The sequence below is a fragment of the Enterococcus sp. DIV1059_2 genome, from assembly GCF_051713685.1.
Taxonomy (GTDB): Bacteria; Bacillota; Bacilli; order Lactobacillales; family Enterococcaceae; genus Enterococcus_D; species Enterococcus_D casseliflavus.
This window is the reverse complement of sequence record NZ_JBIOQK010000001.1, coordinates 1,387,057-1,444,727: the sequence shown is the minus strand read 5'-3', so window position 1 is coordinate 1,444,727 and position 57,671 is coordinate 1,387,057. Positions and strand designations below refer to the sequence as shown.

The 57,671-nt window shown below is 45.6% G+C and carries 40 protein-coding genes and 1 pseudogene (2 of these 41 only partly in view); 2 read left to right on the top strand and 39 right to left on the bottom strand.

Going from position 1 to position 57,671, the window contains the following annotated elements:
* From IGI72_RS06655 to IGI72_RS06545, 23 genes are all read right to left on the bottom strand, one after another.
* On the bottom strand, nt 1–3,461 hold the 5' portion of the coding sequence (locus tag IGI72_RS06655; RefSeq protein WP_438753568.1) for a pectate lyase-like adhesive domain-containing protein. The gene continues 583 nt to the left of window position 1, outside the view; the window shows 3,461 of its 4,044 coding nt (coding positions 1–3,461); it begins with the start codon at nt 3,459–3,461; the stop codon falls past the left edge of the window.
* 21 nt (nt 3,462–3,482) lie between these two features.
* Nucleotides 3,483–4,109 carry a hypothetical protein gene (locus tag IGI72_RS06650; protein ID WP_015509438.1) on the bottom strand — a complete coding sequence of 209 codons (627 nt, stop codon included), beginning with the start codon at nt 4,107–4,109 and terminating at the stop codon, nt 3,483–3,485.
* Nucleotides 4,102–4,725, bottom strand: coding sequence for a hypothetical protein (locus IGI72_RS06645; RefSeq protein WP_438753566.1), 624 nt, complete (start codon nt 4,723–4,725; stop codon nt 4,102–4,104). Before IGI72_RS06645 ends, IGI72_RS06650 begins: the two co-directional genes overlap by 8 nt.
* 2 nt (nt 4,726–4,727) lie before the next feature.
* Nucleotides 4,728–5,774, bottom strand: coding sequence for a type IV pilus biogenesis protein PilM (gene pilM / locus IGI72_RS06640; protein WP_087627264.1), 1,047 nt, complete (start codon nt 5,772–5,774; stop codon nt 4,728–4,730).
* A gap of 107 nt (nt 5,775–5,881) precedes the next feature.
* Entirely contained in the window at nt 5,882–6,634 is a 753-nt protein-coding gene (locus IGI72_RS06635) for a prepilin peptidase (protein WP_438753564.1), read from the bottom strand.
* 95 nt (nt 6,635–6,729) lie between these two features.
* Nucleotides 6,730–7,254 carry a type II secretion system protein gene (locus IGI72_RS06630; protein ID WP_151196004.1) on the bottom strand — a complete coding sequence of 175 codons (525 nt, stop codon included), beginning with the start codon at nt 7,252–7,254 and terminating at the stop codon, nt 6,730–6,732.
* Nucleotides 7,255–7,328: 74 nt separating this feature from the next.
* Nucleotides 7,329–8,540, bottom strand: a complete 1,212-nt coding sequence (locus IGI72_RS06625) for a type II secretion system F family protein (RefSeq protein ID WP_438753562.1) — start codon at nt 8,538–8,540, stop codon at nt 7,329–7,331.
* Nucleotides 8,541–8,543: 3 nt separating this feature from the next.
* Nucleotides 8,544–9,854: a type IV pilus twitching motility protein PilT gene (locus IGI72_RS06620; RefSeq protein WP_015509432.1), complete on the bottom strand. Its 1,311-nt coding sequence runs from the start codon at nt 9,852–9,854 to the stop codon at nt 8,544–8,546.
* A gap of 91 nt (nt 9,855–9,945) precedes the next feature.
* Nucleotides 9,946–11,520, bottom strand: a complete 1,575-nt coding sequence (locus IGI72_RS06615; RefSeq protein WP_438753559.1) for a GspE/PulE family protein — start codon at nt 11,518–11,520, stop codon at nt 9,946–9,948.
* A gap of 14 nt (nt 11,521–11,534) precedes the next feature.
* Nucleotides 11,535–13,583, bottom strand: coding sequence for a type II secretion system protein (locus IGI72_RS06610; protein ID WP_438753557.1), 2,049 nt, complete (start codon nt 13,581–13,583; stop codon nt 11,535–11,537).
* Nucleotides 13,570–14,256 (bottom strand): type II secretion system protein, encoded by a 687-nt coding sequence (locus IGI72_RS06605; RefSeq protein ID WP_061054318.1) that lies wholly within the window; start codon nt 14,254–14,256, stop codon nt 13,570–13,572. The genes IGI72_RS06610 and IGI72_RS06605 overlap by 14 nt, the downstream gene beginning before the upstream one ends.
* 43 nt (nt 14,257–14,299) lie before the next feature.
* The gene (locus IGI72_RS06600) at nt 14,300–14,995 is read right to left on the bottom strand and encodes a type IV pilus modification PilV family protein (protein ID WP_061054319.1); all 696 of its coding nucleotides are present in this window, start codon (nt 14,993–14,995) and stop codon (nt 14,300–14,302) included.
* A gap of 25 nt (nt 14,996–15,020) precedes the next feature.
* Nucleotides 15,021–15,344 (bottom strand): hypothetical protein, encoded by a 324-nt coding sequence (locus IGI72_RS06595; protein WP_016610400.1) that lies wholly within the window; start codon nt 15,342–15,344, stop codon nt 15,021–15,023.
* A 38-nt stretch (nt 15,345–15,382) separates the two neighbouring features.
* Nucleotides 15,383–16,837, bottom strand: coding sequence for a hypothetical protein (locus IGI72_RS06590; protein ID WP_438753555.1), 1,455 nt, complete (start codon nt 16,835–16,837; stop codon nt 15,383–15,385).
* Nucleotides 16,838–16,850: 13 nt separating this feature from the next.
* Nucleotides 16,851–17,894, bottom strand: coding sequence for a hypothetical protein (locus IGI72_RS06585; protein ID WP_438753552.1), 1,044 nt, complete (start codon nt 17,892–17,894; stop codon nt 16,851–16,853).
* Entirely contained in the window at nt 17,887–19,266 is a 1,380-nt protein-coding gene (locus IGI72_RS06580) for a glucosaminidase domain-containing protein (protein WP_438753550.1), read from the bottom strand. The genes IGI72_RS06585 and IGI72_RS06580 overlap by 8 nt, the downstream gene beginning before the upstream one ends.
* Nucleotides 19,199–19,573, bottom strand: coding sequence for a hypothetical protein (locus tag IGI72_RS06575; protein WP_005235091.1), 375 nt, complete (start codon nt 19,571–19,573; stop codon nt 19,199–19,201). The genes IGI72_RS06580 and IGI72_RS06575 overlap by 68 nt, the downstream gene beginning before the upstream one ends.
* On the bottom strand, nt 19,570–20,877 hold the full coding sequence (locus IGI72_RS06570) for a hypothetical protein (RefSeq protein WP_087627254.1): 1,308 nt from the start codon (nt 20,875–20,877) through the stop codon (nt 19,570–19,572). Before IGI72_RS06570 ends, IGI72_RS06575 begins: the two co-directional genes overlap by 4 nt.
* Before the next feature lie 137 nt (nt 20,878–21,014).
* The gene (locus IGI72_RS06565; RefSeq protein WP_087627253.1) at nt 21,015–22,100 is read right to left on the bottom strand and encodes a DivIVA domain-containing protein; all 1,086 of its coding nucleotides are present in this window, start codon (nt 22,098–22,100) and stop codon (nt 21,015–21,017) included.
* Nucleotides 22,101–22,118: 18 nt separating this feature from the next.
* Entirely contained in the window at nt 22,119–22,415 is a 297-nt protein-coding gene (locus IGI72_RS06560; RefSeq protein ID WP_438753546.1) for a hypothetical protein, read from the bottom strand.
* 465 nt (nt 22,416–22,880) lie between these two features.
* Nucleotides 22,881–23,609, bottom strand: coding sequence for a GntR family transcriptional regulator (locus IGI72_RS06555; RefSeq protein WP_015509421.1), 729 nt, complete (start codon nt 23,607–23,609; stop codon nt 22,881–22,883).
* A 101-nt stretch (nt 23,610–23,710) separates the two neighbouring features.
* Nucleotides 23,711–25,066: a PTS cellobiose transporter subunit IIC gene (gene celB, locus IGI72_RS06550; protein ID WP_016610408.1), complete on the bottom strand. Its 1,356-nt coding sequence runs from the start codon at nt 25,064–25,066 to the stop codon at nt 23,711–23,713.
* Nucleotides 25,050–25,562, bottom strand: coding sequence for a hypothetical protein (locus tag IGI72_RS06545; RefSeq protein ID WP_015509419.1), 513 nt, complete (start codon nt 25,560–25,562; stop codon nt 25,050–25,052). Before IGI72_RS06545 ends, celB begins: the two co-directional genes overlap by 17 nt.
* Nucleotides 25,563–25,980: 418 nt before the next feature.
* On the opposite strand from IGI72_RS06545, the gene IGI72_RS06540 reads away from it, so the two are divergent.
* Nucleotides 25,981–26,349, top strand: a complete 369-nt coding sequence (locus tag IGI72_RS06540; protein ID WP_438753542.1) for an iron chaperone — start codon at nt 25,981–25,983, stop codon at nt 26,347–26,349.
* A 77-nt stretch (nt 26,350–26,426) separates the two neighbouring features.
* Here IGI72_RS06540 and IGI72_RS06535 read toward each other — a convergent pair whose 3' ends face one another.
* The gene (locus IGI72_RS06535) at nt 26,427–27,767 is read right to left on the bottom strand and encodes a peptidoglycan DD-metalloendopeptidase family protein (protein ID WP_438753540.1); all 1,341 of its coding nucleotides are present in this window, start codon (nt 27,765–27,767) and stop codon (nt 26,427–26,429) included.
* 284 nt (nt 27,768–28,051) lie between these two features.
* On the opposite strand from IGI72_RS06535, the gene IGI72_RS06530 reads away from it, so the two are divergent.
* Nucleotides 28,052–28,483 carry a GNAT family N-acetyltransferase gene (locus tag IGI72_RS06530; RefSeq protein WP_438753537.1) on the top strand — a complete coding sequence of 144 codons (432 nt, stop codon included), beginning with the start codon at nt 28,052–28,054 and terminating at the stop codon, nt 28,481–28,483.
* Nucleotides 28,484–28,736: 253 nt separating this feature from the next.
* Here IGI72_RS06530 and IGI72_RS06525 read toward each other — a convergent pair whose 3' ends face one another.
* From IGI72_RS06525 to IGI72_RS06455, 15 genes and pseudogenes are all read right to left on the bottom strand, one after another.
* Nucleotides 28,737–30,047, bottom strand: coding sequence for an alpha-glucosidase/alpha-galactosidase (locus tag IGI72_RS06525; protein ID WP_139960137.1), 1,311 nt, complete (start codon nt 30,045–30,047; stop codon nt 28,737–28,739).
* 19 nt (nt 30,048–30,066) lie between these two features.
* A pseudogene (locus IGI72_RS06520) lies at nt 30,067–30,168 on the bottom strand (carbohydrate ABC transporter permease); the annotation flags it as partial.
* A gap of 150 nt (nt 30,169–30,318) precedes the next feature.
* Entirely contained in the window at nt 30,319–31,341 is a 1,023-nt protein-coding gene (locus IGI72_RS06515; protein ID WP_438753534.1) for a LacI family DNA-binding transcriptional regulator, read from the bottom strand.
* A gap of 218 nt (nt 31,342–31,559) precedes the next feature.
* Complete coding sequence (locus IGI72_RS06510; protein WP_139960135.1) at nt 31,560–32,252, bottom strand: response regulator transcription factor; 693 nt, start codon at nt 32,250–32,252, stop codon at nt 31,560–31,562.
* A gap of 11 nt (nt 32,253–32,263) precedes the next feature.
* Entirely contained in the window at nt 32,264–34,864 is a 2,601-nt protein-coding gene (locus IGI72_RS06505; RefSeq protein ID WP_438753532.1) for a DUF4118 domain-containing protein, read from the bottom strand.
* Nucleotides 34,865–34,876: 12 nt separating this feature from the next.
* Complete coding sequence (locus tag IGI72_RS06500; protein WP_375836773.1) at nt 34,877–35,413, bottom strand: potassium-transporting ATPase subunit C; 537 nt, start codon at nt 35,411–35,413, stop codon at nt 34,877–34,879.
* 41 nt (nt 35,414–35,454) lie between these two features.
* A complete protein-coding gene (kdpB, locus tag IGI72_RS06495; RefSeq protein WP_438753530.1) occupies nt 35,455–37,485 on the bottom strand; it encodes a potassium-transporting ATPase subunit KdpB in 2,031 nt (676 codons plus the stop codon).
* A 12-nt stretch (nt 37,486–37,497) separates the two neighbouring features.
* Complete coding sequence (gene kdpA / locus IGI72_RS06490; protein WP_438753528.1) at nt 37,498–39,174, bottom strand: potassium-transporting ATPase subunit KdpA; 1,677 nt, start codon at nt 39,172–39,174, stop codon at nt 37,498–37,500.
* Between the two features lie 265 nt (nt 39,175–39,439).
* Nucleotides 39,440–45,805: a bacterial Ig-like domain-containing protein gene (locus IGI72_RS06485; protein ID WP_438753525.1), complete on the bottom strand. Its 6,366-nt coding sequence runs from the start codon at nt 45,803–45,805 to the stop codon at nt 39,440–39,442.
* Between the two features lie 27 nt (nt 45,806–45,832).
* The gene (locus IGI72_RS06480; protein WP_015509411.1) at nt 45,833–46,561 is read right to left on the bottom strand and encodes a LytTR family transcriptional regulator DNA-binding domain-containing protein; all 729 of its coding nucleotides are present in this window, start codon (nt 46,559–46,561) and stop codon (nt 45,833–45,835) included.
* 615 nt (nt 46,562–47,176) lie between these two features.
* The gene (locus tag IGI72_RS06475) at nt 47,177–48,211 is read right to left on the bottom strand and encodes a DUF916 and DUF3324 domain-containing protein (protein WP_438753523.1); all 1,035 of its coding nucleotides are present in this window, start codon (nt 48,209–48,211) and stop codon (nt 47,177–47,179) included.
* 111 nt (nt 48,212–48,322) lie between these two features.
* The gene (locus IGI72_RS06470) at nt 48,323–48,970 is read right to left on the bottom strand and encodes a WxL domain-containing protein (protein WP_438753521.1); all 648 of its coding nucleotides are present in this window, start codon (nt 48,968–48,970) and stop codon (nt 48,323–48,325) included.
* Nucleotides 48,967–49,275, bottom strand: a complete 309-nt coding sequence (locus IGI72_RS06465) for a hypothetical protein (protein WP_201705886.1) — start codon at nt 49,273–49,275, stop codon at nt 48,967–48,969. The genes IGI72_RS06470 and IGI72_RS06465 overlap by 4 nt, the downstream gene beginning before the upstream one ends.
* A 14-nt stretch (nt 49,276–49,289) precedes the next feature.
* Nucleotides 49,290–50,759, bottom strand: coding sequence for an adhesive domain-containing protein (locus IGI72_RS06460; protein ID WP_438753517.1), 1,470 nt, complete (start codon nt 50,757–50,759; stop codon nt 49,290–49,292).
* 102 nt (nt 50,760–50,861) lie between these two features.
* A protein-coding gene (locus IGI72_RS06455; RefSeq protein WP_438753514.1) for an Ig-like domain-containing protein crosses the window boundary here: on the bottom strand, nt 50,862–57,671 show its 3' portion. The gene runs 2,601 nt beyond the window's last position; 6,810 of the gene's 9,411 nt are visible here — the last part of the coding sequence; its start codon lies beyond the right edge, outside the window; the stop codon is at nt 50,862–50,864.

Genomic DNA, 57,671 nt, shown 5'->3' with positions numbered 1-57,671 from the left:
CCAGAATTTCGTGCATCGTTGCTTTCTACGATCGTCCGCAAGATCAATTGATTGCCGACGGTGATAATCGGATTGCCTTCTTCATCACGATCAAAGCTTTGCGGTACTCGTAACGTAATCGATGGGTCAGAAGGTCGAATACTGGTGACTTCAAAGGAGAGCGCTGGTGGGAAACGATCATCGCCAATGGCATCACGATACCCTAAATAGTCCTCGTAATCGCTGGCGGACGGATTCGTACTCCCCAACTGTCCATTTGGTTCCGTCGTGGTCGTATCTGGTAACGTTCCTACGAAATCGTCGTAACGATCATTTGCGAAATCTTTTGCGTAAAATTCGATATACACATCCTCTTCAGGATCAAGGCGACGAGGCAATTGATACTGCCATGGCACGGAGTTGCCCTCTTCGGCATCAAGCGTAATGACATATGGGTCGCCTGAAGCATCACGGATCAATCCTTGTGCGGTACTCGCATAAATGGCGACGCGCTCTTTTGGCTGGTCGTCTTGCGGAGAATGAAAATCCATGATCCCCGAAACTGTTGTCGTCCGTTCATTAAAGACCTGATCCTCTGCCACTTGCAGACCAGTCGGTGGTCGTACATCCACGACGACAGCATCAGGCAAAGCGGCAATACTCTCTTCTGTTGCATGAATGAAAATCGAATCGTCAACATCCTCCATTCTGGGGTCTAATCCTCGGTGGGCACGCAGCACTTCAAAACGTTGACCTGTCTTGAAAAAGTCGTCCCGCGTCCATGCGATCACACCATTATGCACCTCACCAAAAACATCGACAGTTGATTTGGAGGAAAGCCATTGCGTTTCAAGCTGGTTGCCTGCTTCGTCCTTCAAAGCAACTTCCACCCAGACCTCATCATCCCAAGCATCGCGAATCGCCCCCGTGTATTCATACGGAACGACCGCTTTGGCATAAAAGGTTTTGTCGGCATTGGTCGGGGTCACTAAGTGCTGGATCATTGGCGGATAATTATTGGCAGAAAATCGCGTGTAGGCATTCCCGCCCCTAAAAGTCGTGCTGTTGAACTCATTTGAAAAAGGCTCTCCCGGCTGCGGACTAACGATTTGTGCAAAATTGACATTGCCTAGTTGATAGCTCAATGGATTCCAGAAATTGTCCGGATCACCATCTAGATTCACTCCGTTGCGTTTTTCCCAAACCGCTAGTCCAACACGATTAGACGTAAAGGTACTGTTACGATTTGAGTTTGAGAACGCTTGTCCGCCATTGGGTCGATTGTTTCGAAAATCATAAAACAGTGGTTCATCAATCACAAAATTGCTTCTTGCAACCGAACTGATTATTCCATTATTTGCACCTAGGGTCCGTCCTTCCATTCGAAAGGTCGCGTCTTTTCCAGCTAAGAACTCGGCTTCTCCACCTTGCATCCAAACAGCAGGTCCACGATGTGCATAGATGTGGATTCGACTGTTTTCACCTTGTGCATTAAAGACCGATTTACCACCACTATCAAGAGGAAATTGAATGCCTTGTCGACCAGCCCTATCTTCACCATTACTGGCAGTAATGGTGGAATCAGCAGATGGGTCAAATTCTCGTTCTTCATCATTGTACTGATCGAATACGGCAAAGCCTGCTTCATCAATATAGATGCCATCATCTGCCGCAGTCCTGGTGCCTGCATGGTTAAAGATATTCAACTGACCGGCTGACTCCACATAGAACTCGTTATTTCGACCATACATCCGCACTGCAGCCGAATTTCCATGGTATTTGACGATATTCATTCTCCCTTGGTCGGCAAGCACAAAGGTCTGCTCCCCGACTAAGCGAAACCGCATGACAGAAGCATAGTCATGATTTTGACCATCGCCAAATAGATTAAACTGCGACCCTTCTCCAGTTACCGTCACATTGCCACCGAGCTCGGTGCCTCTTGACGCTTTGGAAATTTGATTGACAAAAGCAGCGGTTCCTTGCGGTACACCATTTGTGGGAGCAGGCGCTCTAGAATAGGAGTTTACGACCGCACCACCAGATATAATCGTACGAGAAAACTTGTTATTCCCCTCATCCCGTTGTCCAATCAAGGAAATGATTGCACCGTCAGCTCCCGCTAAGTCCATTTGTGACGAGGCATTTAAAACCGTGCCTTCACCCTCGACTTCAAAAATCACCTCATTTGTGCGATTTTCCATATTCGCCCAAATTACTTGCCGCTGAACGCTGTAGAGGTCTACTTTAGAACCCTTATTGACTCGAAACGAGGTTGAAATGTTGTTGTTATTTGGATGAAGTCGAAAAATTGGTCGAGTATTTGAGATCTTGACATCCGCCTCATCCGTAATCAAGACACTTTTGACATTAAAGCTACCATTATCATTATTAGTACCGGCGGTTGGATTCTTGTGAGCCACCCAATGGAACGTTCCGCGAATCTCGAGATTTCCTTGTTGCAAATAAAGGAAATCATTGCCCGTACTTCCCTCTAGCACACCACTTTTTGCCTCGATATTTTCTGTTTTGACCGTCCAAAAAGCTGAAGCTGCCAGCGATTGTTGATAGATCAATGCATCTGTAGATCTATTGCTTCCTTGAAAATCGATCATCATGTTTTTTAATTCAAAGACCGCCGGCTCACGATCATGGGTAGTCGTCAGTTCAAAGAAACGTCCAGTCGGAATCGTGGTGTTGTTTGGTGTCCCGTTCGTGTTGAAACGCTTCGGCGTGGTTAAGGTAAAGCCATTCCCATTGATGGACACCGAACGATTCAACGCAGTTAAACGATTGTTGGCCTCATTCGTATAATCAGCGGTAATGTCTGCGAGAAACACGATTTCACAGATCGATGAATCACTAAAAGCAGCCCGCAGCTCTTGATAGTCCGAAACTTCGGCACGCTCTCCTTGTGTCGCCCGTTCGGTCAGTAATTCGACTTCTACGGACTCATTGGTTTCCTGCTGCTGAACGTCAAGCAAGGCTGCTTCTTCTACAGCCTTGTCGGCTTCCAATCGCAAGGTTTGTCGTTCTTCGAGAGAAGGCGGAGCGATTTTTTGCAGCGTCCGGTTTCCCCGCTTAAGAACAAATTCGATGGCGTCTTCTTCTCCTAAAGAGACTGGTAATGCCAAGGACAACGTTTCTTCCGTAGGCGCCACTTCAATTTCCACACCATAAACACCCTCTTGTTCAGCTGGATGCAAGGTCGCTTCTTCCAGCTCAAGCATTTCAAACATTTCTAATGATACCAGCGCTTCATGATTCGCCATCAAGAAAAGCGTCTCGCCTGCGGCTTGTTCCGATTCGATCGTCAATACATATTGTCCTGTTTCTGGGTCAAAGTGACCGGACACTTCATAAGAATTGCCACCATGGATAGCAAAGACCGCATACAAGACAGAAATAACGATAAAACCCCCTAATGCAGCGGCAGCCAGTTTGATTTTCGAGACAGTCGCTAGAACAGTAAATGATTTCATCTAGGCACCCCTTTCCTTTGATTACTCCAACAGTTCTTGTCCCGTTTCAAAGCTTGATAGATAATACAGCTTGATAACGACACTTGCCGAAAACGCATCTGCTCCTGACGTATTGCTTCCTTGCCGATATTCGACTGATTCAACTTTTAAAAAGCGATTCAGGTTTTCCATCCGATCAATAAAACGAACGATTCCTTCATTCGTCTCACTCAGGAGGTCAAAGCCGATCCTTGTGACCCGAAATTGCGTCGCCAAAGGATTGTCACCAGTCTGATCCGCCATTTGTTCTGGTGTAGGGTAAAGCATCTCCTCATTAAAGGTCGATTGCAAAATTGTGATTGGCAATTCCGTTTCAAGGGCAGCGAGATCGGTAAAATAAGACTCGATCGCCATGCCATTGGGAATGATCGGCACCTCATTGACCGTCTCTGATGAAAGAAGGTCTGGTTCCCCTTGCAGGTAGACCAGCTGTTCTTGAATGTCGCGGATCTCAGCTTCGATCCCAGCTAACTCCTGAGCCAATTCGATCCCTTCGGCACGTTTGGGGTTCAGCAAAAATAGCCAGAAAATGAATACGGAGGTAGCGAGAACTAGTGCAATCACCGCGGAGATGATGATGTGTTTTTTGGAGAAAAAGACTCTAGTCATCCGCTTCCACCTCGCTTTCTTCTTCGCTGTCTTCACTGATCACTTGTGGTGCATCGATTCGTGAGAGATAGACAGTGATGCGCCCATCTTGCGGGATGGAACTATGGGAAAAGGATTGATAGGTCACATGATGTACCCAATCGATTGCTTCAAAAGCTGATTTGAGGCGAATCAGACTTTCATAAACATCCCCTTGGACCGCCAAGTTCACCGAAGGAAACAATGGCGTGCCGTCTTGGGCTGTTTCGGACGTTCCCCCATCGCTATTTAGCAGCAAATTATACGAATTGATGGTCACATCGATCCCTGATGCCACTTCCTCAAAGGTTTCCATAATAGGCGCTGTGAAATATTTCTCTTGCTTTTGCAGGGCGATGAATTCTTGTAGGTCTTGAGATTTTGACGCCAGCATCTCTTCTAACTGGCGCTGAAAGACGATACGCTCTGCTTGACTAGACATGATATTGCTTTGATTATTGGTCACCAAACGCTGATAATACCAAAAGCCTAACCCGCAAACCCCAACGACAACTAACGAAAGGAGAAGCGAAACCGAAAGAATGACTTCAAACGCCCGATTACGAATAAATTTATTAGGCAATAGATTGATGTTCATGGTTACACCTCTTTCGTCGCTAATCCCGCAGCCAAGACATAGCGGTCGGGAATTTTTTTCTTGCTGGTTTCACTTACTTTTGCAGAAATCGTCTTGACTGGCAAAGAAGACACGTCATGAAATATTTCTTGGACTTCTTTCCGGAGCATTGGATGACCGCCGACTAAGTAGATTTTTTTCAATTCACAATCAGGCGAGATTTCCTGATAATAGTAAGCAATGACCGAATTCAGGGTTTCTGCCAACCCTTCCAGTGCTTGGATCTCCGCGCTTTCCCTAAAGTTCACTTGCACAGATTGGGCTTTTTCAATATATTTCCAATTGGCTTGATTATAATCTTCATACTGCAAGTAGGTCGGCACCAATTCTTCAAAAAAGGTAATATTGGCGATGCCAGCATCTAACTCGACCAGCACGAAATTTTCACTCCAGTTGATCTGTCGCTGAAACATACGACTATACGCCAGAAAACTGCAATCGACGCCCATCAGCTGATGGCCGCCTTTTTTCAATGTGTCGCCGAGTTGAATCAAAATCGGCTCTGATGTGACCACGACTGGCACATTGCCATTGATGGTAAACCGATTCCGCTGGATGACCACAGCTTGCGGCTCTGCTTTTTCTTCCTTCTTGCTGGCCCTTTTCTTTTTCTCTTTTGGCACTTTTTGCTTGTTGCCTTTGCCTAGGATCAGCAAATCAAAAATTGGGTTTTCAAAAGGCAAGGAGATGGATTCCCCCAATTCAAAATACAAGTACTCGCGAATCTCTTTTTCCGAGTTCATCTTGCCGATAGGGATCTGTTTGATCAGCAGACGAGAATTCAGCGCCGTGATCACCACACTCATCGTGCGTAATCCCAAGCGTTTGGCGATCTCATTGAAGGCGGCTTCAAGACTATCAGGATTGCGCAGCTTATCATCTTTAAAAATCGTACCATTCACGACCAGCTCGCCGTATTTGAGACGGTCACCTTTTTTGGTACAGTAACGGATGCAGTTTTTTTGGATGTCGATCCCAACTAAGCGGGGAATTGTTTTTTTGCCAAACATACGAGGACCTGCTTTCTTCTTGTTGGTTTTTATGAAGGAACCAACGTTATTTCTATGTACAACGCTTGCTTAGCAAATCAAGCAAACGCCAAGGTCAGCAACCCGATTCAAAGGAACCAGCCGCTGCCAAGATAAACCATGCCAGTAGCAATGGCGATAAAGGGACCAAAAGCAATGTAGCGGCTTTTGACTTTGCCCCGTAGCATTTGGATCACGTAAAAGATCACTGCCAAGCAAGAAGCGACAAATAAAACGGTCAAGACTTGCACCGGGCCGATATACACGCCTAAGACGGCAAATAATTTGATATCGCCGCCACCCATGCCTTTTTTACTGAGCTCCGCTAAGAGATACAATGGCAAGAAGCTAGCAAAGAAGCCAACGAGCCAATACCACCAAAATTCATTTTGCGGTTGGATCAACCGTAAACCGATCCCTCCGGCGAAAAAAGGGGCTAACACTTTATTGGGAATCAGCTGATAGAAGATGTCGCTGGCAGAAATAATGGCTAATAAGGCTAATAAACACCAAGCGGCAATCACTTCAGCAGTACCCCAAAACAGCAAGGTCGTACCCGTAAATAGCATGCCGATCAACACTTCATAAAGAAAAGCAATCAGCGGGATTTTTTTTTGACACTTGCGGCACTTGCCTTTTAAAATAAGGTATGATAAAACTGGAATGAGGTCCCTTGCACCTAATGTCTGTTGGCAGTCATCACAGTGCGAGCGAGTCAGCAGGGATTCCTTTTTGGGAACCCGCCAACCAACCACTAGGAAAAAAGAACCTAGACACATTCCTATGATGAAAAGATAACCAATGATTAGGCCCATTGGGATCTGTTGCAAAATTTCGTTCATAAAAAACTCCTTTTTTCCTGGGGGGTTGAGTTGCCGTACACCTTAGGTCAGGTTAGTGACTTAGGGTGTTTTTAGTTTCTTAAAAAATTAATATCTTATAACGGTGGAGGAGCTGGTTGAGGATCTCCAAATACATACTCTCGAGTTAGACCATTGATTTGATTTTGTGTTAATCCAGTTCCGAGCACTCCTATTTCATTACTTTCTTCTTGTCCAGCCTTTAAAACGCCAGCTGGAGCATACATTGTTAAAGCACCTGTTGATCCGATATAAAACATAACATTATCAGTATCTTCCCATGATGTACTGTTTAGTAATCCATCCTCCATTACATCTTCTAAGGTAAAATCTAAAGCCGCGTTAGCTGACCCGTCATTCAAGCTGCTATTAGTTGATTGATAGAGCACTGCTGCTGAGAAAGCTTGTTGAATATCAGAAACAACTGCATCTTCTCGAGCATTTTGAATCACGTTCCCAATTGCAATAACCCCGATCCCAGCGATGATCGCTAAGATAACGACTACTGCCAGCAACTCGACCAAGGAGAGGCCGCGCTCGTCTTTCAATAATTTATTCAATCGATTGTCTGTTGTTTCTTCTGCTAAAATTGCGTCAATCATAGTGTGTTTACTCCTCCTGTTTCTTCCATATATATTAAACAAGCCGTCTAGGTGGCTTGATAATACCAAAATCATTACCCTTGGATCGCACCGAATAAATCGAACATCGGAATCATGATCGCCGCAACGATCAAGCCAACGATTACACAAATCACCAAAATAACTATTGGTTCAATAATTGTTTTCATACGCTTACTGGTTTCATCAACTTCTTTTTGATAGATGATACTCAATCGTTTCAGCATGTCCTCTAGGGAACCAGTACTTTCGCCAATCTCGACCATCTGGGTCACTAACATCGGGACCATCATGTTGCCGCGAAAGACATCGCTCATCTTGCCACCTTCTTCAATTTGAAAGGCACAATTATCGATGATTCGCTTGATGTATTTATTGGAAACGACATCCCGACTCATATTCAAGGCGGTCACCATACCGACGGAGCTGCTGAGCAGTGTCGACATGGTTGTCATAAATAACGAAAAACTATTTTTGGTGATCATATCGCCCACCAGCGGAATGCGTAATAGAAAACTTTGAAAAGCGAAATCGAAGGTTGGATTGCGTCGCGCGATCCACAGTCCGACGAAAAATCCGACGATCAAGACGGCTAAAACCCACCCTCTGGTTTGAAGGAACTCGCTGATCGCCATCGTTGCGACGGTGATCGTCGGCAGATCGGCATCAAATCCTTCAAAGACTTCCACGAACATCGGTACGATCATCACCAATAAAATGATCCCTACGATAAAGGTTAAGATCACTAAAATAATCGGATAGACCATCGCGGTAACGATCCCGCTACGGTTTTCGGCGCTTTTTTCATAGTAATCCGCCATATCCTTCAAATTTCCTTCCAGTGATCCAGACATCTCCGAAACAGCGATGACACTGGTCAAAAGTGTCGGAAAGGCATTGGGATGATCTTTGTAGGCTTCTGAAAGCGGGCGTCCGCTATCAATCTCATCCCGAACTTCACCAAGAATTTTCTTGAAATTCGGGTTTTTTTGTTGCTCTTCTAGCATTCGTGAAGCATCAACGATCGTGATCCCCGAAGCGATCAGTGTCGAAAACTGGCGCAAATACCCTACCAGCAGTTTTAACGAAACTTTTGTAAAGAGTTGAATCTCTTTATTCGCCAAGGTTTCTGGCTGTTCGATCAAGCTGTTGACTTTGATGTGCTTTTGGCGCAGTTTTTGGCGGGCTTCGACGGAGGAATTGGCACGCAAGCTGCCAGAAAACGTTTCGCCTCGGACATTGGTGCCTTGATAGGCAAAGAGTGCCATCGGCTATTCGCCCCCTTCCTCCATTAAGTTATCTGCCACATCAGCATCGACCCGTTCCGCAGCAACCAGTTCTTCTAAAGAGGCGCTCATGGTATGCATGCCTTCGTTTTTCCCCATCTGCAACATATTATGGATCTGGTGGGTTTTCCCTTGACGGATCAAGCTGGCGATCCCTCGGGTATTGAGCATCATTTCGGTTGCTGCTACCCGTCCGTTGCCATCGATGGTGGGCAGCAAGCGCTGGGACAAGATCCCTAGTAATGCGCCAGCAAGCTGGGTGCGAATCTGAGTCTGCTGATCGGCAGGAAAGACATCGACGATCCGTTCAATGGTCGCAGGGGCACTTGACGTATGCAAGGTTCCTAACACCAAGTGTCCCGTTTCCGCTGCCGTCAAGGCAATCGAGATCGTTTCAAAATCCCGCAGCTCCCCTACTAAGATGACGTCTGGGTCTTGCCGCAGGGCAGCTCGTAAGCCATTGCCAAAGGACATGGTGTCGCTGCCGACTTCCCGCTGGGCAACGATGCTTTTTTTGTGGTTATGGATGTACTCGATCGGGTCTTCCAACGTCAAAATATGCGTCTTTTTGGTGTCATTCAAATAGTCCAGCATCGCAGCCAGTGTCGTTGATTTCCCTGAACCGGTCGGACCTGTAACTAAGAAGAGCCCTTGGCTTTTATGGATCAGGGTCCGCAAGACAGTCGGCATACCAAGTTTGCTTAACTTCGGGATCTCGATGGGGATCTGCCGCAAAGCGATCGAAACGGTATCTTTTTGGCGGAAAATATTGACCCGAAAGCGGCAGATGTCGCCTAATTCGTAGGCCAAGTCGGTCTCGCCTTTTTCCTTGAATTCCTCCCATTGCCGTTGGTTGCAAAGGATTTCGGCAATGGCTTCGATATCCTTGGTGTCGATGGTTGGCACCCCTTCGATCGGTAGCAAGTCGCCGTGGCGACGAAAAATCGGCGGTACGCCTTCGACTAAATGGATATCTGATGCTTTTTGTTCCACAGCGATCATCAGCCAATGATCGATCCGCTCTTTAGGTGACATGGCAGCAAACTGCGCAGCTTCGTTGCGATTGACGCCCTGTGCACTGCTGGCAGTCGTCGTTTTTGTCGCTGCTTGCCGTTCTGCTTTTTGAATGATCTCCCGCGTCGAGACAGATCGGTCTTGATCGCTCTGGCGATTGCGGGCACGTTTTTTTTCTCTCAGTTCACGATTTTCACGGATGCGGGTACGGGTCGGAGCTGTTTTTTCTCTCGTCGCCCTTTTGGTTGCTCGCTCTTGTGTTGCCACTCTCGTTTGATCCATTAAACCAGCCCCTTTCTATGTGCATTTCCTTTTAAAACAATGTATGTAGTTCTTCGGTGATCCCTAGATCACCGATAAATCAATCCGTGCCTCACTCTTCTGCGGCGACCACCTTCAAGACTTCTTCGATGGTGGAAAAGCCTTGTTGCACTTTGTCTAACCCATCATCCAACAAAAAGCGCATCTTTCGTTCCTGAACATAATCCATCAGCTGGTCGTTGGTCGCTTTGTTCGTGATCATACGGCGCAGCTTGGCATCGATCGTCAACAGCTCTTGGACGGCCATTCGCCCTTTGAATCCCGTATTGCCACACTTTGGACAGCCCACAGGCTGTGCCAGTTCCGTAACCGTGATGCCATAGGATTCAAATAACTGCTTGTCCTTGTCGCTGGCTGGTCCCACTGTCTTACAAGAAGAACAAAGGGTTCGGACGAGCCGTTGAGCTAAGATGCCTTCTAACGCATTGGCGACCAGAAACGGTTCTACCCCCATATCGACTAAGCGATTGATGGTACTGACGGAATCGTTGGTATGCAGGGTGGATAATACCAAGTGCCCAGTCATGGAAGCCCGAATCGCAATCTCCGCCGTTTCGCCATCCCGAATCTCTCCCACCATCACGACATTGGGGTCTTGCCGCAAGATCGACCGTAACCCAGCGGAAAAGGTCAAACCGACGTTGCTGTTGACTGCCACTTGGTTGATACCTTGCAGCTGAAACTCTACTGGGTCTTCGACGGTGATAATATTGATCTCAGGCGTGTTCAACTCTTGCAGCGCTGCATACAAGGAAGATGATTTCCCTGATCCTGTCGGCCCAGTGACCAGAATGATCCCGTGGGGTTTATGCAAAATCGCTTTAAAGGTTGCCAATACCTGCGGTTCAAAGCGAAACTCATCGAGGCGCCGAATGCCACTGGAGCGATCCAACACCCGAATCACGACTTTCTCCCCATGAATGACAGGCAAAACCGAGACCCGCAAATCAACCACGTTGCCCCCGTTACGAATCATTGCCCGACCATCTTGTGGCACACGTGTTTCGGTGATATCCAAGGAGGAAATGATTTTCAGTCGTGAAGTAACCCCAGTCTGAATACTCTTAGGCAAGTTTTCATGGGTACGAAGCTCCCCATCGACCCGTAAGCGGACAACTAATCCTTTTTCTTGGGGATCGAAATGGATATCACTGGCGCCCCGATCCACTGCATCTTGCAGCAGGGTATTGACCAATTTGACGATCGGCGAATCATCTAATTTTGAGTCGCCCTCTGGATCGATGGTTTCAACGAGAGAGTCGCTCAAGCCATCCAAACTGATCTCAGAAGGGTAATCGCGAACGATCAGTTGTTGGATATCGGCATTGTGGGCTTTTTGCGGACGAATCAATAACCCAGTGATCAAACGCATTTCATTGATCGCCGCATAATCCCCAGGGTTTGCCATCGCAACGGTCAAACGATTGCCTTTTTTCTCTAACGGAAAGACGCTGTGCTGTTTGGCAAACGAGCGGGGGATCAGGGACAAAACCTCTGAGCTAATCTCTAAGTCAAACAGGTTGCCTGTTTGTGTTTTCTCAGCGGTGGTTGAACTTGGACTACTCTCTGACTTTTTGAGAGGCCTTCTAGGTTTTCTACGTGGCGTTCTTTCACTTGATTGCGGCAACTGGCGCCCTCCTTTCAATAATCGAGTTTGTTGATATAGTCAAACATTCGTGTAACGGTTAAATATGCTTCATCATCAGACCACATGTTTCGATCCAAAAAACTTCTGAGGATCGTTACCTCCCCCGGTTGCGCCTGACTTTCAAAGTCGCGGACGCGATAATTGACGCCTAATTGTTGCAGTTGATTTTCCAGTTCCACCTGGTCATCCATATAGTAAGGTACGAGAACGACCGTCCCTTCAAGACGACGGTTATGAGCCCCTGTCGCTAAAAAAGTCGGGTCAAATAATGCCAAATCTGGCAGGATTTCCATGACAAAGGTCGACTCTCTATCCACAGCTAAATGAAAGGGTTCAACGCCTGTATGACCCAAGATCAGCTGGGCACCATTTTTTAAGGTGATTTGATTCCAATACGCTGGATCTTCATAGTAAGAATCAAAAACCGCTGAGCTGCCTGCTTCTGCTAATGCCAGTCTTCGAGCAGTCTTCGGCGCATCGATAAATGAAAGCCCGTGAACCTCCATCATGGTATTGCTGCCATCCAATGTGATTCTTGACGGGTCATGAGGCACTGTGAATTGATTTTGATTCTGAAAATACGAGAAATCATCGATCGTTCCACCACTCGGCTTCATCGTATTTGTCAGCATAAAATCACCATAAACAGTAATCCTTCGTTCCGTATCTTCGGTACTATGCACGATCGAGCCTTCCGTGACAGGTCCCGCATAAAAATTGCTGCTCGTCAGAACCATCGACGGCTTCATAAACGTCAAACTACCATCTGCAGCAGGGTTTTGTTTCGTGGCTTCTCGATGATAGAAATTAAAATAATTGCTATTTAATTCGCCTAATCCAGAGCCCGCATCTGGTGAATTTGCAGAAACATTCAGATGCCCTTCAGCAAAGAGAACTCCTTCTTGCTCAACTCTCGAAGCCGAACTATTGGTATTGTTGATCCATACGTTTCCAGCAAAAATATCCGTATATGCTTGTGATAAGACCAAGCGGCTGCCAGCTCGACTGCCCAAATCGATATACATTCCTAACCCCGCTTGCAAGAAGATGTCTTTGATCAAGTTCAAACCGTTGCTAGGCTGTCCGCCATCATTCTGGATCGCAAGCAGACTTTTTGCCGAAAACTGCCCGCTTCCCTGTCCTTCCATCTGGACCCCATGATTGAAGAAAAAGGAACCATCGAAATGCAGCCGATTAAGAATCGGCTTTGTACGAAAATCTAAAAATCTGCCGTCTTGAAAATCTTGCAGGACATTGTTGGCAAACCCGAATTGCAAGAAGTCATCCGATTCAAAGGCGAGATAATCAAATGATGGGCGTACGCGCTGGAAATCGGCGACTTCGAATAATTTTCGAACCCAAGTATCGGCGGATACCGCTTGTCCTACTGTAGAGGGTAAGTAATAGGGATAAAAAATGTTTCGCCAAATATCCAGCTGTGTTTGTCTTTGTTCGAGGTCTTCTTCTTCAAGCTGCATTTCATAGATATATTCGGCAGAAGCTGTATGTACTCGCGGCTGTCCCTCAGCCAGTTGCGTCTGATCCGTGACTTGCGATTGAATTTGAATAATGATTTGAAGATTGGTTTTATCTGGCAGCATCGAGGCTGCTTGGATCCATCCTTGCTCCCCACCAGATTTCGTCATTACATAAGGGGCGATCTCATTATATTCATAGTCAACGATAGAGGAGGTAAAAGAAAATTTATTATCGATGGTCTCATTCACATTGACTTCATCCAGCACAGATCTCAATTCGTTATCTAGATTGTCTTGCCAGTCATTATTATTAGAATAGAAGCCGCCATTCTGCATGGTTCGAGTGATTAAATCATCTATTCTCAGTTTTAGGTCTTGAGAAGCGAGTTGAAAGGAATATTCGTGTACATCTTCCACGCGACGGAAGCTATCTACCGTTCGAATTTGTGAATTGACATTTCGAGCAACTAGGAAAACCAAGCCAATCATCAAAGAGGAAAGAATGATCGCCGCGAGGGCATAAATCAGCGCAAAACCCGCTTCATTTTGTCTACCATCGTCCATTCCCCGGTCCCCCCCCTCTTGCTTTCTCATTGTCCCGATAATTGATCGTAAATTCTCGTCTATAGATAATCTGCTCGTGGTAATCAGTGACCAGATCCTCCATCTGCCACCAGCCAGTCAAATCATCATAATAATCCGCAAAATTGATCGTTTCCGTGTAAAATAAAACGAAAAATTTGGTCTGGATACTGAACGTATCGCGATAATTTGGCGTATAGTGATGGGTCAGCGTCGCTTCATTCTCATTTTTTTGTTGAATGATCTTTAACTTAATGGTAGGGTCTTTCGTATCATAGACTCTGGCACGGATATTGTTGGTATCTGTGATATCCGTCACAACCATTCGCGGACTACCCTCTTCCGTAATTGCTGCCCCTAAGGTTCCTTCGGGCATGGTTTTGACAATATGTTCCTCGTGGAAAAGAAGACTATCATATTTTCCTAAATACCCCGCATGCTCATAGATGCCGTCAATTTTGGCGATTTGGTCTGCTTGCGCCATGATTTCATTCGCTATCCCTTGAAAGGCAGCAATTCGACCTTGACGGACAGAGGCTTGGACGATCAGAAAGAGTGTCCCAGAAAAGAGAGCAATGATAATGCCGAATATCACGATCGCCCCTAACAATTCGACAAGCGTGACTCCTTGCTCATCCTGTAACCGATGCTTCATCTGCGCCCCTCCTTTGCAACTTCCGCAAGAACAGCCAGCCCTTTCAATAGTCAACTACCCAATGCAGATACGTTTCTGTCAAAAATGCGCCCGTTTGTTTATCGAAGACCTGAATAATAAGTCCGATGCCCAGCTGCCGACGATCATAACTGTCTTCTCGCAGTCCATGCCTGGGGTCTTCACGAATGGAGACCTTGACTAAATAGTTGGTGGTTTCTTCATTCTCCGACAAGTACGTTCCCATATAGAGGCGATTTTCTTCCGAATTTGCCAAGGGCTGCGGCAAATGAGCGCCAGAATGATCGTATACCACTTTGCGAATAAATCGTCCCCGATTGAGATCATCTACAGCAATCGGGATTTCTTCATACATCGGTTGCCCTTGCGCATTGTATTGAATCCCTGAATTATCGAGGACCAAATGGTGTCTGCGAATTTCTGAGGGGTCATCTGGATCGCCCATCATCCAAGATGGTCGAGCAGTAAAGATCCCGATATTCAAATCCGCCAAATCTTGGGTCTGCGCTCGGTAGATTAGCCATTCCTTGACGTCATCTCGTGCTGCGATGGCCTCTTCCATTCGGGTATTGTAGCTAAGGATCAGGTTGTTTTGGATGATCAGCATGGCGATCATGACCATCGCGATCCCGAGAATGACGATCGCTCCAAGGATCTCAACAAGGCTGAACCCTGATTCATCAAGTACTCTATGTGCTTGTCTGCCGTTTTTCAGTTTCATCACCTGCTTTTTGCCTAGCCCCCGATCAAGGAGAATCCTTTTCTTCTAGCTGGTTGATACTTGTATCTGGGTCAAGAAAAGATAATTTGCTAAGGGTGAACCCCCAGTGAATCAGTTTATTGAAATCAGGGTAGTCAGCTAATGGAATACTTTTTTTGGCTTTGCGTGTGATGCGAATTCGTTCCCTGATATAATGATACCTTTCTTCTTCAACCAGTCGCTGAATCTCGGCGATCCCTTTTTCAACATCAGGATCTTCGACATTCGCTTGCATGTATTGTTGGTAGAAATAATCCAAATACTTCCCGTATTGAAGAAAATAACGGTATTCAATTTCTTCAATGACCATTTTCACGTGAATCTCTCCTTGACTTATTTTCTAGCAACTTATTGAAGTGAGTGCAAATGCCGATAGATGATCGCAGTGGCACTCTCTGGCCGATCATTGTCTAACTGAAAGACCTCCTTTAATGATTGTCGATCAGAAGCCTGAATGACTTCGACTTTCGGTAAAAGTTCGTAGGCAAGATGGCTATCGTCTGCGACACTTGTATCGATCATCACTTGTTCGATCAGTGAACGGGTGACGCCATAACCGTCTTCACTTTGATAGGATCGGTCCAAAGGGAAACTATAATAAAACCAGCCATCATCGGGATTATAGATCCAAGTATTTCGATCGATCTGACGGTAATCACTCAAAGAACCGAATTCGATCATGATGGCTTCTGAGTCGATCTGGGCGGGACTTTCAGACACAAAGCTGCTTAGCGTTTTCACCGTTTGGGTCGGATACAACCCAGCAGCATCGGGAAACACACTGATCATCTCTGGCAATTGAAAGGCACTGCCTAACCCAGATTCTGTCGTCGTGTAATCAAATGACGACTGGTCAATCGTTCCTTGTTCTCCGAGATACGTGAATCCCGTAGGTTCTTCATTGGTGGAAAAGGGGCTGGCTAGCTGCGACTCCGCCCAGTTTCGAACAAAATAACGATACCCTTCAAGATAATAACTATAGGTCAAGTTGGCTGCTTCAAAGGTCCACTCAGCAACCGGATCAGCAGGATTGAGCAGCAGCAGTTCCCCACTCATTTTCTGCATGACCGGTTGTTGGTTTCGTCGAAAGGAATAGCTGAAGTGCGCTTCGACAAGGACCGGTTCTTGCCAGAGATCTGGCGGACCATCGATCAAGTCTGATGACGGTTGCTCCTCCATTTCTTCATTGCCTTCGGTGTGATCGTAGAAGCTCTCAGGATTATCCTGTCCTTCAGCGTCTAATTCCCCCAATAACTCCTGCATCTCTTCGCTATCGAAGCCATCCAAGGCAGGCGTGGGTGCCAACTCTTCGATCGTCTCATCGCTGATCCAAACCATCACTTGACCATCAAGAGCATTTCCAATGAGTTCTGGGATCTGCTGAGTCACGTTCTGATACCCTCTTGCTAAAATTTCGTTTTCATCAAAGCGAGACAGTACTGGTAATAAGTCTGGCGCATCACTCGCATCAGCCGCCTGCTCAAAGGCTGCTTCCTCACTGTCTGGCGCGATATAGCGCAGCACTTCTTCAAAGCTTGCTCGAACAAAGACTGGCACTTCACTGGCGTTCATTACCCGAACGGATCGTTGGATCGTCGTCCCTGTAAGGGTCATTCGTTCCTGCCATTCTTCCAAAATCTCGATTTTTTCGAACACTTCATTTTCATCCGCTAAACGACGAATATGAATAGACTGATTATTCTGCCAAATCAAGATGCTAAGCAACAAAAGAAAGAAAAGCAGACCCGCGATACTATTTCTTAACACTATTTTTTTTTGCAACCTTGTTTCCTCTTTTCTCAAGTAATGACGGCTCTCAAGTAAAGAGATAAATGCCTAATAGAATGAATAAGGCGATCAATGATACACAGAAGATGATGGATAATATCAAGTTTTGATCAATAAAACGAAACACATCTGCTACATGGTTGATACTCATTGAGACTTCCCCAACGAAACGGTCTGCTTCGATGGCTTCTTCCCCAAATGCCTGTCCATCACCAATGACGGATAAATGATAGCCTTGCTCTTCGTCAGCCTCGATCGATAGCACTCGGCGGGCAATATAGCCTGTTTCTGAGCTATTTGTAAAGACTCCGATCCCGTTTGGCTGTACTTGAGTGAAGGCTTGTTCTCTTAAAATGATCAAATCTTGTGTGCGTAATGCGGAGCTGTCAAGATTCGCCATCCCATTATCTGATAAACGCACCACCCGATGATTGAAAACCGTCATCTCGTTTTGATCAGCTACATATAAGCCGATAAACGTAAAGAGGACAGTCATGCTACAAACCAAGAAAATCAGATAAATGATTTTCAGTACGAGATCACCAGATTTCTTTTTAGCTGTTGGTTTCTTCGTCGCAGCTTTGCCTTTTTGCGGGGTTGGTCGTTTCTGGGAAACCTCCGCTGGTTTTTTGCCTTGCTTGTGGGTCCCTTTTGATTTGGCATTCGGATTACTTGATTTCTTAGTTTTCCCCTGCTCGTTGCGCTGGCTTGGACGTGCTTGCTGCGGTGGACGCTTTTTCTTTTTGCGTGGTGCTTCACTGGTCGTACTGGCAGCTGCTCTTTCTTTTTGCTTGCTAGGATGCTGCTTTTCGATCGGTAATTTGGGGCGATTCGCTGTGCCAACCGCTTTTTTTCGTTTCTTTTTCGCAGGCGCCTGTCCTGTCGGTTCTTTTTGAGGTGGCTTTTTTGGTCGTTTCTTGCCACTTGAAGGGCTGGCTTGCTTGCCTTGCGCTTGAAACTTTTCGATTCGGGGATTTCTCGGTGTATCCTCTGGTTGTTCTCGTTTTTTTTCACGTTTGGCAGGCTGTGGCGGACGTTTTTTTCTTCTAGGTGCTTGCGACTGATTACTCATTGGCATCTACCTCGCTGCCCGCTCGTTCCATCCCTCTTAATTGGTTTGCATAAGTATTGGCATTGGCGTTTTCCTGCAAGCGATCCTTGACGGTCCGAATGGACGCTGGCAAATTCCCTGAGCCTCGACGATTTGCCGAGCTTCTTTGCAAGTCTTCAAACAACGAACGGGTCGTCTTAGCTTCTTCCTTGCGGGCTGCTTCGATTGCTTGTGCACGTGTGCGTTCAATCTCTTCCAAGACCTCTTCGGTTGGCTCGTTGTCATAGATGGTTAGATCATAGGCCTCGATCAACGCATTCAGCTTTTGGTCATAATGGATGTCCGTGGCATAGCGCCCTGTCAACCACGCAGTTGCTTCCCGATAGGTTGGGGCATTTTCTTTCCAAACGGGGGCATAAAAGCGCGGGTTGCCTGTGATGCCTCCTCTTAGTAAGCGAGCGTAATCTTCGATGGATTCACGGTAACTTGGGTATTTACGGAAATTGGAAGAGATCGTATACCACGCACCACTTCCATCATCTTCTTGCGTATTGAAGGTCACTTTTTGCCCACGAAAGCTGCCCTTGATGCCAAAGAGATTGTGGTTTGGCGGACTGGATAAGGCACTATTTCCTGAGCCAGTCTCCAAGATGGCTTGTGCGATCATCACTGAAGCATAAAGATCATTGTTATAGGCAACATCCTGAGCGTCAGAACCGATCTCATTGATGAATTGTTGTGTCGTTAGATTACGTGAAACCGAAAACTGAAAGTTGCTTTCCCGCTCTTCTTCATCGATCGGCGATTCGGGTTCTTCAGTGATTGGATCGGGATCTTTTTCTTTGTCCTGATTGGTTTGATTCCCATTTGATTGGTTGTTTCCGCTATTGTTGCTGCTGTTCGTATCGTTGGTTTCTTCCTCATTCGTTTCAGGTCCAGCAGGCTGATTCGGCTGTTGATCGCCTTCTGAAGGCTCTGGCGTCGACGGAGCATCTTCAGTCTCTTGGTCTTCTGTTTCATCGGTGCCACTCTCTGTTTCTTCCTCGTCTGTCTGCCCATCATCTGCTGGTCGTTCAACATCATTTACGACTTGGACTTCCGTTCCTTTTTCGGCCTGCTCCGATTCTTCTGGGAGGCTTTCATTCGTTTGTTCTGGAGGAGTATCAAGTTGCTCCGTTATCCTGTCAGCTCCTTCGTAAGAGACCGGTCGGAGGGCATCCGTTATCGAGTGCCTACGACTTTCTCGTTGTGCATCGATGGTTTCCATATAAGTAGATGGTTCTACACCTAAGATCGATCGAACCATGGCTTCAGAAATCGTTTGATTATTGATGATTCCGATAAATGCTCCGATCGCTAACAGACTTTTTACGTTTCTTCTGGGCTTTTTCATCTTCTTGATCCTCCTCCTTGGGGCTGTTCTTGCTGGTGCCTTTTTTTGGTCGTTCATGGTCTTTGCTTTCATTTTTCTCAAGCTGCACAAGCAGCAATTGATAATGAAAGGCATTGTTCCGCAAATACATCGTAAAACCTAGCAAAAGAGCGAGTAAAAACAAATGACTGATAGTGACATATTCTCGAAAGGCAGAGAGATAAAAATAGGCGGTCAGCTGCAAAAATACCGCTAATGGGATCAAAGAAGCAATAAAGTAGATGCGGTATAAGAATAAGAATCGTTGTTTTTGCTTTTGGGTTCTCATAGACTGCTCCTAACGTCTGTATTGCCTTCGATCAATGCTTTTTTTTCTAATAGATAGCTTTCGCTTTGGAGAAGATCAAAGTAAGCGGCTTTTCTTAAAAGATTGTCATAGTCCATCTTCATAATGCGTGCGTAAGGTTTTCTAAACCATGGTCGCTCATACAATTTGACCCGTGATTCAATCACGCTGCATTCATAAAAAACCAAGCTGATATCTTTAGCAGAAAGGTTGTTGTCGACCACTTGCTGCACTTGCCCTCTCTCATAGGTCAACTCTTTTTCGTTCAAGGTCATCTTTTCGATCTTTTGTACGAGATTGTCATTGATGCGCCAAACCTGTTCTAGGTATTTGGCTTTTTGAAAAAGATAGGTATATTCTCGTAAGCTGATCTTCAATTGCGTATGCCAGTTCTCGTCTTCTTCATCGGTCAAGCTGTTTAAATAGTGGATACTATTTTTGATCAAAGAGGCTTCTAAGTTTTCGATGTAGATCTCAAGCTTTTGATTGGCCAAGCGCAAACGCTCTTTGCTTGCTCGTTCTCGTTTCGCTTCTTCCTCCAACGCTAATTCATTGGCGTTGACTTTGGGTAATTGCTTGGCTTTTTTTGACTGTTTTTTTTTGCTGCTTTTTTTGCGAACTTTCTTTTTGAACTTTGGTGGCTCATCCGCACTGACCTTTTGGAACTCGACTGTGTCTTCCAGCTCTTTTTTCACTGCATCGGTTTTGCCTTGCCGTTTTTCTTCATGGACTTGCGCTTTCGGGCGACTCACAAACGTGACATTTTGTTCATCGATCACGCTTTGAACGATTTTTGCCAGTTGCTCTTTAAAGTCGTTCGCATCACTTACACCAGCCGAGGCTTGCTGCTGCAAGCTGGCATCCAACTGAATCGTAAAGGGAAACTCTTCTTCTGTGTAAGCGATTGGTACAAACTCCAAAAACAGATTGCTTTTTTCATCGGACACATGATTGATGCCGATTTGCGTCCACACAAACTGTGGGAATTGCTGTTCCAAAGGAATGCGTAATTTTGAGTAATCGATTTTTTTCCGTAAAATCTCCATCTCGATATGATGGGTAAAGGCTTCGATGGAATAAAATTGCTCAAAGTAATGCGTCACTTGTTTGCGGATCGAGGATTTGAGCGGCCACTTTTTTTGATAGAGGTTGTCGCAGGCAGTGATTACTGATGGAAGTGCCTCTTGTTTATAAAATAATTCCTCAAGATTCGGACTCAAGGTTGGATAGATGGCAATTTTTAAAATATCATTCGTCACATTCGTCCCAATAACCAACATTCTCATAAGAAATCAACTCGTAGTTGTTGCCCGTGATTTCTTAAACAGCACATATGGTCCTAGTGGGTTTCCCTCCTTTGTCGTGTCGCTCTCAGAAATTATTCAGCAGACCTTTTCGTCTATTCCGACTTATAACCTTCGTTTTAGTCTGGCAGATTCAATACTTTGCTATGCTGGATCAACTGCTCAAACAGCCCTTTCGACTCATGATGAAATGCCGTAAGTCGTTCTTGGTATTGCTTGATCTCTTGACGGATCTTCATCACTTCCATCGATGCTTCTGAAATGATCTTGTGGGCTTCATTTTCCGCCATTTGACGTCTTCTGTCAGCTTCCAGTTCTGCTTCAGCAGCGGTTTCCCGTGCTTTTTCTTTTGCTTCGATCAAAATCGTCGCCAGCTCGTCCTTCATTTGTTCGACCTTAGTCAATTCACGTTCCAAGTCACGCTGTAAGACATTCTTATCTGCCAATTGCTCGACTCTTGAACGCTCGAGATCACGATATTTCGCTTCGGCTTCTTGCAAGCGCATGTTCAACTGTTGATTTTCATTTTCAAGCGAAGTGATCCGACGCATGCTTTCGACTTCTTTTAATTTGTAGTTTTCGATAATCGCCGCTTTTTCTTCTAAATGAATCGCTTTTTCTTCAAACGCTTGGACTTGCTTGCTTTTTTCTTCTAATTCTTTTAGCAGTTCATCTTCTCTTTGACGCAATTGTTCGAGCTCTTCTTCTACTTCGATCAATTCGTCTTCTTGACTCGTCAACTGCTCAATTTCTTGCTCATAATTGGTTTTGAGGGCTTCTTGTTGACGTTCTGCTTCTTTTAACTGCTGCTGTAACTCGTTGTAACGCATTTGCAGCTGCTTGTTTTCATAAATGATACTTTCTTGTTGCGTCGCTTGCGAAGCCATCCGATTGATGGATTCTTGTTTGTTTTCCAATTGCTTGGTCAAATGTTCGACGGTTTTGGTCAATTGTGAAACGGTATTTTCTAATGCCAGCAGCTCTTCTTGGGCATCATCCTCATACTCGTCTTCCTCGTATTCTTCATCATCGTACTCATCGTCCTCGTACTCGTCGTCATCATATTCTTCGTCGTCATACTCATCGTCATCATATTCTTCATCATCGTACTCGTCTTCGTCGTACTCTTCTTCATCATATTCCTCGTCGTAGACATGAACGCCTTCGTAAGTTTCTTCATCTTTCTTTTTGCGAAATAATGCCATGTTACCCCTCCTGATTCCTCACTCATCGATGATTTGATTCGTTGAACAATTTAATGTGTCTACAAATTGGTCTGCTTGTTCGTCTGCTTTCGTGAAAAGTTGCACTTTGGCTGTTCTACCCTCGGGCTTTTTTTCAAACGAGCTGACGTTTCTGCTGTGACCTTTTGAGCAGTGATGTCCGCTTCCTTCTTGTCCCCCTTCGCTTAAAAAAAGAAAGCAAAGACCACTACATCCTTTGATCTCCACGACCTCCATGTATTTTGGAAGATAGAAATCAAGTAAATGAATCGGCCTGTTTCTCAATAAAATAGCCATTAAACGAAAAGACGGCTTCCGTTCGCAGAACATCTGTTGTCTATTTGATAGTATCAAAGCAAAAACAGATTGAAAAATCAGATATTTCTTCACTTGATGAAATATTTGTCAGAGGAAACCATTTATCCCCAGTGATATTGTTAAAAAATGAGCAAAATATCCTCGTATTAAAAAACAGGTGTTCTTCTTTAAACGATCTTTATCTTAAATCAACAATCACGCCTTCTTAACCGCCGATCAATCCCCTCAAAAAAAATCAGCGACCTTATAAGCCAAGGTCGCTGATCGATTCTTTACCTATTATATAGTTTTCCTGCTCAGTCATCTTTCATCCATTGGAAGCGATCCCTTTTCTCTCAGTTTGCCAGTCCGCTGCTCCGCAACTGTAAGTTTTTTTCTCCCTAATGGGCTGCTTTTCTATTGCCTTAAAAAAAGAAAGAACCGTTTCTTGAAAATCCGTTTTCTTTAAACGAACAACTTTTTATGCATATATAATGTCGCCATCCGATAATCATAATGGATCATCGAAAAGGCTAATAGTTCGCCATTTCTCAGATAGCTGTCGTCTCGTACGATCAGTGCGGGCATGCCTTCTTCTAGATGAAAAAACGCTGCTTGTTCCTGTGATAGCGGTTTGCTTTGGATGAACTTGTCGATGAAGGCGACTGTCAGTTGTTTTTCTTCTGCCAAAGCTTGGAACATCGACCCCTCCATCATTGTTTCGGAGATCTCCCCCACGATTTCAGGTATATAATAGGAACGTTCAATCAAATAGGGTTTGTCATCTAATGTGCGAAAACGTTGGACTTCGATAAAGTGTTGATCTTTCGCAAATTGTTTTTGACTTGGAAGAAACAGCGCCTCTGATACTTTGACCAGTCGCTTTGAGGCTTTGACCGTTCGAATGTTTTTCTCGCCCCGTGTCAAGTCTTCATTGAAGCCAAGATCTCCTTGTTCAATGGCCGGTTTTTGGTTGTTTTGAAAGCGAATATACGAGCCGCGGCCTTGCATCTGGTAGATCCAGCCCATCTTGCTCAATTTATTGAGGGCTTGACGTAACGTATAACGAGAAACTGGATAAATCGCCAAAAGCTCTCGTTCACTAGGCATCTTCCCCTGCTCATTTCCTATGTCACCCGCTTCGATCTTTCTGATCAATTCCGCTGCTAAGTCTTCAATACTGAGTTTCGTCATTTGCCTACTCCTTTCCTTCGGATTCTCTACTACTATTATCATCTTTGGCGTAAAAAAAGCCAGCTATTTTTCATAGCCGGCTTATCAAAAAAACGGATTGATTATGCCTTCGTTGCGTTTGCTTGTTCGTCCTTGTATAATTTGCCATCATACATTTTGATGAATGGGAACCAAATCAAGAAAGCAACGACTGCACAGATGATTGCTAAGACAAAGGCACGCCAGTCACCACCTGAACCAATAAAGCCAGATAATCCAATTGGGGTCGGCCACGCTACTTGAGCAATCGGTGGGTTAACAAAGCCTAAGTTGATACCAAAATAAGCAACGGACATTGAAACCATCGGTGCTAAGAAGAATGGGATCGCTGTGTACGGGTTGTATACCACTGGCATCCCGAACAAAATCGGTTCATTGATATTGAAGAAGGATGGAACGATCGCTGCTTTTCCTAAAGCGCTTAACTGCGCTGATTTTGCAAAGAAGGCGATGAAAATCACCATTCCTAACGTCGCTCCTGAACCACCGATCGTAACGAAACTGTTGTTAAATTCACCCGCAAAGGCAATGTTGGCACCATTTTGGTTTTCCACCATATTTGACAACACGATTGGCGTCAAGAATGAGGTCACGATCGTTGCCCCATGAATACCGACGATCCATAGTGCATGCATGAAGAAGTAGATAACAAGCAGTCCGATCCAGGTACTGGTCAATTGCGTCACGAAACTAAACGGAATCGCAATGACTTTGAAAATATCTGTGCCCATTGCGACTAATGCACCATTGATAACGATCACAGTGAGTGCAATTAGGGCTGTAGGAATCAAAGCAGTAAATGAGGAAGAAACACCTGTAGGTACTGTATCAGGCATTTTGATGACAATATTGCGCTTCACACAAAACGCGTAGATTTTTACGGCAATGATCGCCATGATGATCGCTGTAAAGATCCCAGTTGTTCCTAAACGAGTAACGCCTCCACCGATTTCCCAACCATTAATGATTTTCTGATCGTCAGAAATCACTTCAACTAGCGTGGCTACTCCGCCTTCAAAGACTAATTGCGGCAAGCACATAAAGAACGCCATCATAGAAAGTAATGCTCCATTGACTGGGCTTAAAACAAGTTTTTCTTCTTGTGCTTGAATCTTAGTATACTCATATCCAAAAACAATACAAAAATATAATGCTAAAATCCCCATTGTTGCAGTGTTACCCAGCATATAGAGATTAACTACTTTATCAAATGATGTACTCCAAATGCCCTCTAATACAGGAAAACTTTGTGGCAAAACGCTGATGATCAAGAACATTGATCCTACGATAGTGAAAGGAATCGACGCCATCCCGGCTGCCATGACCCCACGAACGATCCGTAATTGTGAGATTTTCCCCATTGGACCCATTAAGTAGCGGTCCAAGAAGGCAAACATTTTGTTATTTTCTGAATCCATTGACTGTTCCTCCTTGAGTTTCAAATGTAGTCAAATACGTGAAATATTTGTCGCGGTCATGCTCGATCAACCACGCTTTACGCTGAATGAACAAACACGCCATCATGCCGACAGAAAACAAGGCAAGTAAGATCCCTCTACCCGATTGATTCATAAAAGGAATCAACGTTGCTTGCTGCCCGATCAAAATACCAAAAATTGCAATGAGATTGACGCCGAATTGGAGCCAATAACCGATCTTTGTCACCAGTAAACGATTCGATTGCTGCCAATATTTTTGAGTTTGTTCAATAAGTATAAGTCCATCAACGATCAATAAGGCAATGGGAATCAAACCAGCCCATGTCCATTGAGACAGACTCAATAGGGTCCAATAAAGATTGACAAAGAAAAAGATCGCAGTCATATAACGAAAAAGTAAAAAACGATTAAACCGCATACTTTTGTTTGCATATTCTTTCTTGGCTGCTTGGGTTACCGGTTTCCTTTTGGTCACAAGTCCTCCTCCTTTCGTTTTGCTTTCGCTCAACAACTTGTTCGAACAAGTTATATTCTAGCAGAATTCTTGTTGAATGCAACCGATTTCTTTTTGAAAGTGTTCTCTGAAAATAATCTGCTTTTTCATTCGTTATTTCTGAAAAGTTAAGCGAATCTCAAGGAACCTTGCAGGATAACGAGGGAATGTTCCTGACTCTTGGCTTTTGTTCGAGTAGAAAAAAGTTATTTTTAGCATTCGTTTTTGCAAACAGTGTTTGTTCCTGAAGGCTTTATCCCCCAAACAAGGCAACAGGTTTGTAAACTTGCTAACTTTACAGTACACTCTAAGTAACAAAATGTTTGATTTCGAACACGCGTTATTTTTAGTGATCGACATTCCCTGTACTCGTTCCTTAAAACGAAAGGAGATCCTCCCAATGGATGTATTAGAAACTTACTTAACCAGCATTGAAGAGCCAGTAAAGCAAGAAAAACTGCGTGCCTTATTTGCCGCTATTACCAAGAAATTTCCTGACCTCGTTCCAGTCATCAAGTGGAATCAGCCGATGTTCACCGCCCATGAGACCTTTATTATCGGTTTCAGCGTTTCAAAACCGCATTTTTCTGTCTCCCCTGAAACCAAGTGTCTTGAACAGTTTGCCGATGCCATCGAAAACGCTGGCTACAGCCATACGGATAACATTTTTCGCATCAAGTGGACTGAGCCGATCGATCAAGGATTGATTGAGGACATTATCGCCTTCAACCTGAAAGACAAAGCGGAGATGACCCGCTTTTGGCGCTGAGCCAATCGAGACTTTGTAAAAGAAGAGCAACCAAAAAAACCGCAGAAGCCTGTTCGCTTCTGCGGTTTTTCTGACTATTATAAGCCTAATTCTGGCGCCGGATCAAAGAATCCTGACCACAAGCTTGTTGACATCCCTAAATGTAGATGGACGCCAGTTGAATTTCCAGTCGTTCCCATACCGCCAACATATTGTCTAGCTGAGACGCTTTGTCCGACCGAGACAGCTGGCAGCGTACTAAAGTGCATGTAGTAGCTGTAAACGCCATTGGCATGTTTGATGATCACATAGTTACCAGTTGACGGACCATAGCCCGCTTCAACGACTTCGCCTGCTTGGATCGCATAGATCGGCGTTCCTGTCCCCCCAGTAAAGTCGATGCCATTATGTTGATTTCCTGATGCACCTGTTGGATCTGTTCGATACCCAAAACGACTCGAAATATGAACCGAATCGACTGGCATTTGCCATCCACCTGTGCTTGCTTGTTCCTTTGGCTCAGCTGCTTGCTGCACAGGTGCAGGCGTAGCTGCAGTTTTTTCTGACGACACCGATGTTTCTGGCGCCACTGCGGCTTCCGTCTTCGGCTGGGCTGCTGCCACTGCTGCTTGTTGAACGGCAGGACTTTCGGCGGTTTCAGCTGACTTGGCTTCTGCTGCTTGCTGACGTTTTGCTGCTTCTTCTGCTTCTTTGCGCGCTTTTGCTTCTTGTGCTTCTTGCTCAGCCAATTGCTGCAACGCTGCTTCTTTTTGCCGTTGTGCTTCTGCTTTGTCCGCTTCCAATTGGTCTTTTTTCTCTTCTTCGGTGTTCAACGCCAAGGCAAGGTCGGCTAGTGCAACTTCTTGATTCAACTTGACATCAGCTAATTCCGCTTGTTTTCCTTGCAATGCGCTTGACTGCTCTTCGATTGCAACCAATTGTTCCTGCAACTCTTTTTCCAATTTCTGGCTTGTTGCAATATCTTCTTGCTGTTGTTCGACAATGCTATTGCTGGCATTCATGATCGTTACTGAAGCGATCGCCCGTTGAATAGCTTCTCCGATGGACTCCGCATCAACGATTTTTTGGAACAAACGATTGGAAGGTTCCGACGTTTGAATGTCACGCGCTTGATTCGCCAGTACTTCTGTGCGCTTGATGATTTTCTCTTCAAGGACTTGGATTTCTTGTGCCAAGGCATTGACTTCTTCTTCCGTCGTCGTTTTCTTTTGTAGGATTGCTTGGATTTCTCCTTCAATCGATTGAATCTCTGCCTCTGTAGATCGTTTCAGTGATTCTAATGAGGTGGATTCATTTTTTATGTCATTGATTTTTTCATTTTGCTGCTGGATCTTCTGATCAAAGCTGTCTGCGGATACCGTCACGACAGGCAGCGTCAGCAAAACAAGTGAACTTGCAACCAAAAGTGTCTTTTTCATTTTTTCTCCTTAACTAGATGTGTCATATCGCTTTCTCTAGCATACCGAAAGATTTCACTCTTGGGGCTGTTTTCACACAAATAACATCTGGCTGCAAGAAATTGACATCTAGCTGAAACAAAGTTGTTAGAATATTTCAACGAAAAAGATTGCTTTTCTTCGCCATTTAACCTTCGTTACTTATCAATCGGTTCATCTCCTGTCCGATTGCCTATGAAAATGCCGCGATTTGCAGTAATCAGCAGTGAACCTATGCTATACTGGATTAAAAAACGGAGGTTCTCATGATACAACAAGTGACCAAATTTACCGATTCTGAATTAGAAACTATCGCCCAGATTTGGCTGCAAAGCAATTTGGATGCCCATGACTTTATCGCAGCTGCCCATTGGCAAGATAACTATGACTTTGTGAAAAAAGCCTTTGCCAATGCCCTTATCTACACCTATTCGGTGGATGATCAGCCCGTCGGCTTCATCGGGTTGTTGGATGAGTATATCGCTGGTATTTTCGTTTTGAAAGACTATCGTGCCCACGGCATTGGCAAGCAGCTTTTACATAAAGTACAAGCAGAACACGAGAAGCTGACTCTGAACGTCTACCAAAAAAATACAGCTGCTATTGCGTTTTATCTCAAACATGGCTTTACCATCGTTTCTGAACAACTGGACTCTGATACCAATGAAATCGAAAACACCATGGAGTGGCATCGTTGATGCTGCTTTTTTTCACCTTCTTTTTCCCCTTTTGATCAATCGTACGACCATAACCGCTAATTGGCTTACCCGTCGAATCAATGGATACAATAAACGACAAAAAGCATTGCCTTCCATTTGCTGGATCGGCAATGCTTTCTTTATTTACTAGCGGTATTTCAACCAATGGTTCCACCATTGGTGACAATCACTTCGCGATAGCAATTAAAGGATTTTTTTCGATACCGTTTGAGTGAACCAGTTTCCTTCTTTATCAGTGATAATCTGGTAAATAATCCCCATGGGCTTCAATCAAATCATCGACTAATTGGGTAATATCTGCCAATGATAACTCTGATGATAAATGAGGATCGAGGTAAGCTGCTTGATAAATCTTGTCTTTCTCAAGGGTCAACGCTGCTTCGACAGTCAATTCTTGCACATTGATGTTGGTTCGGTTCAATGCAGCAAGCTGCGTTGGTAAAGCGCCCACGTAGGTTGGTTGGATGCCGTTCTTATCCACCAAACATGGAACTTCCACACAGACATCCTCTGGTAAATTGGTGATCAAGCCTTTATTCAATACGTTTCCAGCAATAACGGTTGGATTGCCAGTCTTAATGGCATCCATGATATAAGAGGCGTATTCCCGACTTCTCTTATGGGTCAAATCGCCATTATCGACGATATCCTCCCGCATCGTTTCCCAATCGCGAATCTGATTTTCGCAACGGGTTAAATATTCATCCAACGGAATCCCCAGTTCGTCGATCAATTCTGGGTATTTTGATTTAATGAAATAAGGGTGATACTCGGCATTGTGCTCACTAGATTCGGTAATATAATAGCCAAAACGTTTCATCAATTCAAAGCGGACTGAATCACGGTGGGGATTTTCTTTCTCTTCAGCCAACTGACGGATCGTTGGATAGAAATCTTCCCCATCTTTGGTAATTTCCAATAAAAATGCCATATGATTGATCCCTGCAATTTTCCACTGGAAGTCAGCCAGATCATATTGTTCTTTGATCCCTAAATGCTCGAATAATTCTGGAACACATACTTGCACACTATGACAAAGCCCAACCGTTTTGATGGATGTTGCTTTCAATACCCCCATCGTCAGCATCGCCATCGGGTTCGTATAATTAAGCAACCATGCATTTGGACAAACTTCCTCCATTTCTCGAGCAAATTCCAACATGACTGGTAACGTACGCAACGTCCGAAATATTCCGCCAATGCCCATCGTGTCACCTATTGTTTGGCGTAAGCCATATTTCTTCGGTATCTCAAAGTCAATAATGGTGGAAGGTTTGTAGCCACCAACTTGAATGGCGTTTACTACAAAGTCGGCATCTCTTAGTGCTTCTTTGCGGTCATGATAGACCTGTATTTCTGCTCGGTTTTGATTGGCATTTTTATTGATCGTCTTTAACATTGCCTCAGATTCACGAAGTCGTTTCTCATCGATGTCGTAAAGGGCGATGTGGGAATCTGCTAAGCTCGGGGTTAACATTGCATCTCCTAGAACATTTTTAGCGAAAATAGTGCTTCCTGCTCCGATAAAGGTGATTTTTGTCATTTTCTATTGCTCCATTCTTTTATAATTTACCGCCAGTAGTGGCAATTCCTTCAATAAATTTACGTTGAAAAATGATAAAGACAGCAACCATGGGCCAAATCGCTAGTAACGAGCCTGCCATTTAGAGGCACTTTCTTGAAGCAATTCATCCACTGTTTTTTATGTATCCGTTTTCTTTTTACAAAACAAATATACTGTTTACTAATCAGATTGTCAATGACTTTTAACTAAAATAAAAAGAGTAAACACTTTACAGTGTTTACTCTCAGCATTAATCTCTTTCTTTTTCACTTTCTCTGACGATCATCTTACTGGCCACCATGATTTTAACAGGTACTTGACGAATGCCTTTGATCCGCTCTTCTACCATCCGTAAAGCAATTTTTCCTAGTTCTTCCATATCGATGGCAACGGTACTTAAAGATGGGGTCAAAAATTCTGCAACTTCGATATTGTTGAAACTGACTACTGAGATATCTTCTGGTATCCGATACCCACGTTTTTGCAAGGAGCGATATGTACCAACTGCAATCGAATCATTGGCGACCATAATAGCTGAAGGAAGGCTCTCTTTGCATTGTTCAAGCAATTGCTCAGTGGCTTTGATACCGTCTAATGTGTTCCATCCTTCTAGGTAAACATTGATGTATTCTTCCAATCCTTTTTCTTTCATCCAATACACATAAGTGTTCATCCGCATATCATCTGGCGATTGATGTTTCTCACTGGATGCATCCAAACGTACCCGATATCCCCCAATAAAAGCGATATTTCGATGCCCTTTTTTATACAAACGCTCTAAGTGCTCGGTTGCTGCTATAGAGAAATCCGTATATACCGCATCCCATTCTGAAGACAAAGAAGGATCATCGATCACGACGATATGAGGATTGACTGCTGCGATCTTTGCTAAAAAAGTTGGCAAGACTTGACCAATGACAAGGATTCCCTGATACTCCCTTAGCTCCTCAATGGCAACGGGGCGTTCAGACATATAATACGTTTTTTTTATGCGAAACTTATTTTGTTCTGCTTGTGCTTGAATGCCACGACGAATCGCCCGAAAATAGGGATCTTCTAATTCAGCTTCTTCCGAAACAGTGGATACCACTGCAATATTCATTGCCTTTTTCACAAGTACTTTCTTCTTACTATAGTGAAAATATTCCACGGCTTCGTTGATCTTATTTTTTGTTTCTTGCGTGACAGATAACGTAGGATCTTCATTGAGCACCCTCGATACAGTTGCGATCGATACACCTGCTCGTTTTGCGACGTCTCTAATTCCTGCCATAATACTCTCCTTTTTTACTTTATACTATGATATAAACACAAAATGATCAGAATGAAAAGAAATTTTAGTTAACAACCAACCTACTTGTTTACCACAGTTTCAAATCATCTACGGAGAAGCAATCAGTTCAACGTCTCTTCGCAATTAACAAAAAATAGAAACGTGCAGCGACCAAAGAGCCGCTGCACGTTTTTCCTCCTTATTTCCAATGACGACCGCTACTCTGCTGGATACTCCCGCAAGCGATACCCGACGCCGATTTCAGTGATCAAATATTCTGGCTGCAGCGTATTGGTTTCGATTTTTTTGCGAATGTTTGAGATATTGACTCGCAAGGTTTGTGCATCCGCTGCAAAAGGTCCCCAGACTTCGCTAGTCAGGGTATCGTAAGTGACGACTTTGCCTAAATTCTTGAACATAACTGCCATGATGCGGTATTCGTTTTTGGTCAAATGGATCTCATTTTGATTCTTGTACAGGATTTTTTTCTCAAAATCGATCGTTAACTCCTTGTTTACGAGAATTGGGCTGCTGCTAAAGGCAGCTGTCTCCTTGTGCCGTAGTGCCGTGCGAATGCGGGCAAATAACTCATTGGTACTGAAGGGCTTCGTTACATAATCATCGGCACCGAGGTCTAATGCTTGCACTTTGTCTTGTTCATCTTTGCGGGCAGAGATCACGATGATCGGTGTGTTCATGCGCTTACGAATGATTTTCAACAGCTCCATACCGTCAATGTCCGGTAAGCCCAGATCCAGTAAGATGAAGTCGATGGTTTCTTCCTGCAAGAGCATCAATGCCTCCATGCCAGTGCCGACTGATGTAAAGTTGTAATGCTCTCTTTGCAAGACGACCTCCATAAAATCAACAATATTCGAATCATCTTCAATCAATAAAAAATGTCGCTGCATGTTCTCCCTCCTTACTGCTTTAAATAAATACGAAAGATCGTACTCCCTGCTTTCGTTTCGATTGCTAATTTGCCTTCATGGGCATGGATGATGGTTTTGACGATACTCAGTCCGATACCTAATCCATTTTTTGAATCCACCGGCACTTCGGCGTCATTGGTCAAATTCGCTTGGATTTTTTGGTATTGTCCTAAGGGGATCTCCCCTTGGTTTTCGATTTCAATGACCACTTCTTGCTCTTGAGAAACTCGCAAGAAAATCGGTGTATCGGCGGTTCCATGGCGAACCCCATTTTCAATCAAATTAAACAAGGCTTGTTCGATCAAGATGGGATCGACTTGAACAAAAATCAGCTGATCAGGCATTTTCACGATGATTTTTTGTTGCGGATAGACTTTTTTTAGGTGTGTCAAAACCGCTTCGATAATTTCTTCGATTGGTTCTTCACTGCGCTTGACCGCCATATTGGTCAAGTTGATGCGGGTCACCGACAATAAGTTTTCGACCATGCGGATCAACCACTGGGATTCACTTTGGATGTCTCCTAGCAGCTTTTGTTTCGTTTCCTTTTTGATCACGCCTTCGGTTTCGCTCAATGTTTCGGCAATGCCAGAAATTGTCGTCAAGGGGGTCCGCAAGTCATGAGAGACCGCACGCAGTAGATTGCTGCGGACTTTTTCCCGTTCGTTTTCTAATTGGATCTGTTCTTTCTCACTCGCTAATGAGACTTGTTCCAACACGGTCGCGATTTGGGTGATCACAAGGCGCAAGTAATTCAATTGACTATTGGCCAACTGATGTTCCTCGTTGCGTTCTACCCCAAGGGCGCCTAGTGGTTTGCCGTTTAAAACGATCGGCAAGTAGAACCCATTGGCACCAATCAGAGTATCTGTGCCGCGACCAGCTTCTTTTTGATTTTTCACGACCCAAAAAGCGACGGCTTTCTCATCCTTACCAGTCAGTTGAGACAGTGTTTCTCTTGAAGAATGCAGACTTCTCAAGTGGCCTTCTCTGTCATATAACGCCACTTCTCGCTGTAGTAAGCGTGCCAAATAGGTGGTCGTACTTTCATAGATTTCTTGCTCATTCCGCGTTTCCATGTATTGTTTGTTCAGTTCATACAATATCTCCATTTGATGCTCTTTTTCCTTGGCATTTTCTGCTTGGGTCTTCAATCGAACCATCAAGTTACTGATCATCAAGGCAACGATCAGCATGATCACTAATGTGATTGGATAACCTGCTTTATAGACCGTCAAGGAATACAAGGGTTCGACAAAGAACCAGTTGTAAGAAAGGACACTAATGATCGATGCCATGGCACTCCATAGATAGCCACTCGTGTAACGGGCCACTAAGAGAACAAAAAAGATGTAGACCAGCATCAAGTTCTGCTCGCCGAAATGCAGATACTGCATGCCTTCTGTCACTAAGGTGGCGAGCATGATCAGCCCAAAGGTCAAGGTGAAATCTCGACCGCCGCCTTCAAATAATTGCGAAAACGTTAGCCGGGGTCGTTGCATTTTTTCTTTAAAAGGAATCAAATGGATCTCAATGTCATCAAGGCGGCGAATCAAGCGGTCTTCTAAATCCTCGACAAACAATTTTTGGAACCACTTTTGAGAAACCTGTTTCCCCATGATAATGTCACTGGCACCCGTCATTTTGGCATACTCTACGATGGTTTCAAAACTGTCATCCGCTTCAATGTTGATGACTTCTGCACCCAAACGCTCTGCCAACGGCACTTCGGTAGGTGTATCATCTAACGATCGAACTTGGATGACCGTCCATTCGGCACCGACTCCTTGGGCTAAGCGAGCGGTCCAACGAATGCATTTTTCTGCCATTTTCGGCAAGCGATCATCAATGATGGTCAAAAGCTTGCTTTGAACTCGTTTTCGACCGCCGTTCATTTGATTGATATGATTGGAAGCTTTTTGGATCGCTAATCCCCGCAGATGATCAAGTTTTTCTGGCGTAAAAAAATTTTTTAGCGCTCGTTTGGCATTTTCATCAGCATAGATTTTTCCTTGTTCCAATCGATCGATCAGTTCGTCTGGTTCAACATCCACTACCCGCAAACTGGCGTGTTGGAAAAAGGTGTCAGGCACCGTTTCTCTGACTTCCACTTCCGTGACCTTTTCCACGATATCATTCAGACTTTCGATATGCTGGACATTGATGGTCGTGTAGACGGTGATTCCTGCATTCAATAGTTCATCGACATCTTGGTAACGTTTTTTGTTTCGCGCACCAATGGGATTGGTATGTGCCAACTCATCAATCAAGACGATATCTGGTTTTAGTTGGATCAGTCGATCGATATCTGGCTCATAAAGGGTCAATTGCTTGTGCTGGTATTGCTTTAATGGTACTTGTGGTAACCCTTCAAGCAATCGATTGGTATCGGGACGTTTGTGGGGTTCGATATAGCCGATCACCACATTTTTGCCCATGAGCAAACACTCATGGGCTTCGGTTAACATCGTATAGGTTTTTCCGACACCGGCAGCAAAACCGAAAAACACCCGTAGTTTGCCACGTTTAGGTCCAAAGCCTGCTTGCAGCAGCATCTCTTCTGGGATCGTCTGCTGGTTGTTTTCACTCATAGATGCTTCCCCCTATTCCTCGGGTAATTGATTGAGCTGCTGATTCAAGGTCATGATATTGACGTATTCTCTCGTGGAGAACAGATCAGCTACTTTATTCCTGTTTATTATATCATGAATTATTTGTTCATCGATGCCTCTTGTGTCAGCAATCCGTGGCAGTTGAAAAAGTGCCGCTTCGACACTGATATCGGGATCAACGCCACTACCCGAAGCGGTCACGAGATCGATCGGCACACTGGTTTGGGTTGGATTTTCTGCCAGCAACGCCGCTGTCCGCTCAGCTACAGTCTTTTTTTGGGTCGTATCATAGGGCGACAATTGTGAAACGGTTTGATCACGCCCTTGGAAGTAACCTGCTTGGTCAAAGGGTTGCGCAAGCAGCTCAGATCCTTTGACCGCTCCGTCTTCCACGATTTGACTGCCGTTGGCTTGATGGGCAAAAAAGACTTGTCCGACACCAGTGACCAACAATGTATAGAGACCGCCAAATAGCACGGTACTAACTAGTAAAAATTTGATACTGGCAAAGAGGGTGTTCTTCATCATGTTTTCCTCCTAAATGACTCCTTGACTCTGATGGATTTTTCTTATAGCAGAACAGCTGATAAAAGCAAATCTACTAGCTTGATGCAAATGAATGGTGCGATGATGCCGCCTAGGCCGTAGACGACCAGATTGTGCCGCAGCATTTGGCTGGCTGGTTTTTCTTGGTATTTGACCCCTTTTAACGCCAAAGGGATCAAGGCGATGATCACGACTGCATTGTAGATGACTGCAGACAAAATCGCAGTTAAGGGACTACCAAGATTCATGATATTCAGCGCTGCGAGTTCTGGATAAATCGCATAAAACAGAACAGGGATCACTGCGAAGTATTTGGCGATATCATTTGCGATACTAAAGGTCGTCAATGCCCCACGGGTCATCAGCAGTTGTTTACCAATTTGGACTACTTGCAGTAATTTGGTCGGGCTGGAATCAAGGTCGATCATATTGCCCGCTTCTTTGGCTGCTTGCGTACCAGTGTTCATCGCCATTGCCACATCGGCTTGGGCGAGTGCGGGGGCATCGTTGGTTCCATCCCCTGTCATCGCCACCAAATGCCCTTTTTCCTGATATTCGCGAATCAGGTTCATTTTGTTTTCTGGTGTTGCTTCGGCTAAGAAATCATCGACGCCCGCTTCGGCGGCAATAGCAGTTGCCGTCAAGGGATTGTCCCCAGTGATCATGATCGTCTTGATGCCCATCTTGCGCATGTCGGCAAATTTTTCTTTGACGCCGTTTTTCACGATGTCTTTTAAATAAACGACTCCGAGTACTTGGCCATTTTTCACTACGACCAATGGGGTTCCACCAGCCTTAGCGACCTTTTCTACGATCTCATCACATGCCGTGGGATAGGTCTGCCCTTTTGCCGTCACATATTGCTTGATCGTATCCGCAGCTCCTTTACGGATCTCATCGCCACGATAGTCGATCCCAGACATCCGTGTTTTGGCACTAAAATCGATCCAATGAACATCGGCTTGCTGAAATTCCCGTTCACGAATATTGAAGGCTTCTTTGGCTAAAATCACGATACTGCGGCCTTCCGCCGTTTCATCGGCAAAGGATGCCAACTGCGCTGCATCTGCCAACTCTTTGGCGGTGACCCCTGGTACTGGCAAGAACTCACTGGCACGGCGGTTCCCCAGAGTAATGGTTCCTGTTTTATCCAGCAGCAAAACATCCACATCTCCTGCTGCTTCAATCGCGCGTCCACTCATGGCGATGACGTTTTCTTTGGTCAAACGACTCATTCCAGCGATCCCAATCGAGGAAATCAAGGCGCCGATCGTGGTCGGTGCAAGACAAATCAGTAACGCGATCACGATCACACTGGAAATCGCCGTTCCCCGACCAGATAACTGACTGCTAAAATCGGTAAAAGGAATCAATGTGATGGAAACTGCCAAGAAGATGATGGTCAGTGTCACTAAGAACAGCTGCAAGCCAATCTCATTGGGTGTTTTTTTCCGTTGCGTCCCTTCCACCATCGCAATCATCTTATCCAAAAAGGAATGGCCATTTTCAGCGGTCACTTTGATGACCAAGTAATCGGAAACGACTAACGTTCCTCCCGTGACTGCACTGCGGTCGCCACCAGACTCACGAATGACAGGTGCTGATTCTCCTGTGATGGCACTTTCGTCCACCGAAGCAGCACCTTCCACGACATCCCCATCGGCAGGGATTTGTTCGCCAGATGGAACGTACACCAAGTCGCCTTTTTTCAAATCGGAGGAACGGACTTCGATAAAAGCCTCTTTGGCGACATCTTCCAGGGACATGACTTTGTAGGTCATGATTTCTTTTTTGGCTTGCTTCAAACTATCCGCTTGTGCTTTGCCGCGCCCTTCTGCCACTGCTTCGGCAAAATTGGCAAACAACAAGGTCAACCATAAGAAGATGGTCACACTGATGCTAAACCACAACGGGACCGTTTGTTCTTGAAAACATAAAACCGTTGTCAAGATCGCCCCTAAGTAAACCACAAACATTACGGGGTTTTTGATTTGTTGGCGAGGATCCAATTTCTTAAAGGATTCGCCGATCGCCCATTGATAGATTTTTTTCATTTTTTCTCTCTCCTATTTCGTTGTAAAAAAGTCTGCGATTGGTCCTAAAGCCATCGCTGGTAAAAAGCTCAGTGCACCGATCACGATGATCACAATGATCAGCATCGTGACAAAGACTGGACTCGTGGTTGACAAGGTTCCTTCATTACGAACGGTTTTCTTTTTGGCCCCCATGTTTTCTGCCAGATACAAGATGGCTGCGATGGGAACGAAACGTGAAACGAACATCAAGATACTACCCAAACTATTCAGGAAAACAGTATCTGCGGTCAAGCCGCCAAAGGCACTCCCGTTGTTGTTGCTAAACGAAGTTGCTGCATACAACAGTTCGCTAAAGCCATGGGCGCCTTGGTTGGTTAGCCAGCTCATGATGTCAGGATGCAAGGTCATCAACATAGCCCCGAAAAGCGTCAGTAGCAATGGCGTCAAAATAACGATACTCGTCATTTTAATGTCAAAGGCTTCGATTTTTTTGCCGATATATTCGGGTGTTCGTCCGACGAGTAAACCAGCGATAAAGACCGTCAATAATAGAAAAGCAATCATGCCATAAAGCCCGCTGCCGACACCGCCAAAGATGATTTCCCCCAGCTGCATCAAGAACATCGGAATCGCACCCCCGAGTGGTGTGAAACTATCCAGCATGGCATTGACTGATCCACTGGAAGCAGCAGTGGTACTCACTGCCCAGAGACTCGACCAACCGACACCGAAACGTACTTCTTTGCCTTCTAGATTGGCATTCCCAAGCACTTGACTGAATTGCGGTCCATAAGCTTCACTGATCACTACGCCAATAAAAGCTAGGATCAAAAAGACGATTGCGGTGATCAAGATCGTACGTCCTTGTTTCCATTCTTTGATCCAAAAGCCAAAGGCAAAAATCAAAGCAGCTGGCAGCAACAAGATCGCTAAGTTTTCTAAAAAATTACTGAACATCGTTGGGTTTTCAAATGGATGGGCGGCGTTGGCGCCAAAGAACCCGCCGCCGTTGGTCCCTAATTGCTTGATGGCGATTTGACTCGCTACTGGTCCGAGCGCCATCCAAAAGGATTCCCCCTCAAATCCATTGACTTCCACGCCGCTGCTCAACGTTTGGACAACGCCTTGAGACAGGAGCAAGATCGCTAACATCAATGAAAGTGGCAAAAGGATATAGAGCAAGGAACGGGTGATGTCTTGCCAAAAATTCCCTACCGTACGTTTTTGTTTTTGCTGCAGCCCACGAATCAAGGCACACAATACGGCTAGTCCTACTGCCGCTGACAAGAAATTTTGCACCGTTAATCCTAATGCTTGGGAAAGATTGGTCAGTGCTTCTTCCCCAGCGTAAGCTTGCCAGTTCGTGTTCGTCACAAAACTGACGGCTGTGTTCAATGCTAAGTCAAAGGACATATTCTCAACGGCTGCCCCTTGCGGTAACCAGTGCTGAACCATCAATAATCCGGTCAAGCCGATGATGGAAAAGACACTGACGGCCAAGACGGAAAATAGATAGGTTTTGGCGGTCATTTCTTTATTACTGACCGAACCAATCACTCGATAGGTCAACCGTTCAATGGGTTGAATAAAGCGGACAAACCGCGGTGTTTTTCCTTGCATGATTTCTTTGATATACCAGCCCAAAGGAACCGCTGCTGCTAGTAAGATCAGTAAAAATAAAAAGCCTTGCACAAAATAGCTACTCATCGTTCTCCCCCCTCAAACAAGTACCAAAAGAGATAGATCATTACGATCACTCCGATTATTCCTAAAACAAGATTCATATTCTTCACTCCTTCATGACGTAAGCATACGCAAAAAGAAATAAAAATAGTGTAAATCTTCTGCTAGCATCTTTATATCTTCTTTATACGGCTGCTTATCGGATAAGAAAACCGCAATACAGCAGGTATTTTAAAAAACAAAAACAGCGGATATCCTTCACGATATCCGCTGCTAGAGTCATTGCGACTTATTTCGTTTTTCTGCTTTTGTTCGTGTGTTTCTTACGAAAGAAGACGATCCCCGCTAGAGCAACAAGGCTCACTCCTGCAATCGAATAGCCTTGAGTGATGGCTGTACCAGTCTTTGGTAGCACCCGTTTGTCCTTTGCGGTCGCTTTGGTTTGTTTGTCAGTCTGCCCTTCATCCGTTGGTTTTTGTTGCCCTTTGTCAGAATCATCTTTCTCTGGCTGCTGATCGTTCTCCTCTGGTTCTTCTGCTTTTTCAACGACTTTGATCGTCGCTGTGGCGGTGACTGCTTCTTGTGAGCGAGCACCAAATAAACGTGCGAAAAAGTTAGGGGTTGCTGCTTCATCAGTGACGATTGAATAGGTGACTTGATAGGTGCCCGTTTTCTTCGTATCCACCGAACCGTCCACCAGTAGCTGATCCAACGTGAGTGACTTACCGTCACGATCCGTAGCGGAGACAAAATTGTCGGCTGCTGTCCAGTTGTCACCGACATAAATCACGCTATCTTTCACAGTCACAGAGGTCTGGTCTGCCAACACGGTGATCGTGGCAGTTGCTTCGGCCTTGCCATTTCGATAGATGACTTGGTATTTTCCAGGCACATCAGTATTGACTGTACCGCTAATCAATACTTGATCATAATCGACTGCTTGTCCGCTTTTATCTGTTGCCGAGACAAAATTATCGACGGCTTGCCATTTCTCTCCTTCATAGATTGTACTATCTTTTGCTACGACCGTTTCTTCGTGAGCAACCACAGTGATTGTCGCTGTGGCGCTGACTTTTCCATTCGTATAAGTGACATCGTATGTGCCTTCTTGACTGGTATCGACGGTACCAGTAACGATTACTCCTGATAATTCAACCGTTGCTCCCGTTTTGTCTGTGGCTGAGACAAAGTTGTCGGCAGCTTCCCAATCGTCGCCGACATACAGAGTACTGTCTTTGGCTTTGACACTCGTTTGATCAGCTAACACGGTGATCGTGGCAGTCGCTTCGGCTTTGCCATTGCGATAAACCACTTCATATTTCCCTGGTGTGGCGCTGTCAACTGTACCTACTGTTGTGATATTAGCCAGTTTTACTGCGTTGCCGTCTTTATCTGTTGCCGACACATAGTTGTCGGCGGCTTGCCAGTCATCGCCTTCATAAATCGTACTATCTTTAGCAACTACCGTTTCTTGGTTGGCAACGACCGTAATCGTCGCCGTTGCTTTGACATGACCATTTTGGTAAACCACTGGGTACTCGCCTGCTTTGGAGGTATCGACTGAGCCACTAACGGTTACTCCTGAAAATGGTAGGTTTGCTCCCGTTTTGTCTGTGGCTGAGACAAAGTTGTCGGCAGCCTCCCAATCGTCGCCGACATACAGAGTACTGTCTTTGGCTTTGACACTCGTTTGATCTGCCAATACGGTGATCGTCGCTTTCGCCTCGGCTTTGCCATTGCGATAAATCACTTCATATTTCCCTGGTGTGGCGCTATCGACTGTGCCTACTGTTGTGATATCAGTCAGTTTTACTGCGTTACCGTCTTTATCTGTTGCCGATACAAAATTGTCGGCGGCTTCCCATGAGTCACCTACATACAACGTACTATCTTTAGCTGCCACCGTTTCTTGGTTCGCAACAACCGTGATCGTAGCAATAGCTTCCGTTTTACCATTGCTATAAGTAACTTTGTACTGACCTTCTTTGCTCGTATCAACTGTTCCACTAACGGTTACTCCTGAAAATGGTAGGTTTGCTCCCGTTTTGTCTGTGGCTGAGACAAAGTTGTCGGCAGCCTCCCAATCGTCGCCGACATACAGAGTACTGTCTTTGGCTTTGACACTCGTTTGATCAGCTAACACGGTGATCGTTGCTGTCGCTTCGGCTTTGCCATTGCGATAAACCACTTCATATTTCCCTGGTGTGGCGCTATCGACTGTACCTACTGTTGTGATATCTGCAAGTTTTAGCTCATTACCGTCTTTGTCTTTGGCTGACACGAAGTTGTCGGCAGCTTGCCAGTTATCATCCACATAAATCGTACTGTCCTTAGCGACTACGGTTTCTTGGTTGGCAACAACCGTAATCGTCGCCGTTGCTTTTATTTTGCCGTTTTGATATACCACGGGATATTGACCTTCTTTGGAAGTATCCACGGTTCCACTAAAGGTCACATTTGAAAATGGTACATTCGCTCCTGATTTGTCCGTTGCCGAAACAAAGTTATCCACCGCATGCCAGTCGTCCCCCACGTATAAGGTGCTATCTTTTACTTTGACCGATGTTTGATCAGCTAACACGGTGATCGTTGCTGTCGCTTCAGCTTTGCCATTGCGATAAATGACTTGGTATTCTCCTGGTACTTTCGTTTCCACGTCACCACTGGTGGTGACTTCTGCCAAGCTTAACGGTTGTCCCTTCTTATCCGTTGCTGAAACAAAATTATCCGCAAGTTCCCATGCATCTCCAACATAAAGTGTACTATCCTTGGCAACGACTGTTTCTTGATTGGCAACCACGGTGATCGTCGCTGTTGCTTTTTGATTGCCGTTTTGATAAACCACTGGATATTGACCTTCTTTGGAAGTATCCACGGTTCCACTAACAGTCACATTTGAAAATGGGACATTCGCTCCTGTTTTGTCCGTTGCCGAAACAAAGTTATCAACCGCATGCCAGTCATCCCCGACGTATAAGGTGCTATCTTTTACTTTAATTGATGTTTGATCAGCTAACACGGTAATCGTTGCTGTCGCTTCGGCTTTTCCGTTACGATAAATGACTTGGTATTCTCCTGGTGTATCCGTATCAACTTCGCCGTTGATGGTCACGTCTGCGATTGTCACTGCATTGCCGTCTTTATCCGTTGCCGATAGAAAATTATCAGCTGCTGTCCATGCATCGCCCACATATAACGTGCTGTCTTTTGCTGCTACCGTTTCTTGGTTGGCAACCACGGTGATCGTCGCTGTTTGACTAACACTGCCGTTGATGTATTTTACCTCATAGGTGCCAAAGTTTGTCGTGTCGACCTCACCGTTGACGGTAATTTCCGAGAAGTTCAGCGCATTGCCATGCTTGTCTGTTGCTGAAACAAAGTTGTCTTCAGCATGCCATTCATCTCCCACGTAGATCGTGCTATCTTTGGCGTTGATCGCCGATAAGTCTTCTTCTGGTGTGATGCCGACAGAAAGATGGTTGCCCGTGCGATTCACTTGCACCTCTTTACCAAGCTGAAGTTCCTGTGGTATGACGTAACCTTCAGGGACGTAGGAAACATAAAGCGTATAGTTCCCCGTATAAATATCAGTTAATTGGTATTCTCCATTTTCATCCGTTACGACAGAAACGATATCTCCAGTCAATTGATTCCAAAGCGTCAAAGTAACCCCCGCAATCTTCTCAGTTGGTTCTTCGGTATTATAAACATCAAGCGTCGCATTGGTTTTGTAGATGATCCCGCTGGAATCGCCTGCCGAAAATTGCAGATTGGCCACCGTCGAGGTAGCCGTCCGTTTGGCTTCCGACAAGGTATCGATCGTATCAGAAACGATCGTGGCTGAGGCTGAGATTTGGCCGGCGTTTTGTGAAAGGACGTTGTAACTGATTTCGATATTTTTCGTTAGAACATAGTTTGAAAAGACAAGCTGTACGTTCCCATCAACTTCTTTGACTTCATAGCTGTCATCTGGCACATTCGAAACAGCGATCGATCCTAAATCGATTTCGCCATTGGTGTTCCCTAACGATTTTAAAAGGATCGTTGGATTTGCTACTTTTTTCGAGCCATCATCGATATTTTTTGTCGTGACTTTGACCTGCGTCATGTTTTTCGTATTATTCACGGTATTTTGCGTAATGCCAATAATATCTGTCGCCGTATTGGATACTGAAACTGTGGCTGTGCCTTGCTGATTATTTGATAACGGTTCTTTTGCATAACCAGGTACATAAATCGTACTCATTTCCTGCCATCCATTGGCGTATTGATAGGAAATAATGTAGCGCCGATTGGTCGTCCCAAAATCAAAGGTATAATAGTTGGTTTCTTCATCATGGGTGATCGTTGGATAATTCGGATCGCTTTCCTTCATGGCTTGGTTATCATAATAGCCACGATCCCAATACTGTGGATAAATGCCACTGACTTGTTCATTGGAAACATCGATGATCGAAAACACGACATCGGTATTTTTCGGTACATGAGTTTCAACGGTCAAATCACTGATGGTATCTTGACGCGCGTTGACTAAAAACTGATTCTTACTGCTTTGGAGCGTGCGTTCAGAATACAGTTTTCTTCCGGTATAGACGGAGGTATGAACCGTGTCAAGTCCCATTGCGGAAATCGTGATTGGAATTGTATCATTAGGAATCGATTTTGTCGGTGCTAAACTGTCTGGCACGTAATTGAAGCCGATATCAAATTGAACGGAATAGGTAATGGGCGACGTAAAAGTGACCATCGTTCCTCCTGCTACTTCTTCAATCGTATAATCTTTTCCTAATGTGTAGTAAAAACTAACTTTTGGTACCTTTCTCAAAGAAAGATACTCTGGATGTTCAATAAACATTTGTAAATTTTCGATTGGTTGTGAGTTACTGCCTTCGATGTTGATGGAGGTATCACTCATGTAAGCTCCATTTTGGTCATAATTTCCCCAAGCTGTTTCAGCATTGTTGGGATTAAGGACACTGATTGGTTCGACATAGTTGTCTTCAACGATTTTGAATTCTCTATTGGCGATCAACGGTGTCGAGACATTGAGAATGATATCTTTCTGATCAAAGGGTACGGTTATGTTCGTGGAACCAAGAGTGAGATTGCTGTCTTTTGTAGCGGTCACAATCAGTTTGTCCCCGTTATTTTCGACAGAAAAATAATCCGAAAAAGTCACATTTTGATAGAAGGCATCTCTTGCTGTTAACTGTTTCGCCGCGATCGGCTGTCCGTTTTGACTCGAAAGGATGATTTGTTGACCAGCTTTCATCTCCGTCGGCATTTGATGAATTGATACATAGTAGTTTCCTTTAGAAAGGCCATTCATAAAACTGGCAGAAGCAACCCCCATATAATACCTAGAATCGACTTCTTTTTCATCTTTGCTGGTTTTTGCGATAAAGGAAAACCCTCTGTTTTGGGCAGTTGTTTGTTTTAGCTGTACCGAACCAAATCCGGTCGTTGGATACCCTTTTGAAAAAGAGGCAGTATATTCCGTCAGCTCGGTCAAACTCATGGTGAATTGATAAGAAACCCCATAAGCCTTTTGTTTGTCCATCTGTTTGATCTCAACTGCAGTATTGTAAAGACTATTTGAAGTGATCGTATAGTCCGTCCCTTCGACTAATGCTGTCTGTGTTTCTGGTTTGATCTTTCCTTTGATATCCACCTCATAGCTGAAAACTTTTAACGGTTGGGTCTCAATCTTTTTGAAGGAAGCCCCCGGCGTATCAACCAAATTCAGTGAAAGAGTTTCCGTTCCAGATAATGTCCGATCGGTATTGTAGTAGACCATTCCTTCCATCCCAAAGACATTTTTTTCTGACACATATTGAATCGGATCGACCTCTTCATACAAATCAATCGCATAGCTTGTCTGGTTTTGATCGCCGATCTCAATCGTTAGCTGAGGCTTATCTTCTGAATATAGATAACTAGTCAACTCGATCGAAAAAGAGGCATCATGAACCGATTGATTAAACGTGATCATCAGTTGATGAGCTGCACTGTCTACAGCCCACGATGCATTGATCGCTTCATTGGTTCCTTGCACATCACTAAAGCCAAGGCCTTGCGGCAAGTCAAAAACAGCAGTGGTGCCAGCGAAATAATCTTTGTCATTGATTTCAAAATCCAATTTCAGTTTCACTGGACTATTGTTTAAGATTCGTGTTTCTTCCGTACGGCTGAATTCTTCGCCAGCAATGGTCAGCAGGGTGCCTTTTTCCAAAAGTTCTTGGTCATTGATGCGCGTGCTGACACGAGGTGTGTGTTGCTCTTCTTTGGTTTCTTTTGAATCGGATGTTGAAGAACTTTCTTGTCTCGCATGGCTAGAATCTTCCGTTCTATTTGAGGAAGCCGATGTGGTCGTTTCACTTGGTTCCGTGTTTTCTGAACCAGCTGATGATTCCTCTTTGTTCGCTTCGGAAGAATAATCTGTTTCAGCATCCTCAGCTGCTTGTGCTTCGTTTCCGTTAGCATCATTTGTCGATTCAGTCATCGTTTCTAGTAGTTGATCGGATTTGTCTAGCGTGTTGACGGTCTGTTCTTGTTCGGTTGTTTCCGCTATCGCCATGATCGGAGTGATCACTTGAGTGATTCCTAGTGCGGTAACAACGATCCCATGACGAATTCTTTTGCTTCTCTTATTCATTTTTTCCTCCAGTAAATGTATGTAGTTTTAACTGATTGCCTTACGGATTTTTTTCCCGACTTCTAACTCTTCTCCATTAAAAAAGCACAAAACATTGTTTGTTCGATCGATCATTTTGATTTGTCGCGCATTGATAATGTAGGATTTGAAGACGTTATAATACTCTGGCAGCTCTAATTGTTTGATCACCTTCAAGGAAGTTTCGAGGAATTCGATCGACTTTTTTTGGTGAAAAGCGATTCGGTTTCGCTCTCCTTTGATCGTTGTAATATAGTTGATTGCTTCTGCATCAACCACCATCAACTCTCTTTTACTGACGATTTTTAATAAGTGCTTTTTTCCGAGTAATGATCGTTTGACTTCGATCGCTTCCGTTAATAAATTTCTTAGCTGCATTGCCACCTCCTTTTCTTTTGTATCGATGATCCCTAAAGGACAGATAAGATTCAGCTTCTTGATTTCGATTTTGGAGGCATAGGCACCATAAAAAGCGATTTGACACTTTTTGCATTGTTCCCTCAAACTTCCTGCTAATTGAAAACTTCGATCAAATCCTTTCATTTCAATGGAAAATAAGAAGAGATCGTTCACATCTGTTAGGTATCCGTCAAGAAAAGGGGCTAATTCTTCAGGTGAAAGAATCTGCACTAGAGAATGCGGAACACGACTTTCCGTAATCATTTTCTTCATCAAATTCCCATTAAAAAAGTTGTCATCTACTATATAAACAGCGAAATTGCTCAAATTTGCAGACATCTTAATTCTCCTTTTTGCATCATTTCTAATTGTATTCTTAATCAAAAATGCCTGCTTGCACTTTCAAACGAATTAAAGAAACATTCATGCAAAAAAGGTAGTTTAAATTAAAAACAAAGTAAGAAAAGACGCTGTAATTGGTCTAAACCTATTATAGATAAAAAGACACGCTAAAGAGTTTTCTTAAAGCTTTTATAAGGGAGTAAGCGTAGCCACCAGAAAAATATTATGTTTTTTTAACAATATCTACGAAAGACTTCAAGGGAAGCGGAAACATTATTATGTAAAGTTTTATGATAATTCCATGTGAAAAAAAACGATCAGAACCCAACATCACAAACGTTATTTATTTTCCACTGGATGCTTCTCTCCTTTCAATGATTGAAGAACAATTATTCATCAGTGATGACATGACCTCCTATTGGTGAATGTCAAAATTTCTTCTTCACTGTTCTCAACAAAACGTGCGGAACACGAAAAAACCATTTATTCTCAATGATAAATGGTTTTCTTTCCTGATTCTTTTTATGAGTGGTACTGCTTTTAGCTATTTGAAAACATTTTTTACTATAATAGTAGACTTTTCCTGCAACCACCTTTGATTTCCACTACCTACTAATCATCACTTTTATTCAATGCTCGCTTCAGCTTACGATTATGCCAAATCAAATAGGCGATGATCAGACATAAAACACCACCAATCGATAAGTAGAGAAGGATCGGCGAAGCGGTTTCTTCAATACTAACATCTTGCTCGTTTCTTTCTTGCGCTTCTTGACTTGCAACTTGGAAGGTAGGCTCTCCTTGCCATTGTTGATCAGCTGCTTTGAGGGTCGTTTTTATTTCATACTCTCCTGATTGCAGTTCGTTTCCATCTAATGGCAGTGCGTAATTCATTAACGCATTGGGCGCTAATTGGACCTCTTTTTCCCCTTTGATCGCTGTTGCTTGTCCATCATGAAACACTTCATAAGCAAGCGTGGCCTTGCTAAGATAATTTGCCGCTGTATTTTCCACCGCTACGATGATGACATTGCGGCGATTGATTTCTTCCAGATGAGCTTCCTCAATCCGGACCGCTAGCGGGATGTCGGTCTCTTTGTTACGGAGCAACACCGCCACTTCTCTGGCTAGTAGGTTTTGGACATTACCTTGAAATTCTTCACTGCCGGTTTGCTGGACGTATAGTCCCCCTGCCAAAATCCCATCAAAGGATTCAGATGGCATCTGGACTGTCAAGGTGATTTCTTTTTGCTCATTAGGGGCTAACGAAAGGGTTTCATCACTTAAAGTGACGAGTTCTTCGATCGCGTATGGAGCAGAAGGCGTTGCTTCTTCATTTGCCCCAGAGTACTCAACGACACCCGTCATGTTCGTGACCGCTCGATTAAAGGATAGCTGTAGATTGATTGGTTGCTCGCTTTTATTGGAAACCATGACCGCTAGTTTTTCTTCTGCCTTGGGCTCCAGCAACAAATCATAGTACATCAGCTCTTTGTCTTGCTGTGACTCTGGCAATTTGATTTGAACATCGAAGGTATCCAGTGAATCTGCTGTCCCCGTACTGCTCGTACCAATGAAAAATAAGACCGTTAGAATACTTACTACCCAATACTGAAATCCTTTGCCTCGAACTTTCTTCTGATGCATCCTGTCAGATCCTTTCTACACAATATAGGAAAGAAAAATCAGCTAGCATAAAAAGCAGCCGCTCAGGCAAGCTGCTTTTTTTCTGCTAACTGTTACGCAATGACTACTGCCCTATGGGGTCGTCGGCGCACTGCTGATCGTCCAAACGAGGGTCGTTTGGTAGGTTGCTGATTGTTTTTCCGTATTGGCTGGGATCGAAAGGGTAAATTGTTCTAAAGGCATCGACGTTTCACCAATCCCTTCGCCAGCATTGGCGGTCAAGAACGCATACTCATTGTTGATCGCCGCAAAATCAAGCTCGCCATTGGCAATATCACTGGTTCCTGTTGGCGGCGAACTCAAGTTATTGGTCAACGTCCCCGTATCTACTGTTAATACCGCACCATCCAACGTGCTGTCTCCTGCCGTAAATTGGGTTGCTTGCCGTACTTTGATCGCCCAAGAAGAGTTCGCCTGTCCTCGGTTATCGCTGACCGCAACTGCCCCTCTTTGCAGCGTTGACCCATCCCCAGGTAGTCCAGTTCCATCCGTAGTAGCTACCCACGTTTCGGCAGTTTCTGTTTGGATTTCATGGGCACCAAAATCTAAATTCGTTGGTAGCTGCGTATTGGGATCACTCCCGCCTTTATCCGGGTCAAACACGATGCCCCCAGAGGTATATTCTACGACACCGGTCGTGTCATCTGCTTGCACTGTCGCACCAATGCTAAGGGCAGTCAATACCCCCAATGCGCCTATTATCGTTTTCTTTGAAATCATTTTGCCATCCTCCTTTTTTTGATGCAAATGATCAATGTCAGACTAATGAAGAATCCGCCTATTACGGGCAGCCAAAAGTGATTGGTTTCTGCAAGCTGTGGCAGCGGTTCTTCTGCGTTAGTAACCGTTTCTTGACTGGTCGGTGGTTCAATTTCTTCATCAATGGAATCACTGCTAGCTGTTTCCGTTGGTCCTTCATAAAACTCAATGTTGCCGGTCGTCGTATTGGCTACTGCTGATGGAACGATACTGTAGAAACTGCCGATCATCAAAACCAGAAGCAGCACAAGGGAATTTTTTTTCATTCGGCTCTTCCTTTTCAAGGTGTATCGGAAACGGTCCACACGACTGTGGCGCGATACTGACCTTGAAATTTAGGTGTTTTCTCAGGTACAAATAAATTGAACTGGGAAAAATTAACAGTCAGTCCACCAGTCGATGCCGCATTTTCCAACGTCACCACATTTTTTTCGACATTTTGCTGCAGGGCAATCGTTGCATTATCAGGTAAAACCACTCGACCGTCTGTAAATGTCGAATTGACAGTTCCAAGCTGAACCCTTAATTCGGCAGCTGGCAATGTTCGCGTGCCATTGATCCAATTGGTGGATTGTCTGACCTTGACTTGCCATTTTTTCTGACGATTGCGGGTATCATTGATCCGTAAAATCCCAGTTGTAGCTGCTGCGCTTTGGTCGCCGTTGGCGGTTGCCCGCCATGTCTCACTCTTTTTCGTTTGAATGGCATGTCGGCCAAAATTCAGCTGAGTCGGCAGATTCGTCCGATCCATCGTCAGTGCTTCGACCATGAAATAAATCATGGTTTGGCGACTGCTGATATTTAGCACACTAAAGTTCAAGAGATTGAGGTCCGTCGGCTTTGCCTTCAACACAGAAGCCGAAAAATTGGCGGTCCAATTTGCGGTCAACTGTCCTGGACCCGAAAGTAACGTAGGAATTTGAACATCCGTTGCTCCTAAAACGGCTGCATCCGCCATTTGTTCTTGGACGGTTGCCAAATTGTTCAACGCTGACGTTACGGTGCTAAGCAAGGTATTCAGCAATCCTTGCAGCAATGCACGAACAACACCGCCAATATCGATGCCGATCACTCGGATCTGGGTATTTTGAATCGCCGTGCTTAAATTCCGTAAAATTTGCGGGACATTGGTTCCTAAAACGACACCGAGGTTCGAACTCATATTGGCATACAACGCTTCTCTTTGGGTGGTGAACTGCAACGGACTGCTTATTTCTACATTGCCTAAATTACCAACAGTTTTTAGCAAGGAAATTTGCTGATTGACAGCCGTTAAATCGATTTGCACAATTCCGAGATTGAGATTTAATGAGCTGGTCAAGGAATCAAGCGCTGTTAAGATCGCATTCAAAAGCGGGACATTGGCAATATTGACTGTGGTCGACGTTTTGATAGCTGCTGATCCGTTGGCACTGATGCTAGTTCTCAACTCTGTGGGGATCGCCAACAAAGCAAATTTATCCTCACCGTTGACATTGACAGAAGCGTTCAAACCCCCGTTCCCTTTGATCGAAAAAGTCACTGGTCGATTTGTCACGCTGCCTGGCCAAGGTGCACTTGCTGAAGTACCACTTGTATTGGCACTTGTTAAATTGCTTAAAATTTCCACATCTAATACGTTCACTGCCGCCTCGGCTTCTTTGGTCGTTGTTAAAAGATACAAATTGACGAAACTGATGCTGGTCAACAAGAAAATCAACTGAGCGATCGTCCATTTGTAAAAACGTTTTTCCCTCCTTCTGCTTTCCATACCATTTCTAACCCTTTCTTTACGAAACGATGATCAATGCTTCAACGTTTTGATTCACTAGAGATACCAGCGGAGGATGTCCACTCCGCTGGTAAAGTCATGCTATTTTTGCTGGTCTTTTTTCTTTCTTGCTTTGAAGAACAAGCCGATTCCTCCGACAACGAAGACTGCTGCTCCAATCACTGAAGCATACCAAGTTCCTTCTGATCCCGTTTTCGGTAAGAATTTACTTCCCCACCAGCTTTGGTTGTTATTGTTGCTGTTCCAATTATTGTTTCCCCAGTTGCCCCAGTTGCCCCAAGCGCCGTTGCTTCCGTCGGTACCATTCGTACCATCAGAACCATTGGTGCCATCCGTGCCATCGGTTCCGTCCGTGCCATCGCTGCCGTCCGTGCCGTCAGTACCATCTGAACCATCCGTGCCATTGTCACCCGTTGGTACAACGATTGGTGTTGCTGCACTGCGGTATTCTCTGCCACCTGCTGTAACGATCGCCACAACGTTAAGGGTTTCTTCTGGTGAAACATCCTCTGGATCTAATGTGATGCTGAACGCACCATTTCCATTGGTCGTTCCTGTTCCGACAACGTCACCCGCTTCATTCAAGATTTCGATCGTCGCATTGGCTGGTCCATTCCCGAAGACTGGATAGCCATCGGTAGGATTGCCAGTGATCGTAGCAACCGGTGCATCAACCGTCAAAGCATCGACTACGGTCGTCGTCGGATCACTTAGGGTTTCGCCATCTGCTAAAGCAAGAACCGTAACGGTTTCACCTTCCGTCGCTTCCGCGGATAGCTCAACACGCCAGTCGCCATTTTGATCGGCGATCGTTGTGATTGGTCCTTCAGCCGCGAAGATGGTCAGGAATCTACTTGTTAACGGATCGCTGATGGTAACGGTAATCGTAGCACCTGGCTCACTCGTTCCGCTGATCGTTGTATCACCAGCCGTAACTGGGTCAATGGTTGGGGTATCTGTCTTGATGCTTTCATCATCGACAGGTACGACGATTGGCGTCGCATTACTGCGGTAGTCATCCCCACCAGCAGTGACGATCGCCACAACCGATAAGTTTTCTTCTGGTGCGACATCCTCACTAGTCAATGTGATCGTGTAGTCACCATTTTCATCGGTAGTGCCTGTTCCAACGACATCCCCCGCTTCATTAAAAATTTCAATCGCTGCATTGGCAGGCCCGTTCCCAGTTACTGGATAGCCTTCTTGGGAATTCCCAGTAATGGATGCTGAAGGGGCGTTGACCGTGATGCCATTAACAACGGTCGTTGCTGGTTCACTGGCGGTTTCTCCTTCACTTTGCGCCACTGCTGTTACGATTTCATCTCGAGAAACTTCCGCAACGTCCACTGACCAATTTCCTGCTTCATCTGCTTCGGTTTCAACCGCTTCTTCGCCTGTTACCGTCACGGTGACCATCGCTCCCGCTACAGCAGTACCGGTAATGGTCGTGTCACCAGCTGTGACTGGTTCGATGATTGGTGTAGCGGTTTGATCGATCGTATTCTCGACGGGCACTACGATTGGTGTCGCATTACTCCGATAGTCTTTGCCACCAGCGGTGATGATCGCAACGACATTCAATGATTCTTCAGGAGAAACAGCTTCACCAGAAAGCGTGATCGTGTAGTTGCCATTTTCATCGGTAGTGCCTGATCCAACGACGTCTCCTGCTTCATTCAAGATTTCAATCGCCGCATTTGGTGCTGCCATCCCCGTCACTGGGTAACCATCCTCTGGATTGCCAGTGATGGACGCGGTCGGTGCTGAAACCGTGATACCATCCACACTCACTGTGATTGGTGCACTAGGATCTTTTTCAGGTGATTGGGCCACAACAGTGACGGTATCACCCTCCGCAACTTCAGGTACCTCAACTGTCCAATTGCCCTCTTCGTCCGTTTCGGTCGTGATCGGTTCATTTTCCCCAATCGTTACCGTCACCGTTGAACCTGGTTCGGCAGTCCCGCTGATCGTCGTATCGCCAGCTTTGACTGGATCGATCGTTGGTGTTGCAGTTTGTTGCTCTTCTTGATCCAAAGGTACCACGATCGGTGTCGCGTTACTGCGGTATTCCTTGCCGCCAGCTGTCAGAACTGCAACGACGGTTAAGCTTTCCGCTGGTGCAACAGCTGTTGGTTCAAGAGTGATACTGTAGTTTCCTTCTGCGTCTGCAGTTCCTGAACCGACGATTTGTCCATCGCTATTCAAGATTTGTACGGTGGCATTGGCTGGTGCCGTTCCAGTTACTGGATAGCCGTCCGTGCTATTGCCTGTGATCGTTGCACTAGGAGCAGTGACCGTCAACGCACCTACACCAACTGTGACTGGAGCGCTGGGCTCTTTGTCAGGTGATTGTGCCACAACAGTGACTGCATCGCCTTCAGAAACTTCTGGTACTTCTGCCGTCCAATTGCCTTCGTCATCCGTTTCAGCCGTGATTGGTTCCGCATCTGGTACGGTGATCGTCACGGTTGAACCTGGTTCAGCCGTTCCGCTGATGCTGGTATCCCCCGCCGTGATTGGATCGATCGTTGGTGCTGCTGTCTGATCCACTACCGTATCTGCTGGTACGATGACCGCTGTTGGATTACTGCGGTACTCTTTCCCACCAGCTGTAACGATGGCAACGACGTTTAAGGTTTCTTCTGGATCGACAGTTTCAGCAGTTAAGGCCACTGTATAGTTGCCGTCTCCATCAGCAGTGCCTCTTCCAACGACTTCATTGGCTGCGTTCAAGATCTCGATCGCTGCATTGGCTGGTGCTGTCCCAGTCACTGGGTAGCCATCCGTGCTGTTGCCGCTGATGGAAGCTGTTGGTGCTTCGACTGTCACTCCTTCAACGATGACAGTGATTGGATCACTTGGGTCTTTGCCGTCACTGTCTGCGACGACTGTGATGGTATCCCCTTCAGACAATTCAGGCACATCGACACTCCAGTTGCCTTCGTCATCTGTTTCGGCGGTTTCTTCTGTGCCATCCGGTAGTGTTACAGTTACAGTTGAGCCTGGTTCGGCGGTTCCGCTAACTGTTTCATCGCCTGCTTTGATTGGATCAACCGTTGGTGCCGTTGTTTGGTTTTCACCTGGTTCAGCTGGCACCATGATCGGTGTCGCTGGACTGCGATAATCCTTGCCACCAGCTGTGACCACCGCAACCACCGTCAAGTTTTCTTCAGGAGAGACGTCTTCACTGGTCAAATTGATCGTGTAAAGCCCTGCATCATCGGTCGTACCCGTTTCAACTATCTCGCCAGCTTCATTCAAGATTTCGATGGTCGCATTCGCTGGTCCTGTTCCAGTCACTGGATAGCCATCCGCTGCATTGCCGCTGATGGACGCACTAGGCGCTGTCACCGTTAATGCCCCGACCGTGATCGTTGCTGGTGTACTTGGTGTTTCATTTTCTATTTCTGCCACTGCCGTAACAGTCGTTCCTTCGGAAAGCGCTGGTACCTCAGCTTGCCAATTGCCCTCTTCGTCAACTTCAGCGGTGATTGGGTCTTCCTCACCGACCGTCACGCTGACTGTTGCTCCTGGCTCGGCTGTTCCGCTGATTTCTGTTGCGCCAGCCACTGCTGGATTGATCGTTGGTGTCGCCGTTTGATCCGCTGGCACCACGACAGCCGTTGGTTGACTACGGAAGTCATCCCCACCTGCGGAAACGATGGCAACGACACGGACCGTTTCCCCCGCTGATACTTCTTCACTGGTCAAGGTAACGGTGTAAACGCCATTCTCATTGACTGTTCCTGTGCCAATCACTTGATCATCAGCATTTAAGATTTCGATTGCCGCATTGGCTGGTGCTGTACCAGTTACTGGATAGCCATCTTCACTATTGCCAGAAATCGTTGCCGTTGGTGCTGCCACGATCAGCCCTTGCACCGTCACTATAACTGGTAAACTTTCTGTTTTGCCGTCTGCCAAGGCAGTAACTGTCAAGACATCATCTAGAGAAACCGTCGGCACAGTTGCCGTCCACTCACCTTCGTCATTTGCTGTTGCAGTGTAAGTATTGCCGCTTGGCAGTTCAACGGTTACCTCTGCTCCTGGTTCAGCCGTTCCGCTAACAGTTGTCGCCCCAGCAACCACGGGTGCGACAGTTGGTGCTGCTGTTTGGTCTTCTGCGTTATCTTCTGGCACCACGATAGTAGTTGCTGGACTGCGGTATTCATCGCCGCCAGCTGTTACCACTGCCACCACTCGCAAGGTTTCTGCTGGAGACACACCATCTGTCAAGGTGATCGTATACTCACCGTCTCCATTGGCAGTCCCACTGCCCACCACTTCACCCGCATCATTTAAGATCTCAATGGCTGCGTTGGCTGGTGCTGTCCCTGTGACTGGATAGCCGTCAGTACTGTTGCCAGTAATCGTTGCCGTTGGTGCTGCCACGTTCAAGGCACCGACACCGACACTGATTGGTTCACTTGGGTCTTTGCCTTCAGCTTCCGCAACCACTGTGACCGTGTCGCCTTCTGAAAGCTCTGGTACGGTGACCGTCCAATTGCCTTCCTCATCCGTTTCGGCAGTCACTGGATCTTCTCCAGAAATCTCCACCGTCACCGTTGAACCAGGTTCGGCCGTTCCTCCGACGGATGTATCCCCTGCTTGCACTGGATCGATCGTTGGTGCGGTCGTTTGGTCTGTTGGCACCACGATGGAAAGCGGCGCACTGCGGTATTCATCGCCGCCAGCTGTTACCACTGCTACCACCTGAAGTGGTTGTGAAGGATCAACATCACTACTGCTCAAGGTGATGCTGTAGGCACCCTCCTCATTTGCTTCGCCACCGCCGACAACCTCATCGGCTGCATTTAAGATCTCAATCGCTGCATTCGGCGTGGCCGTTCCTGTAACTGGATACCCATCGGTACTATTGCCGCTGATCGCTGCTGTCGGTGTCGCCACACTAAGTGGATTTACGACGACCGTTGCTGCATCACTTGGTGTTTCCCCATCAAGGGTCGCTACCACGGAAACTATTTCTCCTTGAGAAACCTCGGGCACCGTTGCCGTCCAATTGCCTTCGTCATCTGCTTCGGCAGTGACTGGCTCTGCGTCACCAATCGTTACCGAGACTGTTGCGCCAGGTTCAGCTGTACCACTGATGGTCGTGTCGCCGGCTGTCACTGATTCAATCGTTGGGACTGCAGTTTGATCCAAAGGTACTGTGATTGGTGCAGCCGCACTGCGGTAATCTTGACCACCGGCTGTGACTACCGCCACTACCCGTAAGGTTTCAGCTGGAGACGCATCATCACTCGTCAACGTGATCGTATATTGGCCTTCGTCATTGGCAGTGCCAGTACCTACTACTTCGTCATCGGCATTCAAGATTTCGATGGCTGCATTGGCTGGTGCCGTTCCCGTTACTGGGTACCCATCGGTACTATTGCCACTGATCGTCGCGGTTGGCGTAGCAATCGTCAACCCATTGACCCCAACACTGATTGGTGCACTTGGGTCTTTGTCTGGTGCTTGTGCGACCACTGTGACGGTTTCTCCTTCAGAAACTTCAGGAACTTCAACCGTCCAGTTGCCCTCGTCATCGGCTTCACCAGTCACAGGTTCTTCACCTGGGATCGTTACCGTCACCGTAGCGCCTGGTTCGGCAGTCCCACTGATCGTCGTGTCCCCTGCATTGATTGGGTCGATGGTTGGTAATGCTGTTTGTTCAAGCTCATCTGCTGGGACCGTCACTGGTGTGGCAGGACTACGGTACTCATCCCCGCCAGCTGTTACGATCGCAACGACAGACAAGGTTTCTTCTGGTGCTGCATCGGCTGGTGCGATGGTTACCGTATAGTTTCCATCCCCATCGGCTGTGCCAGTACCAATCACATCGCCTGCTTCATTCAGTACTTCGATCGCTGCATTCGCTGGTGCAGTCCCCGTGATTGGATAACCATCGGTACTATTGCCGCTGATGATCGCTGTCGGTGCTGCCACCGTCACTCCTGCGACCCCGACGCTGATTGGCGCGCTTGGCTCTTTGCCTTCAGCTTCCGCAACGACTGTGACTGTATCGCCACCAGAAACTGCTGGCACTTCTGCAAGCCAGTTTCCTTCGTCATCCGTTTCAGCCGTTACTGGTTCTTGATCCGTGATCGTCACAGTAACCGTCGACCCTGGTTCTGCCGTTCCGCTAATCGTGGTATCACCTGCTGTGACCGGATCGATCGTTGGTGTCCCTGTTTGTTCAATGTCTGCTGGTACCGTGATTGGTGTGGCATTACTGCGGTAGTCTTGACCGCCTGCTGTCACAACTGCCACCACCTGCAATGCTTCTTCTGGCGCCACATCGGCTGGATCTAAGGTCACGGTATAAGCACCCGTGTCATCCGCCGTCGTGCTACCAACAACATCGCCTGCTTCATTCAAAATCTCAATTGCCGCATTCGGTGTCGTTGTTCCGCTGACTGGATAGCCATCCGTGCTATTGCCTGTGATGGAAGCGCTCGGTGCACTGACCGTAACACCATCAACGGTCACGGTAATCGGTGCACTTGGATCTTTGCCTTCGGCCTCGGCAACGACTGTTACCGTATCGCCTTCTGATAATTCAGGAACCGTCGCTTCCCAGTTGCCTTCGTCATCGGCTTCTGCCGTGATCGGATCGCCTTCAGGCAGCGTGATCGTCACTGTTGCCCCTGGTTCAGCCGTTCCGCTGACGGTCGTATCCCCAGCTGTTACTGGGTTGATCGTTGGTGTTTCCGTCAAGTTTTCTACATCATCTGCAGGAACTACAAGCGGTGTGCCTGTACTGCGATAGTCTTCACCACCAGCCGTCACGATCGCTTCCACCCGCAAGTTGTCGCCAGCTGCCACCTCTTGAGGATCAAGGGTGATCGTGAAGTTGCCTTCATCATCGGCTGTTCCACTACCAAC

Excerpts from the sequence above, each read along its gene's own strand:
- IGI72_RS06650 (WP_015509438.1), bottom strand. The coding sequence starts at position 4,109 with ATGACTAGAGTCTTTTTCTCCAAAAAACACATCATCATCTCCGCGGTG.
- IGI72_RS06645 (WP_438753566.1), bottom strand. The coding sequence starts at position 4,725 with ATGAACATCAATCTATTGCCTAATAAATTTATTCGTAATCGGGCGTTT.
- pilM (WP_087627264.1), bottom strand. The coding sequence starts at position 5,774 with ATGTTTGGCAAAAAAACAATTCCCCGCTTAGTTGGGATCGACATCCAA.
- IGI72_RS06635 (WP_438753564.1), bottom strand. The coding sequence starts at position 6,634 with ATGAACGAAATTTTGCAACAGATCCCAATGGGCCTAATCATTGGTTAT.
- IGI72_RS06630 (WP_151196004.1), bottom strand. The coding sequence starts at position 7,254 with ATGATTGACGCAATTTTAGCAGAAGAAACAACAGACAATCGATTGAAT.
- IGI72_RS06625 (WP_438753562.1), bottom strand. The coding sequence starts at position 8,540 with ATGGCACTCTTTGCCTATCAAGGCACCAATGTCCGAGGCGAAACGTTT.
- IGI72_RS06620 (WP_015509432.1), bottom strand. The coding sequence starts at position 9,854 with ATGGATCAAACGAGAGTGGCAACACAAGAGCGAGCAACCAAAAGGGCG.
- IGI72_RS06610 (WP_438753557.1), bottom strand. The coding sequence starts at position 13,583 with ATGGACGATGGTAGACAAAATGAAGCGGGTTTTGCGCTGATTTATGCC.
- IGI72_RS06605 (WP_061054318.1), bottom strand. The coding sequence starts at position 14,256 with ATGAAGCATCGGTTACAGGATGAGCAAGGAGTCACGCTTGTCGAATTG.
- IGI72_RS06600 (WP_061054319.1), bottom strand. The coding sequence starts at position 14,995 with ATGAAACTGAAAAACGGCAGACAAGCACATAGAGTACTTGATGAATCA.
- IGI72_RS06595 (WP_016610400.1), bottom strand. The coding sequence starts at position 15,344 with ATGGTCATTGAAGAAATTGAATACCGTTATTTTCTTCAATACGGGAAG.
- IGI72_RS06585 (WP_438753552.1), bottom strand. The coding sequence starts at position 17,894 with ATGAGTAATCAGTCGCAAGCACCTAGAAGAAAAAAACGTCCGCCACAG.
- IGI72_RS06580 (WP_438753550.1), bottom strand. The coding sequence starts at position 19,266 with ATGAAAAAGCCCAGAAGAAACGTAAAAAGTCTGTTAGCGATCGGAGCA.
- IGI72_RS06575 (WP_005235091.1), bottom strand. The coding sequence starts at position 19,573 with ATGAGAACCCAAAAGCAAAAACAACGATTCTTATTCTTATACCGCATC.
- IGI72_RS06570 (WP_087627254.1), bottom strand. The coding sequence starts at position 20,877 with ATGAGAATGTTGGTTATTGGGACGAATGTGACGAATGATATTTTAAAA.
- IGI72_RS06565 (WP_087627253.1), bottom strand. The coding sequence starts at position 22,100 with ATGGCATTATTTCGCAAAAAGAAAGATGAAGAAACTTACGAAGGCGTT.
- IGI72_RS06560 (WP_438753546.1), bottom strand. The coding sequence starts at position 22,415 with ATGGCTATTTTATTGAGAAACAGGCCGATTCATTTACTTGATTTCTAT.
- IGI72_RS06555 (WP_015509421.1), bottom strand. The coding sequence starts at position 23,609 with ATGACGAAACTCAGTATTGAAGACTTAGCAGCGGAATTGATCAGAAAG.
- celB (WP_016610408.1), bottom strand. The coding sequence starts at position 25,066 with ATGGATTCAGAAAATAACAAAATGTTTGCCTTCTTGGACCGCTACTTA.
- IGI72_RS06540 (WP_438753542.1), top strand. The coding sequence starts at position 25,981 with ATGGATGTATTAGAAACTTACTTAACCAGCATTGAAGAGCCAGTAAAG.
- IGI72_RS06535 (WP_438753540.1), bottom strand. The coding sequence starts at position 27,767 with ATGAAAAAGACACTTTTGGTTGCAAGTTCACTTGTTTTGCTGACGCTG.
- IGI72_RS06530 (WP_438753537.1), top strand. The coding sequence starts at position 28,052 with ATGATACAACAAGTGACCAAATTTACCGATTCTGAATTAGAAACTATC.
- IGI72_RS06525 (WP_139960137.1), bottom strand. The coding sequence starts at position 30,047 with ATGACAAAAATCACCTTTATCGGAGCAGGAAGCACTATTTTCGCTAAA.
- IGI72_RS06515 (WP_438753534.1), bottom strand. The coding sequence starts at position 31,341 with ATGGCAGGAATTAGAGACGTCGCAAAACGAGCAGGTGTATCGATCGCA.
- IGI72_RS06510 (WP_139960135.1), bottom strand. The coding sequence starts at position 32,252 with ATGCAGCGACATTTTTTATTGATTGAAGATGATTCGAATATTGTTGAT.
- IGI72_RS06505 (WP_438753532.1), bottom strand. The coding sequence starts at position 34,864 with ATGAGTGAAAACAACCAGCAGACGATCCCAGAAGAGATGCTGCTGCAA.
- IGI72_RS06500 (WP_375836773.1), bottom strand. The coding sequence starts at position 35,413 with ATGATGAAGAACACCCTCTTTGCCAGTATCAAATTTTTACTAGTTAGT.
- kdpB (WP_438753530.1), bottom strand. The coding sequence starts at position 37,485 with ATGAAAAAAATCTATCAATGGGCGATCGGCGAATCCTTTAAGAAATTG.
- kdpA (WP_438753528.1), bottom strand. The coding sequence starts at position 39,174 with ATGAGTAGCTATTTTGTGCAAGGCTTTTTATTTTTACTGATCTTACTA.
- IGI72_RS06485 (WP_438753525.1), bottom strand. The coding sequence starts at position 45,805 with ATGAATAAGAGAAGCAAAAGAATTCGTCATGGGATCGTTGTTACCGCA.
- IGI72_RS06480 (WP_015509411.1), bottom strand. The coding sequence starts at position 46,561 with ATGTCTGCAAATTTGAGCAATTTCGCTGTTTATATAGTAGATGACAAC.
- IGI72_RS06475 (WP_438753523.1), bottom strand. The coding sequence starts at position 48,211 with ATGCATCAGAAGAAAGTTCGAGGCAAAGGATTTCAGTATTGGGTAGTA.
- IGI72_RS06470 (WP_438753521.1), bottom strand. The coding sequence starts at position 48,970 with ATGATTTCAAAGAAAACGATAATAGGCGCATTGGGGGTATTGACTGCC.
- IGI72_RS06465 (WP_201705886.1), bottom strand. The coding sequence starts at position 49,275 with ATGAAAAAAAATTCCCTTGTGCTGCTTCTGGTTTTGATGATCGGCAGT.
- IGI72_RS06460 (WP_438753517.1), bottom strand. The coding sequence starts at position 50,759 with ATGGAAAGCAGAAGGAGGGAAAAACGTTTTTACAAATGGACGATCGCT.